Source organism: Paenibacillus sp. FSL R10-2199 (assembly GCF_038000235.1).
In the GTDB taxonomy this organism is placed as follows: Bacteria; Bacillota; Bacilli; order Paenibacillales; family Paenibacillaceae; genus Paenibacillus_AQ; species Paenibacillus_AQ phytohabitans.
The window spans coordinates 3,054,312-3,111,982 of sequence record NZ_JBBOBO010000001.1 but is presented as its reverse complement, the minus strand read 5'-3'; the positions used below and the strand labels follow the sequence as shown (position 1 = coordinate 3,111,982).

Here is a 57,671-nt window from a genome sequence, read left to right as displayed (position 1 = left end):
AGTAGAAAGATCAAGGAAATCCAGGTTCCTGGTAAAAGAGTGGAAAAAAAGCCGAACGAAAATCAGGAGTTAATTCCTGATTTTCGGCGGCTTAGTGGTAAACTTTAAGTGGTGAGTGGCAGACTTTAAACAGGCGAGATGGAGATAAATGTCGCAATTATGATCAGCCAATTCGCTCAGTGATGAACCTTTGCGGCAAGCTGGCTCGTATTCTGGTTGCCAAAGCTCGCAGCGGTGAAGCTTACGACCGATCATCTCATAATTTTATTTACTCTTCATGCTCAGACAGATCGCCAACGAGCAACCGGATTGGCCCAAGCAACCCGCTTGGCTCGAGCTGCCCCATACGCGACAAGGAATCAGGCGTCTCAAGCACAAGCGTATTGGTCACTTCAATGGCAAGCGAATTGATGCCCTCCCGTGCCAAGTCACTGATGTCGAACCGATAAGGAGCGGCAATGCGGACACCTGCGGATTCCCCATTCAGGAATACCTCAGCCGTTTCGTAAGCTTCGCCAAGATCGATCGCCACGCGATTTCCGGACGCAGATGACCAATCGAATTCAGTCTCATAGCGAATCGTCCCTGAGAAGGAAGGTAGCAACTCCTCTCGGCTTAGATCCGATAACATCTCCAATTCACGCCATGGCGTAAATTCCGGATACTGCTCGGATTTGGCCGTAGAAACCGACCATGGTCCCTCGAGGCGCGAATGTTCGCATACTGCCCTCCGCGGCTCGGTGTTAATCTTGGCTACACCATTTCCTGCGACCACGACAATGCTTTCCGTTGGGTGTAATGTTAGCCGCAGAATGGATCCGTTGCCATCCGGCACGTATTCCAATTCTTGGAGCCTATTGGCATAGGCATCATACGCTAGCACACCCTCCGATACCGGCAGACGAACCTCCGTATCGATGGCCTTGCGTGGGTGCTCGTTGAAGAACATGAAGACGTCCATATCCGAATGTCTCACATGGTAGTAACGCAAGAACGGCTCGCTTTCCCTGACCTGCACTTCGTAATAACCGGATTGATTCATCCTATCCGCGAGTTTTTTGAGAGGAATGACCTCGATCCGCTCGTTCTCGGCAAGCCTGGCTAGCTCATTCGGATGATGCCCCCCCTCGCTAGACCTTCGCGGAAGTTCATCGATGAAGAAAATGGAGAGTCCCTGCTCCGCCAGCTCATGCATGCGAACCAATACAACTGTTGGAAGTGCGTCGCTGTAGGGAACTATAAGACAATCGAAGGTCTCGCCGTGCATGCAGAGCTTGCCGTCTTGAACCGTGACGTCTTGAACGATCGTATCGCATGGCAGCACGTCGCAGTCGATCTGATTTCGAATCAATTCTTTAACGGGCTTGTGAAAATACATGTAGTCCCCAGACCATTCCGCCTCGGCATGATAGAGCACGGCTGCAGATGCAACGTGCGTTCCGCCCGACAGGAGATGGCTCAACCGATTCGTATAAGCATTCAGATATTTGTAATATCGGTATTGCGGGTTCTTGCCTCTGGCATAGAGATGCGGTGGGCAATCCCAGTCCGGATATTCTCGCGGTGAGAAGGCATGAGGAACGAAGTAGTTCACGCCGCGGACAAGCATGTGATCAGTTAGCCACTTCATTAACTTAAGACCTTCTGTCCAACCATAAGCACCGAAAACCTCGGCCATCGTACGCCCTCTCTTCTTCGGATCCAAGTGGGCTAACGACACGGCCATCTTAGCCATGCCATAGTTGAAGAACTCCGAATCGAGTTCTCCTACTATTCCTTTTGTTGGAATTTCGTCGAATCCAGGACGAAGCTGCCAGAGAACGACATCCAGTCCGGACATGTCCTGTCCGCCAAGTGCTCGAAAGAAATGTCCCGCGCCGCTGCCGAGCCGGGCGTGAACACTGTTATCTTCAAGTACATGGCCGATATACTCGCCCCCGCGCTCCCGGCACCAATTGCCGATCTGATCTGTGAAATTTTCCGCGTACAGCTTGCTCACAAGATTCATGTAACAGTAACGAGTTCGAGATCCATTCTCGCCTTCATCATGCCAGAGCAAGGGAAGCAGCCTTTTATAGTCAGAACCTAGCTCCTTCTCCATCAGGCTGTGCATCTCTATGCTCCATGGAAGCGTGGCTCCCTTCTTGCCCGTTTTAGAATTAAAGTCCCATGTATCCCTATCGCTGTAGAAGCCAGGCTCGTCCGAGAAGAAGCCGGCCAACGTTCCACCGAAATCATTACGGTAACGTGCATAGAATGCCTCATGCACGGTATCGATCAGCACGCGAACGGACTCGGCCACGAGATAATTCACATAGTCGCTTTTCTTCGGATCCCCACCATGCTCTCCCTCGATAATCGTGAAGATGCGCCAATAGCCGTCGGGCACGCTCCAGAACAATTTGCCATTCTCTACGCTAGCCGTCAGGTCGATACTCTCCTCCGTTAATCCCCCAGTTACCGGATCACGCTTGACCGCGATTACCGCAACCATACTGCCTCCCCTGCTGAACGCTTCCGGGCGATAAGGCACAGGTGATACCAAGAAAGCGGAATGCGCACGCGGACCTATGGCATCAACATGACTTTCCCATAAAAAAAGACGACGGAGTTCAGGTGGCGCATCCTTCAATCGGCCTGCCGCATGTCCGGTCGGGAAGTGGTCGTCATCCAAAATCCACACCTTCATACCACGCATCCTAGCCTCATCCATAATGACGTCTATATCCATCCACCATTTGGGTCCCAGGTAATCCGGATGCGGCCTCGCTTCCACGCAAACCGCCCGAATGCCAGACTCGTGGATGCGGGCCATTTCTTCGCGCAGCACATCATCCCCTTCCCCATGCAGCCAAAAGAATGGTAAAATATAATTTTCTTCTTTGCCTGATAGCACTTCCAAAAGTTTCGACGTCATGGATGTATTCACTCCCTAGTCCTATTAGTTACTAAATTACGTGCGGTATTCACCAACGGATTCTCTCCATTCCAGTGTGGACGGCAATCGTCATGAAGCGGTTGTGCCCCCGTCGATGACTAGCTCTGTACCCGTTACGAACGATGCTTCATCTGACGCTAGGTACAATATACCGTTTGCGATATCGTTCGCCGTACCGAAGCGCGGCAGCGGCGTCCTCTCCTCGAACTTCTTCTTCAGCTGTTCATGGAGAAGGATGCCTTCCGTCATTGGTGTAATGATCAGCAAGGGTAGACGGAATTTACCCTAATATTGTCCTTTGCATTATCTACGGCCGCCGCTCTGGAGATAGCGCGGATTCCGCCTTTGGATGCGGCATAACCGTTGAACCCTCCTCCGACGAGTCCAGCAAGGGAGGCGATGTTCACGATTGAACCGCCGCCAGCCTGCTTCATGAACGGTATGGCGTGCTTCATTCCCAAGTAGCTTCCCGTCAGATTAATATCCAGCACGCGTTTCCATTCATCCGTCGTATCCGATTTGCTGCTACTGCCTGCGCTATTCACAAGCACGTTAACCTTCCCATAGGCGTAAATTGTCTTCGACATGATGGATATCCAATCTTCCTCTACGGCAACGTTATGCGTAAATGTGATCACTTCGCCATGCGAGGCCCCGATTTCTTCGGCTGCGACGTGCAAGTTCTCCGAGTGAATGTCCGTTAATACGACTTTAGCACCTTCTCGAGCCAACAGAATTGCGCTAGCCCTTCCGATGCCGCTTCCGGCACCAGTTATGATTGCGACTTTTCCGTTCGCGCGTCCCATTCTTCTAGGACTCCTCCTTCAACCGAATCAGCAGCCGCTCAATAATCTGATCCGCTCTCTCCGCACGGTTCGGATCGAAGTAGAACATCTTTCGCATCGGCATGCCCAGTACCATTTCCGCATGATCGCCTTGAAGCGCGTTTTCGATTTGCTCCTTCATGTTCTCCTCGGACAAGATCGCGAACAAGGTTCGTTTTCCGTGAATCGATGTTACCCAGTCTTTCACAAGACTATCGCCGGTTAAAGTTATTTCCAGTTTATCCGTGGATACCACGGTTACGGCTTGTCTCAGGCAAATATCTCTCGATGATTTGCCCAGACAAACTTCGAACTTGCCCGTCTCCATCACCCATTTCTTCCGGGTTGGGTCATAGTAGGAAAAATCCCTTTTCTCCAGCCGGATACGAATAGTTGTCGTTTCGCCTGGACGCAGGTTGACTTTCTCGAAGCCTTTTAGCTCTTTCTCAGGCCTGATTAATTTGGCCTTCGCATTCATCACGTACAACTGCACGATTTCTGCGCCTTCCATTGTGCCGATATTTGTAATGTCGGCTTCAACTATCAGGCCGTCCATATCCTTTACCGTATCCCCGCTAAGACGCAGATTTGCATAGTCGAACGACGTATAAGATAATCCATGCCCGAACGGGAACAGCACCGGCATATTCTTCTTGTCATAATAGCGGTAACCAACGAAGATGCCTTCCCGGTATTCGACCTTCCCTTCTTCTCCTGGAAAATTAAGGTATGATGGATTGTCTTCCACTTGACAAGCGAACGTCTCCTGCAGTTTCCCGGCCGGATTCGCTTTCCCGAACAAGATATCGGCAATGGCAGAGCCGCTTGCCTGACCGGATAGCCAGCCTTCCAGAACTGCCTTCGCATCATCGATCCAAGACATCGATGTTGCCGATCCGTTGCTTAAAACGACAATGATTTTGTCGTTAACATTCGCAACCTCTCGCAGTAGCGTGACTTGATCGTCAGGCAAATCGATATGCGCTCTATCGTAACCTTCCGATTCCATCTTATCCGGCAGTCCGAGGAACAGCACGACAGCCTCGGAGCCCTTTGCGGCTCGAACAGCTCCTTCCAGCAGTGTCTGGCTCATAAGCTCGTCTTCCAACGAATAGCCCTGAGCATATACCACTCCAACCGTTTCTCCAGCATGAGATAAGATGTGATCGAACGGAATATCGATTTGGGTCGCGTTGACCTTCGAGCTTCCGCCCCCTTGAAAGCGGGGTTGAACCGCCATTTGCCCGATGACCGCAACGGATGACGTCCCGTTCGCGTCCAGCGGAAGCAAATTGTCCTCATTCTTTAAGAGAACGATGCTGCTTACCGCGGCTTTCTTAGCCAACAAGTGGTGTGCCTCATAATCGACTGCAGAACCGGTATCCCGCCGACCCAACGCTTGGAACAGGATACGAAGAATTCTACGTACGGCGTCGTCCAAGACTTGCTCATCGAGTTGTCCCGATTTGACCGCTTCGACGATCCTCTTATCGTTCGCTGGAGAAGGGCCCGGCATCTCCAGATCGAGTCCGGCAGAAAGAGCATTGACCCGATCGCTCGTCGCCCCCCAATCGGACAATACGATTCCTTCATAACCCCATTCGTCTTTCAAGATCTCTCGTAATAAGTAGGGATTCTCTGTCGCGAATTGACCGTTCACTTTGTTATAAGCGGCCATGATCGACCATGGCTTCGCTTCCTTGACGATCTTCTCGAATGCGGGTAAGTAGATTTCACGAAGCGCCCGCTCATCGACTTCCGCGCTGATGCTCATCCTTTCGTGTTCCTGGTTGTTGCATGCATAATGCTTCACGCTGGCTCCGACGCCTTGATTCTGGAGTCCCTTAACGTATGCGGTTCCGAGCTCCCCAGCCAAATACGGGTCCTCTGAAAAATATTCGAAGTTTCTCCCGCCAAGAGGCGAACGCTTCATGTTGACGCCTGGGCCGAGCAGGATCTGAATATCTAGCACTTTCGCTTCCTTAGCCAGCGCTTCTCCGACTTCGAACATCAACTTTCTGTCCCACGACGATGCCAATGCGGAAGCGGTCGGATAACAAGTGCTAGGTCGATTGTCTGTCACGTCATGCATCCCGAAATCGTCTTCCCTGTTCGGGTTTCTCACACCATGTGGTCCGTCGCTCACGATCATGGACGGTATGCCCAGTCCGTCGAGCGATTCCGTCTTCCATCTGTTCATGCCCGAGCATAGGGACGCCTTCTCCTCTACCGTCATTTCGGCAATTAATGCGTTCAAATCGCGGATCATGATTGCAAAGCTCCCCTCTGTGCAATGCTCCCAAGATGGTAGGCACTTGGCTTGGGTATGCGCTTCTGCGTCGACCGGTCCACTGCCACGAGCCCGAACGTCTTGGAGTAGCCGAGCTGCCATTCGAAATTGTCCAGCAGCGACCAATGCATATAACCCTTGACCGGGATCCCGTCGGACACGCAAGCATGAACGCCCTTCAAAGCTTGATCAATGAAAGCCACGCGTCTCTCGTCATTGTCTGTTCCCACGCCGTTCTCCGTAACGAATATCGGCATATCCAGATTTTTGGATACGTAACGGATAACGGACTCTAACCCTTGCGGATAATATTCGTAACCCATCTGCGTTTTCTCCGCATCCTCCGGAACCGGCAGTTGACCGTCAGGACCGTATATTTCTCTGGTATAATTTTGAAGTCCGAAGAAATCATCATCCTTCAAATAAGGCAAGAATTGTTGGAATTCCTCCTGAAGGGCATGCTCCGCATGCTCTTCGCCGCCGGAGACGCTTTGGAAATCAAAGAGCGACAGCGTAATTCCGATCAGGATTTCCGGCCGAATTTGCTTCATTGTCCGTCTTGCCTCTTCATGCGCTTGGAATATAATCTGCAACCCCCTCTCCGTTCGAGGTGCTAGAAACGGGTGGACATCTTGCGGTGATATACCGAACGCATTCCCTAAAACCATGTAATATTCTTTCATTCGGTTTGCAAAATCGATATTAATGCCGACTTGCGCGGTAGAAGATGCCGATTGGAATTGCTTTATTATTTTGGCGATGCCAATTGCGCCGTTCGCCTCATTGATTGTGCATGCGTAAGGAATCATTTCGCCCAGTTCCCTAATGACGTAACCGCAGTAACGGGCGAAGCGTTCAGGCGTCTTCTCTGATTCCCAGCCCCCTTCGCGAATGAGCCATGCCGGAGAGCTAAAGTGATGGAGCGTCACGATCGGCGTAATCCTGAATGCCTTGCAGGTTCTTAGAACATCGCGGTAATGCTCGATCGCTTCTTCGTCGAATTTGCCCTCTTCAGGCTCGATTCTTGCCCATTCGATGGAGAAGCGGTATGCATTCAGTCCGAATCCGGCCAGCATAGCGATATCTTCGCGGTACAGCCGATAATGGTCTACGGCATCCCCCGATGGCTCTTTGAACGAGGTTACCTCCAAATGTTCCATGAGCCAAAAATCGGAATTCGTATTATTGCCTTCTACCTGATGTGCGGCGGTTGATGCCCCGAACAGGAACCCGGCAGGAAATTGAAGTGTCATTTTGTACATCCCTCCATGCAGAATTAATATAGTTTTACTTCTCTGATACTACTTTAATTGTAGGGGAAGCAGAACAAGTCAACTAACGTAAAAGCGACTTTCTCAATGGCGATATCTCGACATCTTTAACGATACGTTTACTCAAAACGAAAATAAAGGCCGCTCCCACTGTTTAGAGGGAGCAGCCTTACAATCTTAGTGTTGTTCTTTCGCAGCCACCCAAGCATCCAACTGCTTTTGCTTCTCTGCGATTACTTTATCGATCCCAGCCGTTTTCAATTTATCTATGAACTCTTGCAGCTTCTTAGCAGGATCAACCGTGCCGGTCTCCAGAACCTTCCGGTATTGTTGCATGACGTTATTGATAGCCGTGATTTCGTTCTTGACCGGCTCTGTGTTGAATGCGAAGCCAAGCGCTTTCGATCTAATGGCGCTATCATTATATGCCTTAGTTAAGTTCCAAGTTTCAGGATCTTCCGACTTCATGAGGTAAGTCAGGAAAGCATTGCCCATTAACCAGGATTCGTTGCGATAGCCAACTGTAGTCGCATCGATGCCGGCCGGATAATCGATGGTCGTATCCGTTACCTTCACATAATGTTGGCCCTCGATTCCCCACATCATAAGGTTAGTGATATCTTTGTCCGTATACATGAGGTCCAAGAACATCATGGCACGTTCCGGATTATTGGAGTTTTGGCTGATCGCCCACAACCCGGCCATTACTTTCGAAGTCGTCGCATAATGATCCGGCTGCAACTCAACGAATATCAATTCTTGCCCGATCTGACGCTCTTGTGAACCCTGCATGCCCGGATGATAATTCACGAAGTAGGAAAATGAGCTGCCGGATTTCACAAGATTCGATTCCGGAACCTGAGCCGTTGCCGCGTCCTTATTCACATAGCCTGCCTTGAACCAGTCATGCAACTTATTGACCAGACTTTCGTATTCATCGGATTCGAAGTAATTCTCCACTTTCAGCCCGTTATCGAATCCAGGCAATACGCCAATATGGTTACCCAGCGAATCATACGTTAGATAAGTGGAGGTAACGCCGCCTAATCCGATTCCAAGTGCAACTATTCCAGATTCATTGTCCTTAATGGTCTTAAACACGTTGTCCAAGTCATCCAGTGTCTTAATGGAAGCCACATCGATGTTATGCTTCTCGACCAGGTCCTTCCTCATCATTATTCCGCTTTTCCCCGCATAATCGTGAATCGTAGGCACGCCATAAATCTTGCCGTCGACTTCGGCGCTCTGTAAATATTCAGCCCCAACCGCTTGCACGATTCCCGAACCGTATTTGGACAACAGGTCATCCATAGGAATGATCTGTCCGTTTGCAGCTTGAGTCGGATAGCCTGAACCGAAAGTAAACGCTAAATCCAGCTTTTCGCCGCCGGACATCATGAGATTCATTTGTTGCTGCCATGCGCCGATGCTGATGGGGAGAATTTTCACCGTCGCATTGATTTTGGCTTGCGTAATTTTGTTGATCTCGGCTTGAACTGCTTCCATGTCTTTCGGGACTGTACCGAAGATCGGCATTGCTAACGTGATTTCATACGGGTCTTTCGTGGCGTCATCCCCGCCTTCATTAGCTTGTCCGGCGTTCTCCCCATTGGAAGTCGAAGAAGAATCAGGTGCAATGTTTCCCTCACCCTTGTTGTTTGACGCACAAGCGGCAAGCATGCTGACCAACATGAATACTGCAAGCAATAAACTAGCTAATTTTACTTTCCTTCTCATGATACTTCCCCCTGATTGAGATAATGGTTTGTTGCCTCTTCATATTAGCTCCCTGCGAATATTCAGGCTAACTCGATCTCGACTTCTCTGATAGCGCTTTCTCGACATCCTATTTACCTCGATAATGATTTCTGTAGTCGTTCGGGCCCAGATCGGTATATTTCTTGAATAATTTCGAAAAATGGGAAAAACTGGAATACCCTATAGCTGTTGCAATGTCACTGATCGGGTTGTCCGTTTGGAGCAATAACTCTTTGGCAATGCGAATCCTTTTCAGGATGATATACTCGAATATGGATTGTCCCGTATGTTTTTTGAAAATTCTAGTCAGATGATCGGGATGCAGGAACACTTGTTCAGCAACCATTTCCCGTGATAGGTCTTGATCAATGTTAAGGGCAATATACTGTTTGACGGTCTGGATGAGCGTATCGGTCTCCTGAATCGTTTCCGACTGATTCATCGCCTTGCCGACGGCATGCTCGACCCAGGCCATTGTATCTGTTACGGAACGACCTGCCGTCTCCGCCATGAGCTTCGACAAGTCGTCTCCGAACAATTGGTTCGCCTGGATCCCTTTACTATTGAGATGGGAATAGAGCATCTGCATAAAGGACTGGTTAATTTGATGTAGCGCCCTGGCATCCATTCCATGGTCCCGAACGCGTTCTGCAAGATACGACTCCAATTCGTGAATAACGGCTTCCTTCTTCCCAGCTTTCAACAATGAAGACAAAACGCTAGAGTCAGGTAATGTGATCAGCCGATCCGAATGCTTGGTATCCAGGTAAGTGTGGACTTGGTTTTCGAAAGCTACGTTATTTCGGTCCTGTACCCTTAAGTCAGCCACGATTTCGGCCATCTCATGCGCTTGTACGGGCCTGCCGATATAACAAGAAAGATCGCAATAGAAATAACGATGGCAGGCATTGATATATTGCAAGCAGGCCTCTTGAAACCGATCAGGGCTCCACTCGGTCGCGGGCTCGGCCGAAACGATGACAAGAAGCATTCCCGGCTCTAGATGAAAACAAATGCCATTACCATGGCTGTTCAGAATGATCTCTTCCGCCGTGTTCTTTAAGGCGTATTCCAAAATCTTCTCATCGCTTCGCTTCAACGGTTTGTTCCATCTATGGACGCTAATTAAGATCGGAAGAAAGATCGATTCTTCCGTAAACGGGATATGGTGACGCTCGATCAATTCGCGGACCGCAGCCGGTTGGATCGTTGTCGAATGGTTAACAAGATTGAACCAGAAATGCTCGATGATCAGAGAATGATGCTTTACCCAAAATTGATGGAACTGGTGAGACTTGTTGATCTCGGTGCTGCGGTCAATCGCGCTTTGCGCTTTGCGAATCGCACCTTCCAGATCGGCGGCACGCACAGGCTTCAACAAATAATCGAGACTCCCGAGCTGCAGGGCAGCCCTTGCATATTTGAAATCGGCATGACTCGTCAGAAAGATCGTTTCCGTAATCGGATGATGCTCCCGAACCCATTCTAACAGCTCCAATCCGTTGCCTTTCGGCATTTCGATATCGCAGAGCATGATATCGATGTATTCCCGCTCAAACACCTCTTTCGCCTGCCTGATGTTGTTAGCCGTGAACAATCCCGTGATTCCTAATTTGTTCAGGTCTAGATCCGATTTGACGCCTTCAATGGCATGCGCTTCGTCGTCAACTAGAAGAATTTGATAGGTCATGTCATTTCCTCCATTCTCGGATCGGTAGGAAGAATCATATCCACTTTGGCACCGCCGGTCTCCTCGTCGTTATCGAAGTGAATGGATACAGATTCGTCATATAACAGGCATACACGGCGCTGCACATTCCATATGCCGGTATGCTCTCCCTTGTCATTTTGGATGCTCTTTCCCTCTTGTAGTTCGCTCAGCACCTGTCTGCCGAATCCGCAGCCAGTATCCTTAATGCTTATCATCATCCTCGAACCTACTTCTTTGTCGAAGAAATCGATCTGCACGGTAATGTGTAGCGGATCATCCAACGTGACGGCGTGCTTGATCGAATTCTCTACAATCGACTGGATAATGAGAGGGGGCACAGGTATATCCATCAAATATTCGGGTACAGAGATACTCCAGGTCAATTGACCCGGAAATCGCATGTTCTGGATTTTCAGATAGTTCCGGGTATGCTCTAGCTCGTCCCTGAGCTTCACGAATGAAGTCGTGCTGCGGAACAAGAACCGGAAATAATGCATCAAGGATTCGATCATCTCCAGTATCGCCCCATAGTTCTTGACCTTCGCCAGGTTGTATACAATATTCAAGGCATTAAGGAAAAAGTGGGGGTTTACTTGCTGCTGTAAGCGCTGCAACTCTTCCCGCTGTTTATTCAATTGTTCTTCGAAGACATCCACGCGTAGCTTCTGAATCTCTGTCATCATGGCATTGAACGACTGGCCCAGAATCGTAAATTCGGAAGACGTCTTGCCCATATCGACCTGAATGCTCCAATCTCCTTCGCGGACTCGCTTCATAGCAACCAGAATTCGGTTTAAAGGGACCAAGAATGACTTTCTTAATAAATAGAGGCCAAGCGGGATGAAAATCAACGCTCCGAACATGATCAGCCAGATGATCCGTTGAAGGTACGGTAGGTTGCTCAATATGTTTTGATCCGGAATTAAGGTGACCAAACTGAAATCCCCCATAGCGGAACGTCCGTCTACCACCAGGAATTTCTGATCTGTACCGGATAAATAATAACTATCCATATCCTCACGCAAATCGATCCCATTGTCGAGAATAGCGGTTGTATTTGTGATCGCTTCTCCCTGATCGTTAGCGAGCAAGATTTCCGTTTCCTTCCCCGTCTTCAGCGACTGTGGCGGTGAGACCAACTTATCCGATCGAATCCATGCACTTAGATATGCGTCCCCTGCTTGAACGATATCAATGAGATAGTTATCCTGTCCAATTTCGTAGTTCTGCCACCGTTTCGTTATTTTATCCTTTGAATACTCGCCGCTATGAATCAGTTCCGCGATAAAATCCTTCACATGTTCCATTTCTTCGAACGAAAAATCCCTATTACTGGGGACGTCCAAAAAGTCTTGCCTATCCTCCTCATATACGACGAACGCATTCAGGATTGGATACAACGCAATATCATCTTTAAGCTTGTTAAACAGATAGTACTTTTCAGCGTAATAATCTTCATCCGTCACATTCTGTCCGACAGACAACAACTCGCTGCTGAATGCGATCGTATTCATGTAAGCATCCACGGCGTTCAAAGCATCGTCAATTTGATTCATATTGTGGCTCAGCGTCTCATAGTAGGATAAGGCAACTTGTTCCCGCACGACTTGAATGGCATAGAAGTTGTTGTAGAGCAGCATGCCGACCAGCGGTAGCGTCATTATCAATACGCTAAGCGCTAACTTCATCGGCAGGGAATTGTTCGATCCCAGCCATTTCCGATTGATCATGTTAACCGGCTCCTTACATCTCAGTTTACACCATCATACAAGTAAAGAATGCCCGAACGCCATAACCAGAATGACTCCCCAGTTATGGCGTTTCGGACATTTGCCGAATGACTGATGCTAATCCTTAGTCGATAGCTTTGTACACATTGCCTTCGGTTATCCCTGTCACATTGAAGACATCTACTCTTACATAGATCGGTTGGCATTTGATTAATGCTTTAATCGTTAGCTGATTGCTGCCGAATACCATATAACTGTGAACGATCGGGCATAATCATAAATGGGGACATCCTTCAGGGGATGGAATTCCCACCGTAAGATTATCGCTTACATGGAAGCCCGACATTCATGGAGGAAAAGAGATAATATCTCCCATGAAACCTAATCATCGAGGGAACTGCGGCTTCTCGGTATGCAACCATCGTCCCCCTGGCGTTGGTTAACTGATACTTGTATGCTATATGGATTGGATTGCATACATACTTCATTTCTCCATACCTCTTTTTCGATCGATCAGCCCTTCACGGCCCCGATCATGATTCCCTTGATAAAGTACTTCTGGAAAAAAGGATACGCGATCAGGATAGGAAGGACGCCGATAACTGCAATGGCCATTTTCACCGAGTCGGACGGAAGCTGTTGCATGGCGTCTCCTGCATCGCTGCTAGTCATGCTGGTCGTGATAAACTGAATATCCTGCATAATGCGGTTCAACAGATTTTGGATACTGAAGTAATTCGGATTCGTGATATATACCATGCCGTTCTGCCAATCGTTCCAATACATGATGGATTGGAACAATCCGATCGTTGCAAGCACGGGCGTCGACAGCGGGAGAACGACGGACCATAAGGTTCGGTACTCCCCTGCACCGTCGAGTTGAGCGGCTTCGAGCAGTGCAGTCGGTATGGTGGTCTGAAAGAACGTACGCATCAACATGACGTAGAATCCGTTCATCAAGAGCCCTGGGACAATCAGCGCCCATATCGTGTTCTTTATGTCGAACAGCTGCGTATATACCAGATACGTGGGCACTAAGCCGCCGTTAAACAGCATTGTGAAGAAAACGATGAACATAATGGGATTGCGATGCGGCGTTTCGCTGCGTGCGAGCGGATAGGCAAGCAGCGCGATCATCGCAAGGCCAATGATCGTTCCGAACACCGTGATAAATACAGTCACGCCGTATGCCTGCGCGATATCCCTTCTACTGTCGTATAAATATTTGTAGGCATCGGTGCTGAATTCTTGCGGCCAGAAGGCATATCCTTTTGCGATGATGGCATCCTGATCCGTCAAGGATGCGGAGATCAGCAATACGAATGGGATGAGGCAAGCTGCGGCGAACAGGAACATCGCGATATGACTAAACCATGTTAAGCTTCTGCTTTCTGTTTTCATATAGGCATCCTCCGATTAGAATAGTGCATTGTCTTTGTTATAGCGTCGTACGATGTAATTCGCCATGATGACGAGCACGAATCCGACGATTGATTGATATACGCCGGCTGCGGTCGACATGCCGATATCGCCTGAGCCCATTAAACCTCTGAAGACGTAAGTGTCTATGGTCGCGGTCGTGTCGAACAGCGGTCCGGAGTTCATGGGAATCTGGTAGAACAGGCCGAAATCGGAATAGAAAATACGTCCCACGTTAAGCAGCGTCAGCATGATGATTACAGGGGTCATCATAGGTAATGTAATGTGCTGAATCTGCTGCCAACGGTTCGCGCCGTCAAGCCTTGCCGCCTCATAGTACTCATCGTCAATTCCGAGCAGAGCTGCGAAGAATACGATACTGGAGTATCCGACTGATTTCCAGAAATGCACCACCGTCAGAATCGCAGGCCAATACTTCGTTTCGTTGTACCATAAGATACCTTCTTCAATACCGAACCATGGCAAGACCGTTTTATTCATGAACCCCGTTTCCGGACTCAGAAGGGCATATACCAGGTAGCTGACGATAACCATCGAGATGAGATGCGGCAACGTGATGATGCTTTGGTACGCCTTCAGCAGCACCTTGTTCTTTATTTCGTTCAACAGAATCGCGGATGCCAGCGATAATACCGTTCCGAGCACAATGAACACTAGATTATATAGAATCGTATTCCGGGTAATAATGTACGCATCCGATGTTTTAAACAGATACTCGAAATTGTCTAATCCGATCCAATCGCTTTGTAGAATACCTTTGGCAAAATTCACGTCTTTAAAGGCAATGACGATGCCCATCATTGGAAGATAGTTATTGATTAACAAGTATAAAAGACCAGGAACCATCATGATGAGTAACGGGGAATACTTCCTATAATTGTTCTTTTTTCTTACTTTCGCTTTAGCCTGCGGTGCTGAATCCAACGCAACTTGTCCCATATGCTGTAACCTTCCTTCTCAGTGAATTCGTAGTCTCTGAACGGGAGACACTAATGTTCTCTTTAATCATATTGCTTTGCACGCGTGGCTACTAACTGTATGTCGACATCTTCTTTAGTGCATTGTCGACATCTTCATCCTAGTTGTTTTCCGGAAACTTAACCAAGAATCCAGCTCGAGAGAATTTCTGCTAACGAAGTATTGGATATTTGAGTTCAGTTGAGGAAACTGTCGAAGTAGAAACACGCAAAATGTTTGAAATCAACAGCTGGGCCCTCATGCATATGAGGAATACTGTTTTGTCTCCCATGAATACCAAAGCTCCGGATATATTATTATTTCTTCCATCTGGGTTTGGCTCCATTCTCTGAGGCGTTGGTTATTACAACGCATCGAAATATGCTATTGTAGGTGTATTCGAGGACCTTCCCAAGAGCTGGTGTCTGTCAACATCTATGTGACCGTGATCGAACCAAGCGGGTTCCGCGGAATTGGTCGGGCCACTCAGCAGCTAGTGCGAGGAATATCAACCTCTTGTTCTGGCTATGTAGATGGCGTAAATCTTGAAAGGAACCGGGAGATTCTAAAAAGACAGCGAAAGCGATTATTGACGTTGTAGAATCTAGCAACTCTCCACAGCGTCTATTACTTGGCTCTAAACGCATATCATATTGCCGTCTTAATATTTACAGAGTTACTAAAACAAATTGAGGATTCAAAATCAGTCTCCCTAGGAGCTGGCTTCTAAGCAGCCAAAAATGTATATTTATCCTTAATTTGGTTCCATGTGAAAAATATGAGAGTTCTAAATAAACAAAGAATCCCCCACTTGAAGTGAGGCCACTGAAAAACTAGCGTTTCTTAGAAAAAGTACAAACACACATCAAAAAGACGACGCCTATTCGGTTCCTCCGAATAAACGTCGTCATTTTCCCACCTATTTCTTCAACTTTGGTTACTCCATGAGTTTCAATATTCGTTTTAAATTGACAGTGAATATCGCCATGGCTCCCTGAATTTCCATGCCAACCAAACCCGAGGAGGACGCAACGTCGTACCCGTGTCTGTGTTTGAGTTCACTATTCTTGGCTTCAATTTTATATCGTTCTTTGGCCTTGGTCTTAAATATTTCACTTTCCTGAAACTCAGCTTACTTTACATGCACGGTGCTCTTTATGCTCACCGAGTACGTTTTGCTTTGGGCGCCTTCTTTGTAACAGCCTTCCTTCAGTGGACATCGCTTGCATTTTTCAATATCAAAATGGTAAGTGTTCGTTTGGTTTTTGCCCCGGCCTTTTTTCCCTTGCCGTGCTCTACGTATCGCTATATGCCCGGCCTTACAGACATACAGACCCGCATCTTTGTTATACTCAAACTCATCTTCCTTCTTGCGGTTCCTTGGGTAATCATTGGATTTAATTTGGTCACAAGCTCAATTTCATGTTCGGTGCTGTACCCAATGTTATCTCTTTCGGAATAGGCTGTATCTCCAATTACCGTTTCCACGCTCATGCCTGCGGCCTTGCTTTTTTCAATCAGGGTCTGTAACTCTTTCCCGTCCGACTTTTCCCCTGTCGTAATCGTCGCTGCCGTAATGATTCGTTCTTCGCTCATCGCGATATGTGTTTTATACCCGAAAAAGGAGGAGTCCGCACTTTTGTGGCCCACTTTGGCGTCGGGATCGGTAGAGGTTTGCAGATGTTCTGCGTCGTCAATAATCGTTTCTTTCAACAGGTTTAACGCCTCACTGACTTTGGGCAGTCCCGTGAACCGTTCGTCTTGCTCAATCACCGCAATGAGCTGCTGGCAATACTCCATTTCATCCTCCAGCACATTCGTAACGGGTTTCGTCGGAAAGATTCTTTTCCTGGACTCATCCAAGGCGTAAAGCGTTTTTCTTACCTTCTTCGAGCGTTCTCGCAGTACTTCTTGCGGACTCTTTTGGGTATATCGAGCTTTCGTGTGGGTCGCGTTCACAATGATGGATTTGCTGCGGATAATACCTTTTCGAATCGCAATCTCCACCGTTTTACTTATGAGTAAATCGAGCAACTTCATATCTTTCAGGCGTAACTTGCGAAATTTGCTTAGTAGGCTAGGATCAATAACCTCATCCTCTGGAGCCATATGTAGAAAAAACTTGAACGACAAATCAGTTTTGGAGCGTTCCACTAGATCGGCGTCGGACAGGTAATGTATGGATTTGAGCAGTAGATATTTAAACATTCGGACCGGGTCTACCGCAGTTCGACCATTATCTTGACAATACCTTTCGTTCAGTTCCTCATAAACAAAGCTAAAGTCCACCAAACTCGTCCATGCGTCGCAGCAAGTTATCTTTTGGAATGAGTATATTGTACAGCTCGATATATGGGCTCAAGATAAAGCTTTGCTGCTCAGGAAGCATGAAGACCACCCGCCTTTGAATGTGATCCTTTCAGTATATCGAAAAAAAGAGACACCCTTTGTGTAGAATGTCTCTTAAAGATCTTAATGGACTTTTTCAGTGGCCTCGTGTGAAGCTGGAAGCAATTTTAATTGAATAGACATCAGGCAATCAAACCCTCTCCAAATGAGATAATAAGAGTTCCATTTTAATACACACAACAATATAAAAAGTCTTTTCTCACTTATTAACCACTCTTCCATTTACATTTTCCAAATTTTTCGAAATTGAAACGTAGATAATGATATTATAATTTAGTTTGCGACGTATCCTTCTCATAATAAATAAGCTATATAGACCGCAATTAAGATCATAACCTAACAAGCAGACGATCGACGGTACCCAGCGGATGCTTATTGATTCGCTTCATAAATTGGCTCACATGAAACTTAATCTTATAGAATTTTTCAAAAAAGACATTGTTCACTACATCGGCTTTGAGCCACAGCCATAGCCCTTCAACCGGATTGAGGTTTGGGCTGTAAGGTGGTAGAAAGACCAACTCCAGACGCGGATGATCCGCCAAAAAAGGCTGTAACTCCGTAGCATGATGAATCCGGCTGTTGTCCAGAATCAAGGCGATTTCCCCACCTGGATACGCAGAGAGAAGATCCTGAAGAAATCGAATAAAGGCTGCGGTATCGGCCTTTTCTTCTTCTCGGTGATGCACCTGCCCGGTTTCATAATTAATCGCACCGAACAACTTGGCTCCTTCGTGTTTGCCGTACGTGGGCACTTTGCGTTGTCTGCCACGTGGGAACCAATTGTATTGCAGCGCTTGATAGGACCGGATCATCGATTCGTCTTCAAAAAGCAAATGATCGATTTTCTCGGCTTCAACCTGTTTCTTGAGCGCTGCAAAAGTGTGCTTTTTGAAATACGCCTGGGCATCCTCGTCAGCGTTGGCAAGCGTATACGTTGCTTTGGTAAAACTGAAGTTCATCCGTTTGAGCATCGCGCTGATACCACGCACGCTCATTGTGATGCCAAACTCTCGTTTGATCCACTCCGCCACCAGCGGGAGGGTCCAAGTATACCGAGCTTCAAAACCCACATCGGCCGGTTGTTGCTGCTCCAGCATCGCTGCTAACTGTTTTCGCTGTTCCTCCGTGAGTTTTGTCGGTTGTCCAGGGGAATGATCCATCTTCAGGCCAGGCAGACCTTGCGTTTGGTAGGCTTTCCAATAGAGGCCGATGGTTTGACGCGCGCGACTGAGCAGATCGCCGATCTCTTCAAACGTATGTCCTTCCAGACGAAGACGGACGGCCAGGTACCTTTCGTAGAGTCGTTTGTCCGAGGTTTGTTTCATCGCTGCATTCAACCGCTCGATTTCTTCGTTTCTCATGTTCATCGCCGCCTTCGGGTAAGTTATTACTATTCTTTACCCGATTTGGCGATTGGAGTGACTTTGGAAGTTTCTTAAATGCGTTCAATATAGCTGCTTATGGTCAGGAAAGCTTTGGAGACTAATAAAATATTCTTCCGTTCTGCTAAGTCAACTTTATCAAAAAATTGAAGGCTTTCGAATTGAATATAAAACAAAACAAAAATAAACAAGGGCTCCAACTCAAAAGTTGGAACCCTTAGTGTATTTAATTATAAATTAGCCTTTCTTTTTTAGGCATAATTTAACAGCAAGCCATTCCACCATCAACTGCAAGGACAGCCCCATTTATTTGCTTAGCATCATCACTACAGAGGAACAGACAAGCCTTTGCAATGTCCTCTGGTTGTCCATAACTATTCACAGGGAAGCTTGCCACAATTTTGGATAATACTTGTCCAGCTGGATGATATGCTCCCCCCGAATTCTTATGGATGTTAGTGTTGGTTCCCCCAGGATTAATGATATTGCAGCGAATGCCTTCTTTTCCATACCCGACTGCTATGCTTTTGGTCAATCCAGTGAGTCCAGCCTTTGCCGCTGTATAACTAGGACCATGGTTCCCTCTTTCGGAAGCGTAGGAGCCAATATTAACAATACTGCCCCCACCTGATTTAATCATAACAGGCACAGCTTTTCGGCAAATACGAAACGGTGCTTTCAGATCGATATCCATAACTCTGTCCCACCGTTCGTCATCCGTAGCATCTAGGGGATAGCTAAGATCATTGATGCCTGCAATATTACATACACAATCGAGTCTACCAAATTGTTGTTCGGCCTCACCAACCATTCGGTCTATATCTTCCAATTCTGTAACATCCCCAACTAGAGCAATTACATTCTCTGTGTTATCCCACTGTTTAATTGCTTCTTCGGAATAATCCACAGCCACAACCTTAGCCCCTTCTTCTACGAATAACTTAGTCGTGGCATACCCCATCCCGCTGCCGGCTCCTGTAATTAATACTACTTTTCCATTTAATTTACCCTGTACTGTTGACATCAGCTTCTCATCTCCCTGATTATTTTCGGTTTAGGCCTATACAGCATAACTTGCTAAATTAATTATCTAGCTTTACAATTACTCCATCAACCGTCAATAATCAAACATCTGTTGGAATAATGTTCAAGGAGGAAAGATGAACCGAAAAAATAATAAACGTTTTAAAGATACTGAACTATTAATTCAACAATCATTAATTGAATTACTTGAAGGCCGTGAACTCCGCCAAATTTCAGTTAAAGAACTCTGTGAAAAAGCAGGGATTAATCGCTCTACTTTCTATGCTCACTATTTAGATATTTTTGATCTTATGGAAAAAATTGATGTCAATATGAGTCAAAATCTCTTAGAGCAATTCGCAGGAATGGTGGAGCCACACAATTTCCTTTCAATTAGCAATTTAGAAGTTTTTTTTGAATTTATATATAGTAATCAAAAATTCTACCGCGATTTTGTGCACAATCAGCATACATACCCGATTCAAAAGGGGTTTGAGGCTTTGTGGCATGATGTAATGATTCCTCATTATGAATCCTTAGGAATAACCTCTGATGAAGAGATGATGTACCATTTTGTCTACTTTCAGGCAGGATTAACCACAGTCTTGAAACGCTGGCTCGATCAAGGGTGTGAGGAAAGCCCGAAGAAGCTTGCAGAGATTCTAAAACAAAATTTCCTCAAATAAGAAGCGCTGGATATCCAGCGCTTCTTATTTGAGTTATCACTATTTTTTTATAGAGCAGCGGTCCCCCCATCAATGACCAGCTCTGCTCCCGTAACAAATGAAGCCTCATCTGAAGCCAAGTATACTACTCCATTAGCAATATCTTCAGGAGTCCCAAACCGAGGTAACGGTGTATTTTGTTCAAACTGTTGCTTGATCTTGTCGTGATGAAGGATTGCCTCAGTCATAGGCGTAATGGGTACCGCTTATAACCGGAGGGAGCTGCCCGCCAGGGGAATGTACGATTAACGGAATGTTGAACATATCGGTATACCCGTATTCATGTCCGATTAATAAACTTAGCTGTTCCTTTTCTTCTATACTGAGCGTATACATCGGAACTCCCTGATGATCTCCGTAGAATACGATCAGGCTATCCTCCCAAAGCCCGCTGGACTTTAAGTCCTCTAAGAATAAGCCGATAGCATAATCCGCATAATTTTGTGCTCTGATATAGTTTCCGAGAAGCGTATCCTCATAGTTTGGGGGCAACTGTATCTTATATTTTTCCTCTGGAATATGAAAAGGATGATGAGCGCTCATAGAGATGACCATCGCATAGAATGGCTGCTCCTCAGTATCAAGCCTGGAAAGCTCTTGTGTTGTCTTGCTGAACAATACCTCGTCAGATGCTCCAAAGGCAATATGATCCTCGTCACCATAAAAAGACTGGTCGTAAAATTGCTCGAAGCCGATCGCCTTGTACAAAGCAGCTCGATTCCAGAAGTCTACACTGTTAGTATGAAAAGTTGAGGTGAAATAGCCGTTGTCCCTCAATAGGCGCGGCAGACTCGGTACCTTTTTGTTCATATATTCAGAAGAAGTGGCCGGCTTGTTCTCAGGCACATAGAAGGAAGTGTTCACAACAAACTCGGCGTCAGAGGTCGTACCTTGACCAGCGTTTGTGTAAAAGTTGTTAAAGTACGTGTTCTCCTTAACCAGTTTGTTTAGATTTGGCGTTATCTCCTGTCCATCAATGGTCAACCCGATTAGAAAATTCTGAAATGATTCCATTTGGACAACGATAAGATTGTTCCCCTTGTTCATTCCCCAATACTTCGGACTTTCCGGGATTTCTATTCCTTTCAGCTCATTCACAGCTTTCTGTGTTATTTCTTCAGAGTCAATTAACTCTTCCTTTTCAGTTGTGTCTGCAATAACCGTGTACAGCTCATAGCCGAGTATTCCCATGCTTTCAGCTTTTTTGTGCTCATTCATGCTGGCATGGTGAGGCCAGATATTAAAGGTGCAGAGTCCGAGAGAGATTACAGTCAAAGTAACAAGGATTTTACGGTTCATGCGGATTGAAGTGTTCGCCACCCACCTCTTAATGTATTTTGGACGAATGACAAGCAACAAAAAGAACACATTGTCCACAAAAGAGGATATCCCAATCCCAGGAGCATAAAGGTCATTTGAGTCAAATACATTTGGGTCGGTCACCAACTCTTGCTCTAGTCCATTTACGTGGTGAGATACTTGGCGATTGGGCCCTTTTATGAATTATATCTTTATAAATTCCCCTTCCCAAAGTGTAATCCAGTGCTAAAGATGGGTACATCTCTAGATGTCTTCTAAATCCTCTACCTTGTTAGCATATTGAATTAGAATCCTACAGTACCGTTTTTCTTCATCTACTCTATATCTGTCTTCTGTTCCAACCGTTCCATAACGCTCTATACTCGAAGAACCACAGTGTGGACAATATAAATGTTCGGCAATATCATCACGATATTTCTCTGGGCAATTAGCACTTTCCATAATATCTTCAAGAGTTGTCTCTTCACCCAAATTCACCACCATCATACGGTTGACAAGTTACACAATTTTTTAGAAGTGTTTGTAACTTTACACGATATTTTTCTGCAGTCTTATTTAGAACTGGCAAAAGATTAGAATAATCCATCCCTAATCCCCCTGGCCATATCATTACACATTCCGCACACATTCCGCCCTCTTAATCTCTTCTTTTAAGTTCAGAGGATTTAGTTAATACCAATATAATAGATTAAATTACTTGTATGAAAAAAGATAGATATCATCTACTTATTAGGAATCTCAACCCATCTTTTCAAAAGATACGATAAAGAGCGTTATCAGTCTAACCGGGCTTTATTCAACGCTCGAGCTACCCAGTATGAGTAAATCAAGAAGGAGCAATAATGGGATTGAAGTTATACTTGGGGTTACATGAAGAGCATGATTACTCGAAGCTATAGAGAACACCATAAATTGTTATGGTGAGATTCAAGCCTGTGTTCAAATGCCCGAGTTTTTTAACATAGTTACACCTTTAAAAGAGTTTCTGCAAGATTGGATGCGTCGAGATAGCTAAATGATATAAATTGTTAAAATACATGAAAACCAATACCAGGAGTGAACAAAAAAACAAGACCATAATAGTCTTGTTTAGCAGCAGTTTTTACCCTTGATGATCTTATCTAGTATATTCATACGATAGAATTTTATTCAATATTTTTATCTCTATAAATAAAACTATGATGAAAGCTTTAATGAAGTTTTAGAAACAACAAGTTAGTTGATTTCTTTGGTGAATTGTTCAAGCACTACAAAAATCACTTTCCTCTCCAATAAATTCAATAATTTCTTAATCCGCCCTAATTAGAATAGAATTTTCTTTCTTTGCCATCCACATAAGCATCAGATATAATCCGGAAACTGTCCTTCAATCTGATATCATTTGAGGAACTGCCGATCCAAACCTCGACATCACCAGCCTCGATTTTCCACTTCATGGTCTTATCTAAAAACGCGATCTGGCTAGGCTCAACTTGAAAAGTAATAGTATGCTGCTCGCCAGACTTCAATACAATACGTCTAAAGCCCGCCAGTTCCATTACGGGTCTCGTCATACTTGCAAAGCGGTCTTTTAAATATAACTGAACGATCTCAGTTCCCTTTAGTTTTCCTGTATTTTTAATATCAAAGCTTATAGTGACCGTACTATCAGGTGTAACTTCTTTATTCATGATTTGCAGGCTGGAATATTCAAAACTTGTGTAAGATAGTCCATGTCCAAAATAATATCTAGGGGTATGAGGCATATCCACATAATTGGAGAAGGCAATGCTTTCCCCTTGATGATAACTGGACCCGTTGGGATGATTGTAATATACAGGAATTTGACCGGCTACGTGGGCAACAGAAACGGGAAGTTTACCGCTTGGATTATATGCCCCAAGTAACACATCAGTAATGACCTCCGCACCTTTTTCAGCAGGATTCCAGGCTTCAATAATTGCATTTGCATAAGAGTCTGCAGCATCACTTGAAATTGGGCGCCCATTGAAATGTACCGCTACCACCAATTTTTGCAATTCGGATATTTTTAGCAAAAAGCTTTCTTGACAGAACGGTAAATTGATATCTGTGCTATCAATGCCTTCTCCCATAGATGCAATTGAACTTGTACCATGCTTTCCTCCCAGTGTAACAATGACGAGATCAGCATCTTTAGCCATTGCCAAAGCCTTCTCATGACCGGAAATATCATTCCCGGCAATCGGATAACCATAAGAATATTCAATTTCAGCTGCTGGCATGCTGTCTTTTAAATGCTCAAGCAGACTCTTGGTACCTGGCTTCTGTTGTTGCAACAATGCATCAAATGCTGGATCATTATCTACTTGAATAGGGGTACCAGGGATTGTCTCCATAGCCTGCTTCTGATCATCAGCCTTAGTTTCAAGACCTGCCATCGTAGAAATACTGGCCAATAGTCCTTCTGTCATACTGAAATGTGTGTATCCCCCAAAGAAAATTCGTGCGTTGTTTGCATGGCAGCCTATTACTGCAATTTTCTTTACATCCTTTTTAATAGGAAGTACTCCATCATTTTTCAACAGGACTAAAGACTCTCGGGCTGACTGGAGAGTAATTTGTTCATCTTTAGAATCATTAAATGCTTCATACAGTTGTTCACCTGTTAATGCAAACGGCTGCTCGAAAAGTCCCATGCGAAACTTAGCTTCCAACACCCGTTTTACAGCTCGATCCAAAAGAGTAATGTCAGCTTTTCCAGTGTTAAACCAGTCTGCCAATTCATCATTAAAACATTTAATGAAATGAAGCTCTACATCCATTCCTGCGCTTAGAGCTTGAAGCCCTGCTTCCGTGTCACTTTCATAGAGCTTTTGAACATGGTGAACATTCATAATAGCGCAGTAATCAGAGACAGCCATACCTTCAAATCCCATTTCCTCGCGCAAAAGCTTGGTCAGAATTTCTTCCGAGGCTGATATCGGCTCTCCATTAATGGAAGCATAGCAAGGCATTATTCCTTTCAGATCACCTTCAGTAATGGCTGCTTGAAAGGGTTTACCATAAACCTCCTGAAGCAGCCTAGGCGGTATATCGCAATGTGCCCCATGAATTCCACCATCCGAACCATGGAACCCAAGAAAATGTTTGGCAACTCCTTCAGATCGAAGTTTGCCGGTAGTTTCTTCCTGGATTCCTTTTAAGAAAGAAACTCCCATGGCTGAAGCCAATGTAGGATCTTCTCCATACGTTTCCCCTTGACGCCCGAATCTTGAATCTCTGGAAATATCCAGAACCGGAGCGAATACATGAGTAATCCCGACTGCCCGCTCTTGTCTGGCGACAATTCTACCGATCTCCTGTTCCAGTTGCGGATTCCATGAAGCACCACGCCCTATGCCTGAGGGAAAGCTGGTCGCACCTTGAATATAAGCCCCGCAAAGTCCTTCCATGTGAAAAATGGCAGGAATGTGATGTTTGCTCAGTGCCATCACTTTTTCTTGTACTTCCCTCTGAAGTCTCACGGCATCTTCAAGCGTTTCCAACGCTCTCATCTGAAGGCTGCTGACATGTCCGACACCATGGGCATAGTTTTTATCCAGTACATCATATTCCGAAAGTTTTTCCGGCATATAGCAGACGAGCTGCCCAAGTTTCTCATAAACATCCATTTCTTGCAGCAGAGCCTCTGCCCGGGTTTCAGGAGATAATGTGGCGTTTAAATAATCTCTCTTATTATTCATTAATACATTCTCCTTTTATTTACTATCTGCTGACTCTTTTATAGCACTCTTTCTTTTCTCAATAAACATCGCCAGCTTTATATAGAAGTCCTCTAGAATAAACCGGCTGTTTACATCGCGATAAACTCTAATAGGTCTGTTATTCCGTTCATGTACGTATCTCATATCTTGAGTAAACTCTGGAGCCGGCACCCAGTCGTAGTGATATTCGTGATCACATAATAATAGGCCAAATGCAGGTGAATCACCTAGGCACCAGCATTCACCTGTCCTTATAGTCGTGTTAAGAGCAGCCTCTGTATGTCCAAATTCAACCAGCTGTTCGAACAGGTAATTTCCAAGCTCACCATAAGGCTTGACCCGATATTCAAGCTCTGCCATTGAGACCATTACACGCTGATATACATTTTTGGGAACCTGCCAAAGAGGCACCTGGGACTTGAACACAACATTGGCCGCATGAATATCATTCCAGAGATTATATTCATCTTCCCCTGCCGGGTATGCACCTCCCCCAATCCAGATCACAGTCAGGCGGTCTGCAATGCGCGGTTCCATTAACAATGCAGAAGCCATATCTGTAAGCGGTCCTAAAAATGTAACAAACAACGGCCGTGGATCATCTGACATAGCTTCTTTGATGATGAGTTCTGCCCCGGCAGAAGGAACTGGTGTTTGTTCATCTGAAAGAGCTTGCGGAGCTCCCTTGAATACCATATCTTTACTCTCGAATTCCATAAGATCTAAAATCTTCTTAATTTCTTCATAACTGTCATCCATACTGGTGCTGGATCGCCAATTTCCAAAATGAGCAGCAATAATTCCTCTGTTATCAAACTTTGGGCTAAGAAGCGCATGAACGATTGCGTACTGGTCATCTGCTTCATTCTTTGCATCTGTGTCAGTGATGACACGAATCATTTTTTGATTCGGTACTTTAAACTTATAACTGTCATAAATCATAATATTTCTCCTTACAAGTACTCAGGGTATATGGAACATTTTAATTGTAGGCTGAACAGGCACCTCAGCAAAGGAGTGTTTCCGACATTTTTATAGGCATTTTCGGACAACATTAGCTCCTGTTTATCATGTATATCTTAAATTATTCATAGTCTTCTATTTTCCATTCATCCTTCCAATCCAGATATGCCTTATCGCCTTCAAACCGGACAGGAAGCCATACATAATTGGAAATAGAGGTGTTTATAGTTAAATCATTATGTTCGTCTTCTTCACTTTCAGGCTCGATATCATTGTCAAAAGCTGCTTTATACTGGTTTGCAATCTTGGAATAACGCTTTCCAGTGTGATAATCTTCACCGGCGATTTCCGGAAGACTTGGAATCCAACGGTCTGCTAACGCAATGTACAAATTTTTTTTAAACGGATGTTTAAATACAGATGTAATCTGTGAATTATATGATGTACGAGAAAGATCACCCGTATGCGGATCGCCCATTACTTCCCACGGGCCATGAAAAGATTTAGCATAAGCTACTTCTGAAGGGTTAGGATGATACCCGGTTGTGCCTGAGGTATATAAATAATGAAGTCCTTTTCGGTAAAAATAGGCAGGATCTTCCCGTACGTAAGGTGGTTGTACGTTCGGAAAATGCGTTGAATAGAAACCTGTTACATCCGTAAAATCAGCTGTCAGGTCGGCACAAACAAGCTCACTATGTACCCTTTCGAAATAATAGTATGCTTTACCGTCCGGAGCGATTACTAAGTCGAAATCACCAGCGCTCATATTAAGCGGACGCAGACCACTTCTTACGATAGTATAGGACCCTAAAATATGATCTGCCGTCAAAATCGTAGAGGCTTGTATTCCATCTTTTTTCATAATCTTTAGCCAGCATACGAACTTTTTTTGTTTTCTCGTTGTAGATAATGTGTGGTCTGTCCATAAATTGTTTAGGATGTAAAGGGGAGGATTCATCTTCAGTGTCAGGAAGAATAATGATTCCTTTATCCTCCCAGTTGTACAAATCTTTTGAAGCGTAACACTTAACCCCCCAATGCCAATTATCGTTCTGGCCATCAGTATTTTCTTTATTTTCTCCGTACCAATAAAATGTATCGTCCACTGTAATTATGGAACCACCATGCGCTTGAATACGTTCTCCATTTGTATCGAGCCAAATTTGTCCAGGTTTGATTGAGTTATATTTCACATCATACAGTCCTTTCATAATTATAAATATATTTTTCTAATGCCCATTCCCGGCTTAATCATAACTTGCAAATTTAGATCGATGCTATCAACAAAACGACCCGTAATTGTTCCATTTCTGATTACTTATCATTACACTGTTAGGAAAATATAATACATTAGGAGCATCCTATTATCCGCCCTACCATAATAGAATTGTATAGATCGTTTGAAGAATAAAATTTATTTATTTGTCAACGTAAAGCTATAATTTCCAGAGCCAAGCAGAAGTAACTGTTCTGAACCGGATTGCTCCACTTTGAGCAGACCAGAGGTTTGACTCAAGGATTTCTCTCCCTCCAGGATACTATCCATACTACTTGCTGGTAGTATTACTTCAGCCGATGTATTCGCAGGAATGACTACATCCAGCTTCACCGTACCGTCATCCTGTTTGTTCCAAGCCGTGCTGATCGTCCCGTATACAGAATCAAATGATGCTTCCGCCCATGAGAACTGGTCACCCATATGCGGCTGAATCCGAATTTTCTTGTATCCCGGTTCAATCAGGTCAATACCGCTAACGACGCGGTAGAACCAGTCACCAACCGCACCATAAGCATAATGGTTATAAGAGTTCATATCGTCACTCCAGAACGTACCATCCTGTTTGATTCCGTCCCAGTGTTCCCAGATCGTAGTCGCTCCTTGAATAACAGAATATAGCCAGGATGGATATTCCTTTTGCAGCACTAACTGATAAGCGAGGTCCGTATACCCGAACCGGGAAAGAACAAGACAGAGGTAAGGTGTACCCACAAAGCCGGTCGTTAAGTGTACTCCATTCTCTTCAATATGCTCGGCTAACATTTTGGCCGTGCGGAGACGATCATGCTCTTCCATTAAATCGAACATAAGAGCCAATACATATGCTGTTTGTGTCGGTGAAGCTACCCGGCCATTTGGCGTGACAAATTCCTGGCGGAAAGCATCCACGATATTTTTATGCAAGAAGGTATACTTATCAGCGTCTGCCTCTTTACCTATTACTGCCGCGGTTTTAGCCAGCAATTCGGTTGAATACGCATAAAATGCAGTAGCAATTAAGTCCTTTGGCGTAGCGCCGATGTAGCTGTTTTCTTTGGCGTCGAGACCGAGCCAGTCACCGAAGTGAAATCCTGTATTCCATAAGTATTCATTTTCACCCTGTGCCCGGATATATTCGACCCAAGCTCTCATGCTTGGATACTGCGTTTCCAGAACCCGGGTATCTGCATAACATTGATACAATGTCCAAGGACAAATAACAGCCGCATCTCCCCAAGCTGAAGATCCGTATCCTGCTACAGGAACATCTGGGATAACGTGCGGAACTCTTCCGTCTTCTTCTTGATCTGCAGCCAAATCCTTTAACCATTTCTCAAAAAAAGGAACTACGTTCATATTAAAAGCTGCTGTACGGATGAAGACTTGGGCATCTCCTGTCCAGCCTAATCTTTCATCACGCTGCGGACAGTCTGTAGGTACATCAAGGAAGTTTCCCTTCTGCCCCCATAAAATGTTGTGCTGGAGCTGATTGACCAATTCATCAGAACAACGGAAGCTCCCTGTTTTCTCCAAATCGGAATGAATAACGCAGCCTAGAAATTGCTCTAGCAATTGATCTTGTACCCCCGTCACTTTCACATACCGGAAACCCTGAAAGGAAAAGTTCGGATGAAACGTCTCCTTTCCGTTGCCTTTACAAATATACGTCACAGTCTGCTTTGCTGAACGCAAATTTCCGGTGTAGAAATTACCGTCACGGTCTAGTACCTCGGCATGCTGTAAAGTAATGGAGGTGCCTACCTCCGCACAAACAGTGAATTCCACAAAGCCGACCATATTTTGACCCATATCAAGCACGGTATCTCCGTTAGGAGTTGTAATGACAGCTACAGGCTTGAGCGTTTCAATTATTCTTGCCGGCTCGTTCTCTTGGGCAACCAATGCAGATACCGGAGCTTTAATAACCACTGCACTTTCCCAATGCTGGTCATCAAAATCAGGAGAGGACCAGCCCTCCACCTCCAGACGGGCATCATAGGTTTCCCCATGATATATTTCAGACATCAAGATTGGTCCGGAAGAAACTTTCCACCCATCATTTGAAATGAAAACTTGTTCAGAACCGTCAGCCAAAGTAACATGCATCTGGATCATTAAAGCACGGGTATTCCCGTAGTGCGAATTTTCTCCTTCCCATGCAAGGTATCCTTTATACCAGCCGTTACCTAAGATGCACCCAATCGCATTGGAGCCTGAATTCATTAAGGAGGTCACGTCATAGGTTTGGTATTGCAGCCTATTCTTATAACTTGTATAGCCAGGATTAAACAATGTATCATCTGCAGGTATTCCATTGATATATAGCCGATACATCCCTAGCGAAGTTGCATATACTTTCGCTGAGACAATATCTTGGGACAATGAAACCTCTGATCGTATATAATCACACGCTTCGTTTTCTAAATCATCATTCTGTGCCGGTGCCGTAATCCAATATGCCTGCCATTCATCAGCAAACATAAATGCTGTCTCCCAATGCCCCGGCTCACTCCACTCGGATTGGTCACCCTTAGAGTCCCAGATACGGACTCTAAAATAATATCTGGTATGAGATTTCAAAACAGGACCTGCGTATTCAATATGAACGTTTTTATCTGAATCTGTCTTTTTAGAGTCCCAGATAATTTCCGATTCAAAATCGGAACGATAAGCAACTTGAATCTGATAGGCAGATTGAACAAAACCTCTGGCTTCAGTGTTAATCTGCCAGCTAATCCGCGGCTTGGCATCATCGGTTCCGACGGGATTTTTCCGATAATTAATTCGAAGATTAGTGATCGTACAATTGGCCACATATATCACTCCTGATTCATTATAAAGTACATCTACATGTAATATTGTAAGAGGAAATAAGAGTCTGCTTATAGGTTAATATCGACTATTTTATAGGTGTCTATAGACATCCTATCATCAATTACGTAGAATGAGATCAACACTGCAGCCTCTTGGAAGGAAGGTTATTTATGAGTATCAAGCGAAGTACTTATATGATGACTGGCGAAAGTTTTTTTGAACCAGAAGTACCGATCTTTGTGAATCGTGCTTTTGAAACATTTGAGTTATCCGAACACTCTCATGAATTTATAGAGATAACTTACGTAAGTGAAGGAACAGGCGTTCATTACATAGCCAATGAGGCTGTTCCTGTTGAGCATGGAACGCTCTTCTTCATACCTGTTGGTCAAAGTCATGTATTCAGGCCTACAACACCAAAAAAAGACCGGCCGCTTATCGTCTACAATTGCTTGTTTCCATCGTCATTTTTAACAGAACTTCTGGCAGACTTTTCACCATATGCAGATATTTCCAATTCATTTACGGACAAGCACCTGTCCTGGTTCTCCATGAGGGATACCAGAGGGGAGTATCATGCTATGTTCCATGAGATGTACCGTGAATTCTCGGCTAAACCACCGGGGTATATGCTGATCCTCTCTTCACTCGTTTTGCGGATTATAACAGGCCTATACAGACATCAGTTGCAGCTCGGTATATCTGCTGGAGATAAGCCTCAATGGTTAACCGTTGATGAAGCAGTCATTTATATTAACAATTATTATGCAACCGGGCTTACGCTCGGGGAACTTGCCGCCAAAGCAAACCTCAGTGAACGGCATTTTAGCCGCTTGTTTCAGCGTCAGACTGGCATGAGTTTTAAGGAGTATGTCCAGAATGTGCGGATGGATGCCGCTTGCCGTCTGCTAACAGGAAGTCGCAATAGTGTCAGAGAAATTGCTGAAGCTGTCGGTTATCTTGATTTAAAGTTCTTCCATCGGTTGTTTAAGAAAAAGATCGGATTGCCACCCAGACAGTACCGCGCTACTGTTCATAAAAACTCCAAAGAGTAACGAACTATATGCAATCAAACAGCGGGGCCGAAGCAGCATTTGATATCTGGTAGCGACCCTCTTTAATCTGAGTATGCAATTATAAATAATAGCCATTCCTTATACTGCCTAATACAATTCCCGTCATAAAGAATCTTTGAAGGAAAGGATACACTAGAAAAATAGGTAAAACTCCTAAGAATATTTGAGCAGATTTGTAAGTGTGGTCACTAATCTTCTGCAGCCCTGCTATCGTTTCCAGACTGGCTTAGTTGAAGTTTTGCTGAATGACTACAGTCTGCAGATAACTTTACAACGGATAGTGATGTGGTGAGTTCATAAAAATCAGTCCATCAAACCAGGAATTCCAATGAAAGACCCATGAAAAAAGTGTAATTGTAGCTAAAACCGGTGCAGATAACGGAACGTATACTTTCCACAGGGTGGTTCACCGACCTGCTCCGTCGATCAAGACTGCTTCTTTCAGTTCTTTAGGCAAGCCTCTGAAAGAGTTCAACAATAAAATTATATTATTAACCGGAACGGCTGACGGCAGGATCAGTGCCCAGACGGAATCGAGGACCCATACTTTACTGTCATATACAGCGGAAAAACCCCGCCGTTAAAGATCAGTCAGGCTGGATGTCCTTCTTCTGTCTGTCAATTCGATAACCTTCTAACGATTTGACTTTAATTACATTCATTCGACAACACGTTTTTTATAAAACTCAAGTTATAAGAAAACTAATCTAAAATTATTAAGAAGAATATCTTATTTTTTTGAAGATAATGTACCTTGAATATGCATATTATTTGTGTTAGTTTGTATTGCGAAGCTGATTTTCTGAAGATGCATTTAAGTTGGTTTAGGATTACTACGGAGGAATTATACGTATTTTTTCATCGCAAATCCCTCTCTCTGTCAAAGTTGGAGAAGCCACTTATCAGCCTTAATCCAAAGTAACAGCAGCTTAGAAAACCTTGGCAAGGGAGTTGGTGAACATGCCTAAGCCACGAATCACTCCTAAACTGGGGGGCATTGATGAACTACTGAAACTTTCGGAGCATCCATCTCATAATGCAACCCCTCTTTCATCAAAGGGAAGATCCAGTTTATTCCTATAAATAAAATCAGATTTTTTTAAAAACCATCCCTTCCACTTGTATGAGGGCGAACACCTCACTGACATGGTGGACAGTATTGCAGCCAAAGGCATCTTTGTACCAGTCATTATTCGTACAATTGAAAATGAAACAGGTTACGAATACAAAATGCTGTCAGGGAATAATCGCATGAATACTGCCCATCTTGTCGAGCTTGAGCAGCTTCCTTCTATTATTAAGGAAGATTTGTCAGATGAAGAGACTTTAATCTAAACATCGACTAACGTTTAGACGACTTTATATATGCCAATATCACGACTTTTTGATATCGCTTTCATTTATGTCGTCCATAACAAAGCTTTATCTTTGAGAAAAAGTCATGCAAACATAATCTTGTATCTATAGAATCGTATACACATATATCTTTACCAGTTGGATTATCTCCTAAGACCCAACTTTCTCCATGGGCAAATGGTATTCGCATCGGAGCTTGGCCGTAAAAATCGTTGAGTTTAATCATTTGCAAAAACAAATACTCACCGAGAGCACCATAAGATTTAACTTTATCAACCAGCTCAGAAAGTGTTTTTCCATTGTGCAGTATACTGACTTTGGCACCTACCAAATCTTAACAAGAGAGTTAAATGCGATTCTCAATGTAATCAAGTCCCCTTTAATATTCATTTCATCACCACCATTTGGTGTTTTAACTGTTCAAACTTTTTTGAACCTCACTCAAAGTGTGATGCTACAATGCCTCGCACCTCCAAACACGGAGACAGTAAATGATGAACAATGGCGAACTGATCGTCAGCTTCAGCTTTAATATCGCTATGTACAATCACCCGTTTTTCGGTAGAGAGAAGTACATAACAACTTTAATTTCTCTATTCACTCGCCTATATCAAGAGAAGTATAATTATCATTCTAAATACACTCCTATTTAGAGGTATTATCCAGAGAGCTTCATTCTTTTCTCCTTAAGAATGCAGGTGGATGTCCTTCAATCTTTTTAAATACTTGAGTAAAATAATTGTAATCAGAGAAACCAACCTTTTCACTGATTTCATAAATTAAATCATTTGTATTAATTATTAACTCTTTCGCTTTAGAGATTCTTAATCTGGTCACGTATTCTTTGAAGGTAATACCTAATTCACGTTTAAATAGGTGGCTAAAGTAATTAGGTGTTTTACCTATATATTCCGAAAGCATCTCAACAGTTAGCTCGTGGGTGAAGTTTCTATGAATAAATTCTTCTGCTCGAACCATTATCGGACTGAGCTTTTTTGATAATCTCTCTTCAATATTCTCCAGTACGTTAAGTACAATATTCTCCACATCATTAAAACTTAAATATTCTGAACGTTCTTCAAGAGAAATAATTTCACCTTGGACAAAATCAAATATATCACCAGGGAGATTTGCAAGTGTAATCATAATTAACTGAAGCAGGCTTCTTGAGTAAGCAGACACACTTTTCCTGCTATATTTACTTCCTGACTTCAAGTGTTCAAATTCATTATGAACCATCAAACCTACTGCTTTAAGATCTCCCCTGGCTAGATAGGACTTAAATTCTACATTTTCCAATAATCCTGATATTGCTCCCTCTTGCAATTCCTCCATTTTACTAAAAAGATGAATAGAACCATTTCCTTTATAAAACCTTACAGCTAATGCTTGATGAGCTTGGTTAAGTAATACTACAAATTCAGAAACATTAATAGGATTACTAATTCCAGCCGAGAAAGTATTTAGCCCATTAGATTTTAATTCCCTATTCCACATTCGTAACTGATTTATTATTTCACTGATATACTGCTGGCAGTAAAGCTGAGAAATGGTTTCAGTCTTTAGCAGGAAAAAGAGTTTGTCCTCTCTTATTTTCAAACATACCCCTCGAGAGGATAGCTCACTGTTCTCAAATATATCAATCATTTTATCTGCAGTTGTTTTTATAAAGTCGCCATTACCATTACCATCAATAATTACTGAAATGCCAATGAGTGTGCCAGTTGCGTCAAAGGAAAAATATTGCTGTAACCCCTCCAAAATAATCAACCGATCAGATATTCCCCCTGATAAAAGCTCAGTGGCAAAATTATTCTTATAAGATTGAAGGTATTTATTAAATTCCTGATTTGTCATTCGTTCTCGAATTATATCCTCTTTGACCTTCTGAATTAAGGCAATTAAGCTACGTGCCTTTATAGGCTTCATTTCATAATCTACTGCGTCCAGTTGAATTGCAGCCTTAAGATATTCAAATTCATTAAATCCGCTCAGAATTATAACTCTGGTAATTGGACTTATTTGTTTTATTCTTCTTAAAAGCTCTAATCCATCCATACCAGGCATTCTGACATCTGTTATAACGATCTCCGGCAAATGCTCGTTAAATCGTTCTAATGCTTCAAGCCCATTTGCAGCTGTAATAACATTTTGAATTCCTAAAGCAGACCAATCAATACCTTCCTGCATTCCTGTTCTAATCTGCTCGTCGTCATCTACGATTAGTAATATCATCTGAACCCCTCCTTCTTTATTTAATAAGGGGAATATGCACCTCAACTTGAGTGCCAATATTATATTGGCTTGCGAACTTGAGACCAAATTCTGAACCATAACTTATTTTGATACGGTCGTCAATATTTTTTAATGCAAAAACATTTCTAGTCTCTGTAGTATCATTCATCATCCGGTTAATTCTATCTTCATCTGTGCCTTTCCCATTATCTGTTACTACAAAGAGAATTCCTTGTTCTGCTTTTATAATTTCAACTTTGATAAATCCTCCTTGGACTACTTCCTCTAACCCATGTACAATTGCATTTTCCACAAGAGGTTGCAATATTAATTTCGGAGTTTTATATTCTAAGAGTTCTTGGTCAACTTCAATTTGATATGAAATTCTTTTTCCGTATTTTCGCTTTTGAATGAGCATATAACTTTCAATAAAGCTAATTTCTTGACGAATCGTGATCAATGAATCCCCTTTATTCAATACATGTCTAAATATTTCTGCGAGAGCTTCTATTTGTTCACTTACATCATAATTTTTATGTTTTACAGCAAGCCAGTGAATTGAATCTAACGTATTATATAAAAAATGTGGATTGATTTTGGATTCTAAGGCTGAAAGTTCCGCTTCTCTTTGCTTAATCTTGGAGAGATAAACATCATCAATCATTTCCTTTAATTGGTGAGCCATTCTTACGAATCCATTGCTGATCTCGCCTATTTCATCTTGAGAATCAATCGTTAGTGTAATGTTAAAATTCCCATTCTTCAGCTTTGCCATTTCTCTTCGTAACTGCAGAAGCGGCTTTAACAAATATTTGTGTTGAATAAAGGAAAAGAGTAGTCCAAAGAAAATACACAGCATAATGACAACAAGTAAAATAAGGTAAATCGCCTGTTGCAACATCGAGAATGATTCTACAGGGATGGTTTGCATTAGAGTCCAATTTGCTTCTTCAATTGTATAAAAAAACACAATTTTTTTAACACCATCGATTTCAGCGTTAAAAAAACCCTCTTTGTTCTTCAAGATTTTCCGGACATATTCTAATTTCCCCAAGTTAGTTCCATGCATACTTCTTTCTGATGAAGATATTACGTTTCCATTAGAATCAAGGAGGGAAATTTGAGAACCCGAATAAGATCCGATATTATTATAAATACGAAAAAGATTATCCTCATTTAAATTAAATCTTACTATTCCAAGCATTCTTCCCACCTTATTAATATCCATTATACCTCGATAATACTCAATCTCTCCTCGTTCAGTGACCCAGAAACCTTTTCCTTGGAGGCTAGAAGCACGATCCAAAACATTCAAATCTATATGCGGAACTTGAATTCTTTTCTGTAGGTATACTTCTTTATCTGTATATATACTAATGGAATTATAGTTATTTTGAGATCCTATAATATCATTCAACCAATTATTTATATTCCAATAGATTTTGTCATGTTCCAATATTTTCTGGTAATCATTTCTTGCGAATTCTTGGATTTGGTCATTTGTTAATATTCGAACTGATAGATCATTAGTATCAGTTATTATAGACTGAAAATTTTGTCGAGTTTGTTTCAAGGTTTCGAGAATGGTATCATTAGTTTTTCTTTGAGCCAAATCTGCAAAATGATTATTTAAGTACAATCCCATTATGATTAATGGAAGAATAATCAACATTGTGATACACGAGTACAATTTCATCTTTAAAGAAAAATCTTTAAATTTTATAATATTAATCAGACTCCGTAATGTGAAAAGACCAAGGTATGTTTAGCTATATAAGCATAACATTCCAATTACCTTGATACCAGTTTACCTTCAATACAAAACTCCCTTTAAAAAGAATGAGTTATTGGAAAAATCATCAACAACCCATTCAGATAAAATGTACCTTTCAACTTAGTTTCAAATACTGTTGTTAACCCTCCTGCAACTTCTGTAGATAGTAAGAAACATTTCCCAGATTCAAATGGTTGTTGTTTACCGTTAGGTTCCGCATAAAAAATAAAAACGTAAGAAGGGTTAGCTTCTACACCGAGTATGATCTCCGTGCTCTCCACATTGGCTTCTAGCTCTTCCACAAGGAACCTATCCGGCGTCGAAGAGTTACCTTACGACCATCATTTACATTATAGGTCAGCGCAATCTCATAGTGAAACTGGTCATTCATATATACAGTTAAGCCGGCTTCCAGGGTATTCCTTTTGTAAAAGCAATCGGTAAGCAAGATCATTGTATCCGAACTTTGAGAGAACAAGGCAAAGATACGGAGTTCAAACAAATGAATCGAGAATGAAATCATCAATTCCTACTGGATTTTCCCGGTAATTAACTTTATGGTGTTGTTAACTGTGCATATTTTCATCCACGATGAGCATCCACGAGGAGATTTGTTCATCCACTTAGGTTTATCTTAGTTAAAGTCAAACTCCATAATGAAGCTTGAGCTTTGCAAACATATCCTCAAGTGTAAATCTCGGATCGATATAATGATACCAACGTACCATTCGTTCATTTTGATAATGCAAGAATCGCATATCATCAGTGATGCGAGGCGCCGGTTTCATTTCATAACCAAACATATGTGAATCCATAAGTACACTGACTGCTGTAGAGTCCCCCATGGACCAACTCTCTCCGTTGGTCCAATCCGTTCGTTTGTTCATCATCAAATTGAAATCAACCAGTTGTTGGTACAAATAATTCCCAATATCTCCATGTGGTTTTACTTTTACAGCCAGCTCAGAGATACTAACCCTTGGATTCACATATACATCTTGCGGAATAATCCACAATGGAATCTCTGATTCTAATACCTCATTAGCTGCATGAATATCATTTGATAGATTATATTCCATATTCCCTTCAGGCCATACTCCACAACCAACCCAAACGGCAGTTAATCTACCTGCAATTGCGGGTTCTTTTAAGTAAGCTGCAGCTAAATCCGTTATTGGGCCCAAAAAGATAACATAAAGCGGTGTTGGATCATCAGTAAGAGCTTCACGGATGATAAACTCTGAACCTTCCGACAAGACTGGGGACTTCTCGTTCGGCATGGCCTTTTCGGCCCCCTTAAAGGCACAGATCTCATTTGTTAAGTTCATCAAATCTAAAAGTCTTTTGATCTCCTCATAACTTTCTAGCATTGAATGTTTTGTTCGGTGTTCACCGAAATGAGCCCCAATTATCCCTCTAACATTAAAAAGAGGAGTTAAAAGCGCATGAACGATTGCGTATTGATCATCCGCTTCATTCTTGGTATCGGAATTAATAATTAATCGAATTTTCTTATCTTCTGGAACATTAAACGTATGTTGAAGTATCATTAAAAATTGTACCTCCTCAGGCTTTATAACTAGAACTTATTAATAATTCAAGAGAATTTGTACAGTTACAGTTATTCTTTTACCCCACCTAATGTAATCCCTTTTACAAAGTATCTTTGGAAAAAAGGGTACATGATAAGTATTGGTAAAATTCCGATCGCTGCAATAGCCATTCTTATAGTGGTCGAAGGTAATTCAGAGACTTTAGCACCTAGCGCGGATGCTTTTGAAGCATTTTGCATCAACACTTGAATATTTTCGTTTATATTATTTAGGAAAATCTGAATCGTATATAGATGATTACCTCCGCGCCCTGACAGGTAGTACATACCATTTTGCCAGTCATTCCAATAGGACAGTGCAGTCATCAAACCAATTGTAGCTACTATTGGCAAACTTAACGGTATGATTATACTTGCAAATATACGGAATTCACTTGCTCCATCAATCGTCGCTGCTTCTTTTAACGCACCAGGAATGCTAAACGATATATAATTCCTAACTAAGATAACATTAAATGCGTTCATCAATAAGCTAGGTACAATCAATGCCCAAATGGTATCCTTGATATCTAGGTATTGAACATAAGTGTAATAAGTAGAAACAAGACCACCATTAAATAACATAGTAAATATCAGCATGAAGCTTATAAATTTCATCCCTGGTACATTTTTTTGGGAGATCCCATAAGCGAATAATGTTGTTATTATTACACTTACTGTTGTTCCAATTGCTGTTACCAACAGTGTCATTAAATAAGCTTTTCCAATCGTATCCCACTGTACACCGATATATCTGTATGCTTCTAAGCTAAACTTCCCAGGAAAAAATGAGTACCCTTTCGATGTTGCCCACGCCTCATCTGTTACAGAGGAGATGATCATCAGCACAAATGGCAACAAAGCACATAAAGCTATGAGTCCGCAAAAAATGTGGGAGATTAGCTGTACTATTCTTGTTTCTTTTGATTTCATTTTTCTCCCTCCTAAAATAGAGCATTTTCGCGGTTATATTTTTTAATCAACTGGTTCGCTGCTATGATAAGAACAAACCCTACGATAGATTGATAGAAACTAGCAGCACTTGACATCCCGTAATCACTATTTTTCAGCAATGCCTGATACACGTACACATCTAAAGTTCTTGTGACCGAATAAAGTGCTCCGCTGTTTTGAGGCATCTGATAGAACAAACCGAAATCAGAACGGAAAATTTGTCCTACGCTCAGAATTAACAGGGTAATGACTGTTGGTTTTAAGAGTGGCAAGGTGATTCCTTTAATTTGCTGCCATTTGCTTGCTCCATCTATCGTTGCAGCTTCATAGTAGTCTTGGCTGATCCCTACAATACTTGCAAGGTAAATAATCATACTATAGCCGATTCCCTTCCAGGTATTCACAAGGATTAGAATTAGCGGCCAATAGGTCTTATCCATGTACCAATTTATTGAATCTTTTCCCAATGGCTTAAGTATTGAATTATTGATCAACCCCGTGTCCGATGAGAGAAAGGCATATCCCAAATAACTGACTACGACCCAACTCATCAAGAATGGTAGCAATGCTACGCTTTGATAAAACTTCGAGGCGAATTTGCTCCGAATTTCATTTATTAATATTGCTAAAGCTACAGAAAGGATAGTACCAACAATAAAAAATGCTACATTATATAGAAGAGTATTTCGAGTAATAGTCCATGCATCTCTGGTTGCAAAAAGGAATTTAAAGTTATCTAAACCATTCCAATCACTTCCCAGAATCCCTTTTGAAAAATTCAACTTTTTAAAGGCAATAATGACACCAAACATCGGAATATAATTATTGATCAGCATATACAAAAGGCCTGGTAAAACCATAATGTAGACAGGGATATATTGCTTCCAGCGCTTTTTTTTCTTTTTATCTAACTGTTTCTCTCCGGTATTCTTCATGAGAATCCCCTTCCTTAAGGGATAGGGCTACTCTTATGGAATAGCCCTGTTCCTATATCCTATATTTTAGATATTTACTACTTCTTGTTTTGGAGCCACTCATCAAATTGGGTTTGATTTTCTTTAATAATTTTATCAATTCCTGCTGCCTTCAACGCAGATAAGAATTCAGGCAATTGCTTATCAGGATCCACTAATCCGCTATTGATTGCTGGTGTATACTGGTCAATTACAGTATTTACTGCTGCCATTTCTGTTGAAACCTTATCCTGAACAAAGGTATAACCAATAGCCGGTGAATATCTTGATTCAGGAATGCTCTCATCAGCTTTTTTCACGATTTCATTTTTGTTAATTGGAACTGTACCAGTCACAGGCCATTCCAATCGATTTCCGTAAATTCCATAAGGCTGATAATATGGAAGCTTCGAAGTATCTTTATTTAAATATTCAATTCTTGTTCCTTGGTCAGTCTTTTCAACGACCTTATAACTTTTTCCTTCAATCCCGAACTGAAGCAACCAAGCCGCTTCTTTATTCTTGTATATGTAATTCAATACTTCCATTGCTTTATCAGGTTTTTTTGAGGTTTTTGTTATATTCCAGGTAATTACTTGACCACCATTGCCCCCAACGTAAGGATCGTACATTGGAATTGCAGTTATATTCACGCCATTTGAAGCGCCATATTCCTCTGCGTTTAAAACATCATTCCAATAAAACATGCCAAAATACTTTTTAGTTGCGAGTAGTGAATCAACCGATTGTTTTGTGATAGCTGCGTCAGGAGAGATATAACCTTTTTGTGCCCAATCATACATGGTTTTTGCATAATTTGCATAGGCATCGGTGGCAAATAGATTCGTAATTGTCGTGTTATCGAATCCTTTGTCAAGCATCAACACTCCAGAAGCAAGAGAGCCACCAATTTTATCGTATTCATTAAAAGAATTGTTCGCCGGGTCTTGTGTTGTATTCCACGGAATCGTAAGGTAGAACTCTTTCCCTTCTCCCGCCTTAACTGTTGCAAAAATCTTGCTCAGATCTTCGTAGGTATATTTTTTATTAGGATCAATAGTAATTCCGTATTTATTCAGAATGTCTGTTTGTGCGTAGAAACCGTAACCATGGCCATTAATAAAAGCCGGTGGAACTCCATATATTTTTGAATTATAGCTCGAACCAAGCAATGCCGCTCCTGTCTGTTCCTTAATATCGGTTCCAAATTTATCAAGAAGATCATCTAAAGGAACAATCATTCCGGTATCAACAGATGGCCCCAAACCGGTAAAAGCAGTCAACATGATGTCTAGTTGTTCTCCTACTGACACAGAAAGAGATGCTTTTTTAGAGGATTCCATCAGGCCTACAGGCTCAAATTTAACACGAGCGCCAACATCTTTTTCTAACATGGCATTGAGAGTATCTTCTACTTCTTGAAAACCGGATCCTAAATTCCCCGGTGTAGGGTACTGCCAGATAATTGTTGGAATATCTGCCGCAGTCTTAGTATCGGCGATATTATTCTTAGATGATTCGGAATTGTTAGAGCAAGCTGTTAAGGCGGACAACGCAAGTACCAATGTTAGCGTTATCAATTTTTTCATATCGCTTTCCCCTTTTCGTTTGTTTGCTAAGTAATGAGCATTTTAACTCTAAGAATAAATACCTACTTTAAAATAAAATTTGAATGCGCGCGCTTTCATTACAAATTATACAAGCGTAGAACTGCTTATGATATCTAGAAAAACTACAAAAAGTACAGTTTTTCTTCGAATACCTAATCGACTGTAATAAGATTTAACAGGAACACACTAATATAGCATGTCCCTATTATCTGTTTTCAGAGTGTTCGAATCGATCTTACATCATTTTCTTATACTCGCTGCAGACGCACTGCGATATATGACCTGCCGGGTAGCTTTATTTGAAATACCCCTTCAAAAATTCCATCTACTTCTTCAATCGTCATGTTCCAAGTATCAAGAATATCCACTTTGTAGAATGAACCCGGTTTCATAATAAAATCGTAGTAACAAGGTTGTCTGGAGCTAAAGTAATACATATAAAATTCATCATTAACACCTGCAATAAACTCAAATTCATTCATCAACGGGTCGAGGACACCAGATGGTGCTTGTTCAATAACTTCACGTAAGAACTTAATTCTCTGAGGGCTGGAACCATGTAATACTCCCCCCTTTGACCACCATAAAATATCCTTAGGATCAAAGTAAGTTTCTCCATGACCGGCATACCCTCCACGCATAGCACCTTCCCAGAATCTCCGAACCATATCCTCACCAGTGATATTGCCCCAAAAAGGACTGATGTTGCCCTCGTAAGCACACTCATCAATTACGATCGGCTTCCCCCACTGTTTTCTCCATGCTGCGGAACAATCAGTTTCCGATTTTTGAAGACTGCAATGCGTAATCCAAGGCCGAGAATAATCAAAGACGTTCACAAAATTATGAATTGAGATTAGGTGTCCGTATGGATCATTATCGGTTACAATTTGTCCGAAACGCTCCCAATCCTCGTCTGGCTTGTCCCATAGCAATTCATGTTCATTAGCTAGCGACCACCAAACATTACGGAACGCTGATAATCTTGCTGTGATATATTTCAGATAACGGGCATCAACGGAAGGATCCATTGTGGAGAAGCCCCATCGATCATAAGGATGAAACAAAATTATATCCGCTTCAATTCCTAGCCGGTCCAAATCACGGATCCGGCGTTCGAGATGTTGGAAAAATTCTGGATTGAATCGGGAAAAGTCCCAGCCCTCTTCCAAAGATCCGGCAAATGGATAACGGAGCGGTTCATTTTCATTAAAAATAAAGGATTTTGGAAATACGCACATACGTATTTTATTAAACGCGGTCTTTGCAAGTGTTGATAGTGTTTGTTCTTCCAATTCCTCGGTTTGATGAGTCCAAACATAGCAAGTAGTACCGATGGGAATATAGCGTGTACCGTCTTCATAAGCGAAATGAAAGGTATCGGCAACACGGACAGGTCCTCGATTTCCCTCTTTGGTAGGCATACATGTAAATCTTCCTGTAATGTCGCTCAACGTTCGGCTATTGCTAGTTGTTCGGTATTCCCACTCGCCCTCAACATTCGGCATGAAACGAATTCGAAAGATCCCATTTCCTTCATAGAAACCACGAACGTTTACAGTCTTGTCTGCGCATGTGAATTGAGCGCCAAGCTCCAAGTCGATGTAGGGATTTCCATGGCTCGGGCCATGAAGTTCAATCTCAAAGATATCCCACTTTTCAGTCGTTCCAGATACTTGAACACTTGCACTACCACTCGCTGTAGTCAAATCTTCGTAATCGGGAGAAGGAGCGCCCTCTGTCTTCCATTCCCTCGAAATATCCACGTTTTCTAAATCTCGTAGTATGAATGAGACCCACTCGTCGGGATTCGGATGGACCAGTTTGCTTGATGCGTATTCAGCCAAAGAACTCGCTTGGACGATTACAAAGAGAGGTTCCTTTTCAATATCTGGGGTGTGCTTTAAAATAACTGACCGTCCAATTTCACTTGACCATATGTTTCCAATTTTCGTGTCCTTAGTTACCTTCATATTTATTCACACCTGTCTGACTGACGATCTCCAATCTTAGCTGTGGTAGGAATTCGTCAGTCCCTTATGGAATTTCACTACTTCACTCGAACGTTATAAACTGTAATAGGTCATCCTTGAGGAATATATTTAAACCAATCAAAATAGGCAGGTTCGGTACAAGGTTTTCCATTTCCCGTTGCGTAGAGACCGAAGTAAACACCTGTGAACCCCCCTGCCACTTCGGTGGATAAGAATGCACATTCTCCAGAACCAAATGCTACTCGTTCCCCGTTTGATTTGACATAGTAAAAAGAATACATAGTCTCATCAGCTTCCAGTCCTAGAACGACATCTGATCCCTCCAATGCTGATTCGAGTTCAATTTTCCAAAGCGATCCAATCCTACGCCTTAGAATCACCTTGCGTCCCAGACTAGAATCGTAAGTTATTGCTATTTCATAATGGAATTTCTCGTTCATGTATACAGTCAGCCCGGCTTCTTCGTCCTCCCGAGTGGGATCAAATCTAAGTAGTGGTTTTTGTATGGTCCAATGATGGAGGTCATTCTTCTCTCTCCTCTTTCTCAAATTTTTCTTTTCAGCCGGTAGGCCCTCCACGCTTTGATGGGAAGAAGATGGTTGCTTTCAATTTCTTTGACAGTCAACGTTTCTTTCTCAATGCAATTCCATGCGTCGTAGACGGTAACCTCATATTCAGGACGACTGCCGTCATATGAGCCGAACCAGAACCCTTTACCTGGCAGATCATAACGGCAGAAGAACAAATACTCATCGATTCCCTTCTTCAAAGCAAAGTAATGATGACCGTCCGAGTTCGCCCAATCTCGCTCCATTTCTTGATAAGGGCAAGACTCCAGAATCTCCTTCATAAACTTAAGCTTTGGTGCACTTTCCCCGATCAACGTTCCACCGTAGGACCAGAATAAGTCGTAGCATTCCCATTAATCTTGAAAACCTCACCATGCGAAGCGTACCCGCCGGCCATGGCGGACAGCCAGTGGCGGAACAAGGTTGTTGCCCCATCGCTGTTTCCCCACTCGTCCTTAATATTGCCTTCATACTGATATTCGTCGTTCACGATCGGTTTTTTATATTGATTCTTCAGTTCCGCAATGAGCGTATAGGTGTCGGGATGTTGGATTGATACATGGCTCAGCCAGTCCCGGTCAGGATAAATGTATCGCATTGGTAGATTATGAACGGAAATCGGGTGCCCATGAGGATCGTTAGCCTTAATAGTGGCACCAATAAGATCCCAATCTTTCCGATCTGTTCTAGCGCAGAACATTCCTTCAGGAGTGCTCGAGATATCGAATTCATTTGCAAGTGACCACCATACGTTGCGATAAGCTGCCAGTCTGGAGATCATATAGTTGACATATAAGAGATCATCAGCCTGCTGCATAAGGGAATCGATGCCCCAATTATCGTACGGATGAAACAAGATGACATCTGCTTCAATGCCTAGCTTCATTAGATCCTTCACTCGTTCCTCATAGTTCCGGAAGTACTCGGGGATCAGAGTCTGAAAATCAAATTCGTTCGGTTGTCCGACGAATGGGAATACTGGTGGATCGTAGTCAACATTGACGTCATTCACCATCCCCCGGTAATACTTTGGAAAGACGAGCATTCTGATTTTATTGAAACCGTTTTCGGAAAACGAATCGAGAGTTTGCTTTCTAATTTCTTCAGGGCGGTAGGTCCATGCATAAGCAGTGGTTCCCATAACGAAAAATGGCGTTCCATCCGCATAGTTAAAATGTGTCCCAGCTACTCGAACGGGTCCATGGCTACCCAATGTAGGCACAGTAGAAACAAAGTCCCCTGTTAGGCCGTTGAAAGCATCCATATTAGACGTGACCTGAAAATGGTGGTCACCGATTTGTTCCGGCATGAAACGGATTCTCCATACCGATTCACCGTCATAGAAACCATAGACGCGTTTATATTCATCGCCTATTTTGAAGGTCGCTTGAACCCAAACATCTCGAAAAGGATTACCTACAATCTCCGAAGCATTCAGCTCGAGTTCAAAAATCCCCCATTGCTCTACCTTTTGTGAATATTTCATGCCCTATCCTCCTTGTAATTGTTACCGCTTCTTTGTGAACAACTCCAACTTGGCGTACATATCCTCTAGAGTATATCTAGCGTCCACATGATGATATACTCGGATCATCCGTTCCTTCTGATGATGAATGAAGTGCATGTCAGCGGTAATACGCGGTGCCGGTTTCATTTCATATCCGAATTCGTGATCATCCAGAATTAGACAAATTTCTGGCGAGTCTCCCAAGCTCCACGATTCTCCCCATGGCCACCCATCCGCATTCTCATCGTTAAACTGAATCAATTGCTCGAACAAATATTTCCCGATTTCTCCGTGTGGTTTTACCCTGCACTCCAGCTCAGCTAAGCTTACCCGCATCATGCCATACACATTTCATGGCACCTGCCAGAGGGGAATACGGGAGTTCATGACCACATTAGCCGCATGGATATCGTTCATAAGATTAAATTCTACCTCTCCGTGTGGATAGGTTCCTCCACCGATCTAAATTGCAGTCAATCGGTCCTCAATCTTCGGTTCCATAAGATATGATGCAGCCAAATCGGTTAACGGTCCTAGGAAGACGACGAATAGTCGATGCGGGTCGTCTGAAAGCGCTTCTCGGATAATAGCTTCAGCGCCTTCAGATACAACTGGTGTATTTTCGTCTGGACGACCAATACGCAATCGTTCATGCACTTCTTACCCCGATCTCTTCTCCTCCTTTTTATATATTGATACTGAATATACAAGAATCGCCCGTCGAATTGTACTTAAAAAAACTACAAATCCCTTAGTTAATCTCTGATTTTTAATCGCCTTTCCTACAATATCTGCATTTCTAAATATGGATATAAAAAGTGATTTCATTATTGTCGTGTAAATAATATCAATTGAAACAATTTCATTTCATTCCCCGATCTGCAAGATCTTTAGCAATCATCTTTTGTGTTTATCTTCCGTAAGATCAAACCAAAATATTGACAACCCTAATGAACCAAGTACCGCAGGAACAATGAATAGGATTATCTTCAATCCAAACAGGGTAGTATTACTTTGTTCAATTTCTGGAACATAACCTATTACTATCGAAGAGTAAGTAAGTTTGAATCATCTGATAATGAAAAGTGTTTGGTGCGTTCCCTAACACTAAAGCCATTTTCTCTCGCAGCTTTAATTTTGGTTCTTCAAAATCATCAGCAGTTTCAGTAATCATTTCATTTGAAGTAACCATGATCCTTCACCATCCCCTCTTATGAATGACAAGCGAATTCAGTTTTCTTCATTTCACAACTACACGGACTCGGCAGATATTTATGACTTGTGTGTATAAATCATCTTTTTTCCCCTTGCGGTTTGAAGAAACTCGAACCATTGGAAAGTAAGTGCCTGGGTTTGAGAAAGAATTAGAAATCTCAGTCGTCCAAGTCAAATCATTATCGTTTATTGGATAGAAAGTAGAGACTCTAATGGGAATGTGCCCTCTCCATAGAAATCCCATTTTGCAGACACATTTCCCCCTGTATCTTGTGGCAAATCAATAAAGGCCTCGAATAGGACAGTCTCTCCCACTTGTTGAATCCCACCACGCACATTAGCTTCGTGTGGTACAATGACGTGATTATCTACAACTTAATATTTAGTGCTGGATGGCGGAATTGTTCCTTCTTCTACCCAAAGGCTTAAATCCCGTAATTCTTGATGCAGAACACTCACGTAGCTGACATCATGAATATTATCCATTCCCTTTTTTGCATCATGATGGAGTGAGTGTTCAACATACCATAACCGAAAGCGATCATGAAGTTGATCTCCCATTGATTCATGAACCTTGTTACGATACCAATCTGCTTGCCACGAAAATGCGCTCTCATCCATTAAGGATTCAACAACGATCATTTTCCATTCAAAATTACCACTTTGAATATGATTAATAATGAGCTACTTATTCGCTTTCAGAAAACCATCAAGATTCCTCTGCAGCACTTTGAACACTCAGGATTTGTACAGCACTATGGATCCAATGTTTTTCTACCAAACCCCGCAATTCATGTCTTGCCTAACGAAAAAAAACACCCCACCGGGTGTACTTTACTATTTCACATGACTTCTTTTATTACTGACTAATTAGATTACAAGGCGTAGACGAACACCTCGTTCTCGGGCCTGCAAATTTTTTTGATTGTACTCGAAAGCAAGCACAAAACATTTTAATCGAACTGCAACAACCAGTAACTTGAACAAACGAATTTATGCGCTGGCTTAATAAATTTCTTAACTGTGACATCGGCCAGTTCTGTGACATCTTGTTTTTTCTTGATTATTCTACTAATAGCATAACAGATGTGGAAGCAATATATATTCCGTATCAAGGCAGCAGTCCTATCCAGTCAAATGAAGAATTTGAACTTACATTTATGGAGCATGTCAATAATTTATGAGAAAAAGAAATGTTATCTTATGTGGAAGACGGCATGCCTGAAATGTTGGAATCGCTTTTGGATAATATCCAAACTCGAGTACACGCTTTTCCAATAGTCACTTCGGATGCAGTCCGCTCATTTAAAAACATTTTCATTTTCTCATCAGGAGTTGTCTCCAGATTTGCTATGAAAGGAGGATTAAACTTAGCAGAACAACTTGATATGAATTGTTCTTACATCTGTAGGCATTTTAAGCAAGAGATAGGAAAGACGATTATCCAGTACGTAAATGAAGTAAAAATTCTAGAGTCCAAAAGGCTGCTTGCAACAACAAATACAGATAGTAACTCAATTAAGCTATTCCTCTCAAAATTATTTTCAAACGGTATTTAAGAAAATAACTGGAATAACACCAGGCGAGTATAGGAATCTTCAAAACTGATTTTAAAAATAGTAATTCATTTCTAAATACGCCAAAAGACGTGTCTGCTCGCCTCTCTCACTGTGAGAAAAGGAACTCAATCCACGCCTGGCCTAATTCTTCTGTACATTACAATAATTTTAAGGAACAAGGATTTCTCCTAGTTCACTCCTCTAAAGTACGGCATGATTTACGTTCTACCACTTCTGTATTGACAAGAAGCTGAACATACTGATTTTCTTGAGTATTAATTTTATTAAGTAACATGTCCAGGGCTGTTATCGCCATCAAATCTTTTTTCACATGAATGGTCGTTAACTCCGGACTGATGACCTTGGCTTCTAAAATATTATCAAACCCCATTACAGCAATCTGATTAGGAACTTTAATATCAAATTCTTGAAAAGTTTTAATAGCACTTATAGCCATATAGTCATTTTCACAAAAGATAACAGTTGGTAGTTGTTTAGTTTCTTGGATAGCATTTCTGAACCGTTCTTGCGTTACAACAGACATAGGACTCATCATAAAGATGTTTTCCGGTTCAATTTCTATATTTTTCTTTCTCAAAGCTGCTAAAAAGCCTTCCTTCCGCTTATTAAAATTAAGTATGCGAACATTAGACTCAACATACCCGATGCTTTGATACCCTAACGACAGCAGATACTCTCCAGCTTGATATCCACCAAGGTAGTTATTAATTGCTACAAAACTAGCATCAATATGTTCAAAAAAGGTATCTAAAAACACAATATTTTGGTGAACAGAAAGAATAGATTCTATATTTTGAGCAGACAAATTAGTACCGAGCATTAAAATCCCTGCGGAAGGTTGCTCATCTTCGAGTGCTAATATCCCATCTTTTATATTCTGAATAGGAATCGAAGAAATAATTAAGGTATGACCTTGCTCACTCGTGTAAGCAGTCAAATGATGGATAAGTTCATTAAAAAAAGGTAAGGAATCATAATGTTCTGTAATAATATCAACGTTTTTACAAACAACAAACCTTAAAATCGAACTATTTTTCAAGGGTATTTTATTGGTTTTACCTGTTCGCGGGGTATAACCATTCGCTCGAGAAATTTCCAGAATATGCCGGCGCGTCTTTTCACTAACTCCAGCTTTATTATTCATAGCAAGTGAAACGGCTGCTTTAGAGACTCCTGCAAGTCTGGCAATATCGTCTATTTTCATGAATATCACTCCTGATTCAAACTGTTTAAATTATAGCACTATTATAAACAAAAGTTTATTAAGTAAACTTAACTCCACATACATTTTAGAGAAAGAAAGCAAGATTTTTGTTTGCTTTCTTTGTGCGGAATACCAATGAGCAATAACATTAAATTCAATCGTTATTTTATATAAATTAACAGCTTATTATCTCACAATTTTAGTTAATTTCAACTTAAATTAAGATTGACTCTTATTTTACCTGATGATAACATGGGGTTGTGATGGAAAACCATTCTCCTCACAAAAATTTATTTTAGTTTATTTAAGTTAAGTTTATCAATGAATTTTACTTTCTAGAGGAGATGTAAAAAGTGAAGAAACTAAAGCTAGGTTATGCCCCTACTCGCCGCTTCACATTCAGCGCTGAAGACGCCTTAAAGTACAAGGTGGAAATCCGTAAGCAAATCGAAAGCTTTGGTATGGATATCGATATTGTGGATTTAGAAGGCCTCAACGAAGAGGGACTTCTATACGATGACCATATCAACGCAGATCAAATTACTAAACGATTTAAAGAAGAAGAGGTAGATGCTGTATTTTTCCCTCATTGTAATTTTGGAACAGAAGATACTGTGGCCCGTGTCGGTAAGGCCTTGGGAAAACCCGTCTTATTATGGGGTCCGCGAGATGAGGCTCCATTAGCTGACGGTATGCGTTTACGTGACACTCAATGCGGTATTTTTGCTACAGGAAAGGTATTACGCCGTTTTAATGTTCCTTTCACATATGTTACTAATAGTTGGGTAACAGATCCGGTATTTGAACGTGGTTTTACCAATTTCATTGCTGCTGCTAATGTAGTGCGTCAATTCAAAAGTCTTCGTATTCTACAAATCGGCCCTCGCCCTTCTTCATTTTGGACAATGATGTGCAATGAAGGGGAACTATTGGAACGATTCGGTATTGAGATTCATCCGATTACACTGATTGATATTCAGTTGCGCAGTAAGAAAATCGCTGCAGGTAGTAGCTCAGAGTTGCAAGAAGCCATTGATTATATTAAGGAAAAATTGGATTACAGCGAAGTAACTGAAGACGATATTCGGCGTATCGCAGCGCTGAAGGTTGCCATGAAATCGTTCGCTCGTGAAACAGGTAGCAGTGCAATTGCAATTCAATGTTGGTCCTCGTTACAAGATGCTATGGGAATCATGCCTTGTTTAGCTAATGCAATTTTAACCGACGAACAAATTCCAGTTACCTGCGAGACAGATATCCATGGTGCTATCACTTCGGTCATGGTGCAAGCAGCTTCGATGAATACAGCACCTACTTTCTTTGCTGATATTACTGTCCGACACCCAGAGAACGAAAATGGGGAACTGTTATTCCACTGCGGAAACTTCCCAGTATCACTTTCTGTGGAGAACAAACCTAAGCTTAGAAAGCACTTCTTATTTGATGACCATGCTCCAGGTACCCATGAAGGAGAAATTCGTGGTGGTGGAATGACTATTGCACGTTTTGATGGAGATCATGGTGATTACTCAATTTTCCTGGGTAAAGCCAAAGGAATTCCAGGTCCTTATACGCGCGGTTCTTATGTATGGGTAGAAGTTAATGATTGGCCTCTATGGGAAGAAAAGCTGGTCAAAGGACCTTACGTACACCATTCTGTCGGTATCCATGCAAATGTCATTCCTGCTATTTATGAAGCATGCAACTACATTCCTGGTCTCAAGGCTGATCCTGTTGATCCAACGGAACAAGAAATTCAGCGCTGGCTTCGCGGTTCAGATCTTGCTCAAAAGAAACCTGCTGGAACACTTATCTGACAAAATAGACCACGGGTATTTCTAAGGAGGAGAAAAATGGACATTCAAGAGTTGAAAATTAAAGCTGCACAAATCCGTATGGACCTTCTCACAATTATTCATCGAGCCAAAACAGGTCACACCGGAGGATCGCTTAGCAACACAGATATTTTGACTGCCTTATACTTTGAAATAATGAATCTTGATCCTACTAACCCTAGACTCGAAAATCGTGACCGTTTTATCGCCAGTAAAGGACATTCTGTAGAATCACTATGGTGTATCCTTGCTGACCGCGGCTTTTTCCCTAAGGAAGAGCTTCTTACGTACAGCCAATTTGGTACCCGGCTTATTGGTCATCCTAACAACAAAGTCCCTGGAATCGAAATGAATACCGGTGCATTAGGCCATGGCTTGCCAATCTCGGTCGGTATGGCACTTGCCGCTAAAAGAGACGGACGACCCTACCGTGTATTCTGTTTGATGGGCGATGGCGAACAGGCCGAAGGCTCGAACTGGGAAGCTGCTATGGCTGGTGCTCATTATAAACTGGATAACCTGATTGGCATCATTGACCGCAATCGTCTGCAAATCAGCGGTTCTACTGAAGAAGTCATGGGACTTGAGCCACTGGAGGAAAAGTGGAGCGCTTTTGGCTGGCATGTTGTATCCATTGATGGCAATGACATGGAGCAACTAATTCACACCTTCCGAGCGGTTCCAGAAGTAACAGGTAAACCGACTCTTATCATGGCTAACACAGTTAAAGGAAAAGGTGTTTCTTTTGCTGAGAATGTTCCAGCATGGCATCATCATGTACCAAGTGATGAGCAGCTTCAATTAGCACTATCTGAACTGCAGGCACAAATTAATGAATTACAACGGAATGGAGAGGTGCATCAATAATGAACACAATTCCGAATCGTCAAGTAATTTGTGAGACGCTCCTGGAACTAGCTAAAGAAGATCGCGATATTATGGTTCTGGCAAGTGACTCCCGTGGTTCAGCTGCTATGGGACCTTTTGCTAACACCTATCCCGAACAGTTCGTTGAAGTTGGAATTGCAGAGCAGAATATTGTTGGTATGGCAGCTGGGTTAGCCCACAGCGGCAAAAAGACTTTTGTTACTTCTCCAGCCTGCTTCTTGAGCATGCGTAGTATTGAACAGATTAAAGTGGATGTTGCTTATTCTCGTACTAACGTTAAGCTCATTGGTATTAGTGGCGGAGTTAGCTATGGGGCACTTGGCATGTCTCATCACTCTGTTCAGGATATCGCGGTTGCCCGTGCAATTCCAGGACTAGCCATTGTGCTTCCCGCTGACCGGCATGAAACCAGAAAGTTGACAGAGGCCTTAGTGAAATATGACGGTGGTGTCTATGTCCGAATCGGTCGAAACGCCGTTGAAGATGTTTATGATAGTGATAACTATCCGTTTGAAATTGGAAAAGCTGTAACAATGAAGGATGGAAAAGATATTACTATTATCGCAGCAGGTGAAACTGTTCGTATTGCCATGGATGCAGCTAATGCCTTGGCTGTAGATGGTGTTTCCTGTCGGGTCCTCAATATGCATACCATCAAGCCACTTGATGAAGAAGCAATTCTCGCAGCAGCGAAAGAAACTAAAGCAATCATTACTGTTGAAGAGCACAGTATCCATGGTGGACTTGGTGCAGCTGTAGCTGAGGTCGTGGTGCAAAATCATCCGGTACTTATGAGAGTGCTCGGTATCCCAGATGAACCAGCAATAGCCGGCAAAACGGCAGAAGTGTTCAATCACTACGGTATTACAGGAGAGAACATCAAGCAAATTGCAATGGAATTGATCCGTACGAGATAAGGTGAAGCGAATGGGAACAAAGAAAAATTATATACTAACTGTCGATCAAAGCACATCGGGTACAAAAGTTTTATTAGTCGATCATCAAGGGGCTATAATAGAGCGCTCTTCCATGGAACATAGACAGTACTATCCTCGACCTGGATGGGTAGAACATGATCCGTTAGAGATTTATGAGAATGTATTAACCTGTATAGCCAAAGTTCTGGAGCAGTCCAATGTATCTGCTGAAGATCTTGCGGCCTTGACCATTACGAATCAGCGTGAAACAGCTGTAATGTGGGACAAAAAGACCGGAAAACCAGTTTATAACGCCATTGTGTGGCAATGCCAAAGAACCGCAGAGGTGTGCCAGAACCTGAAAGATTGTGGTTTTGAGGAAAATGTACGCTCTAAGACAGGGCTGTTATTGGACCCATATTTTTCAGCTTCCAAATTCAAATGGATTATTGACCATACAGATGAAGCTCCCCGTTTGCTAAACGAGAGTAGCCTACTTGCGGGGACGATTGATAGCTGGCTGGTATGGAAACTGACTGGTGGATTAACTCATGTGTCAGATTACACAAATGCCAGCAGAACATCCCTGTTTAACATTCATTCTTTACAATGGGACGAAGAAATGGCAGATCTGTTTGGGGTTCCAACCTCAATTCTCCCTGAAGTAAAAGCTTCGGATGCAGTCGTAGGATATACAGCAGTTGATAAGCTCTTTTCGACACCCGTTCCAATTGCCGGTATCATTGGTGACTCACAAGGAGCATTGTTTGGCCATCTTTGCTTTGAACCGGGGACAGTGAAAGCCACGTATGGTACTGGCACTTCGGTGTTGATGAATGTCGGTGAAAAACCTGTTAATGGCGGACCAGGCCTAGTCACAGCAATCGCATGGGGTGCTGGTGGAAAAATAACCTATGCACTTGAGGCAGTCATTCGTTCTTCTGGTGATAGCATAAAGTGGACCAGAGACAATCTAGAGCTATTTTCTACCTTCGACGAAATGCAGGTTTTAATTGATGAGCTCCCGTCTAACGAAGGTGTATATTTGATTCCTGCATTTGTTGGCCTAGGAGTTCCCTACTGGGATCCTTCTGCTCAAGCAGCTATTACCGGTATGAATCGTGGAACTCGCAAAGCCCACATCGTACGTGCAGCCATTGAAAGCATCGCTTATCAAGTACGTGATGCAGTTGAATTTATGCAAGAACGAACAACTTTTCCTCTAAAAGAATTGCGTACTGATGGAGGAGCATCATCTAATCCTTGGTTAATGCAATTCCAAGCAGACATTCTAAACAGATCTGTAACGCGTTCCAACTGCCCTGAATTATCTGCTCTAGGATCCGTGTACCTGGGCGGATTAGCAACCGGTTTTTGGATGAAACTAGATCATATTGCGCTCAATGAAGATCTCTATGAGACCTTCCAGCCGAAAATGGCTGAAGATACTCGAGAAAGCTATTATACCGGTTGGAAAAATGCCGTTCGCACCATCATTAGTTCCTCCGCACCTGCATAATTAAATCAAAACAATTTAATGGTTAGCAAGTTAATAAAAAGCAGAGCAGTTTATGATATGATCCCCCTATAGTAGACAGATAAAAGCAAGCCGATTAATCTGTCTACTATGGAGGGGATTTTTCTATGGGAGAAATGAGAAGAACGTACGATGAGAAATTTAAGAAAAAGGCAGTGGACCCCCCTACCGCGTTTACGATGCTTAATGACGAACTAGTTCAAGCTTTTTACGAAGAGGAAGAATTCAAAACGTACCACGGCTTTCGCCTACTGGCGATGGACGACAGTGTAATGGAACTACCCAATACATCGGAAACCCGGAGTGTATATGGATTCACGACAACATACAAGATAGGGTTTCGGATCGCCAGAGCCCTTTCCTCCCACCTATACGATGTAGAGAACAAGTTGGTTGTAAGTACCTGTCTGAGCCGCTATGACGATAATGAACGCGATCTAGCGAAGCGCAATATTGAACATTTTCTACAACTGAAAACCTCATCCATTCGGAATTTGATCCTGTTTGATCGTGGCTATCCGTCTGCAGACTTTTTGTTGTACTTGCAAGAGAAGGGAATCGCTTATTTGATGCGAGCTAAAGGTTCATTCTACAAAGAGATCATGAATACCACTCAGCCGGATGAAAACGTGACGATTGAAATTACGAAATCCAGAGCCTACGAACTCAAGAGGCAAGGAACAATAATTTTGCCAGGAACAATGATTCACATTCGAGTCTTAAAAGTAGAACTTTCCACCGGCGAGACGGAAATTCTGCTGACGAATGTCAGCGCAGATGAACTGAATTACGAAGCGTGCAAACCGCTTTATTTCAAAAGATGGGGGATTGAAACACGTTTCGATGATTTGAAACAGAAGTTTGAGATTGAGAACTTTTCAGGACAAAAAACCCAACTTATTGAGCAGGACTTTTACGCTACAGTACTACTAAGTAACATGGCTTCCGTATTGGAAAATGAGGCTGAGGAACAAATGAATGTAAGCCAACGAACGAAGGAACTGAAGTACACTGAATACCGAATTAACCGAAATATCTTGGTCGGCAAACTGCGTAACCGGCTCATTGAAATGGCATTAGAAGAGGATGATGGAAAGAGGGAGTCTCTGCAGGATCACTTTCTGGAAGAGCTTCAGCGCTATATCGTTCCAGTCGTCAAAGGCCGCTCTTTCATGCGAGATAAGCAGACAAGAGCTAATAAATTCACAAAAACCAAAAGGCGGGGGCTATAAATGCTTAACCTGACAACATTGGGGTTCCCCCGCCCCCCAGAAACACCTGCACCCCCAACCCGTAACCCGGGGGTACTTCTACTCTCTTACACAAACTTCTTGACGCTACCGTAGTCTGCAAAATGACCTTGTCCCCGTCCTTCTTTTAATCGTCTTTGCTCTATTTTCCACTGTGGTTGTCCCTTTCTAATCATCCAATTTTCCATTATGAAAACAAAAGTTCAAGATCAGCAAAATCAATTTATATCGACATGTATAACGCTGAAGGTATAGTAGATGCAGTGGTTTTTACGGCTGGGCAAGCTTACTTTGGCCCCATCCAGGAGTTATCGCCTGAGAATAACGAAATTGCTATTTTAGGTAAGATGAAAGGGCAAATTAACCTGGTATTACTTGGGTTAGGCCATGTTCAGGATCGCGGGAGCTTTACACTAATAACAGGTATTTTTATGGATCACCCTATTATAGGAGGTATTTCTTTAACAATGGCTGGAGGGCAATTAAAGCGTTTGTACAGTCTGCGGCTATCGAGTTGCCTAGAGGAATCCGGATTAATAATGTTAGTCCAAATGAAGAGTCTATGGATGTTTATGGACCGTTTTGTGCCGGTTTTGAACCCATCCCCGCCAGAAGAGCTGCATTAGCATTCCGAAAAAGTGTGGAAGGAGCTCAGACCGGATAAACTTATTCTGTCTACTAAAAGGCCTCTTCATGATGGGTAGCAAGACCCGCTTCGTAGGCGATGTTACCCAACGACAGTTAATGTTAGCTTTGAATTGCAATCTTAAGTCTTAGTCCTTTTGGAATCAGTTATAACATTCAAAGGTAGTAAAAAGCATCATAACTGAATGAGTTCATCACCCATATCAGTAGTGGCGTTTTATTTAAGTCAAAATACATTCAATCTTTCTTTAATTCGATACCGTATTACTCTCTTTCTTAGCCGGTTAACTATGAAAGCATCCATTATCCCCCCGCCGATCTTATAAAATAATCCTATCCTTGGAGAGCCGTACTTTCGCTTTTGGTGCGTAACGGACACTTCAATCACCGAATAGCCACTCATTCGGGCAAGTGTGGGTAAGAATCGATGCATCCCT

45 protein-coding genes and 4 pseudogenes (2 of these 49 cut by a window edge) are annotated in these 57,671 nt (G+C 42.6%); 11 read left to right on the top strand and 38 right to left on the bottom strand.

All coding sequences use genetic code 11. From position 1 onward, the window contains the following. Positions 1-5, top strand: partial view of a hypothetical protein gene (locus NYE33_RS13540; protein WP_042139204.1) — the 3' end only. It extends 223 nt beyond the left edge of the window; 5 of the gene's 228 nt are visible here — the last part of the coding sequence; its start codon lies off the left edge, out of view; its stop codon occupies positions 3-5. A 263-nt stretch (positions 6-268) separates the two neighbouring features. Here the strand turns inward: NYE33_RS13540 and NYE33_RS13535 are convergent, their stop codons facing one another. The 12 genes and pseudogenes from NYE33_RS13535 to NYE33_RS13480 form a co-directional block, all read right to left on the bottom strand. After that, entirely contained in the window at positions 269-2,917 is a 2,649-nt protein-coding gene (locus NYE33_RS13535; RefSeq protein WP_042139205.1) for a glycosylhydrolase-like jelly roll fold domain-containing protein, read from the bottom strand. Between the two features lie 90 nt (positions 2,918-3,007). Beyond that, positions 3,008-3,744, bottom strand: a pseudogene (locus NYE33_RS13530) (SDR family NAD(P)-dependent oxidoreductase). 4 nt (positions 3,745-3,748) lie between these two features. Then, positions 3,749-6,031 (bottom strand): beta-glucosidase family protein, encoded by a 2,283-nt coding sequence (locus NYE33_RS13525; RefSeq protein ID WP_042139206.1) that lies wholly within the window; start codon positions 6,029-6,031, stop codon positions 3,749-3,751. Continuing rightward, complete coding sequence (locus tag NYE33_RS13520) at positions 6,028-7,305, bottom strand: glycoside hydrolase family 1 protein (RefSeq protein ID WP_042139207.1); 1,278 nt, start codon at positions 7,303-7,305, stop codon at positions 6,028-6,030. Before NYE33_RS13520 ends, NYE33_RS13525 begins: the two co-directional genes overlap by 4 nt. Positions 7,306-7,500: 195 nt before the next feature. Continuing rightward, entirely contained in the window at positions 7,501-9,060 is a 1,560-nt protein-coding gene (locus NYE33_RS13515) for an ABC transporter substrate-binding protein (protein WP_042139208.1), read from the bottom strand. 109 nt (positions 9,061-9,169) lie between these two features. After that, entirely contained in the window at positions 9,170-10,771 is a 1,602-nt protein-coding gene (locus NYE33_RS13510) for a response regulator (RefSeq protein WP_042139209.1), read from the bottom strand. Beyond that, positions 10,768-12,522, bottom strand: coding sequence for a sensor histidine kinase (locus NYE33_RS13505; protein WP_042139210.1), 1,755 nt, complete (start codon positions 12,520-12,522; stop codon positions 10,768-10,770). The genes NYE33_RS13510 and NYE33_RS13505 overlap by 4 nt, the downstream gene beginning before the upstream one ends. Positions 12,523-13,035: 513 nt before the next feature. Then, positions 13,036-13,923 carry a carbohydrate ABC transporter permease gene (locus tag NYE33_RS13500; RefSeq protein WP_042139211.1) on the bottom strand — a complete coding sequence of 296 codons (888 nt, stop codon included), beginning with the start codon at positions 13,921-13,923 and terminating at the stop codon, positions 13,036-13,038. A gap of 15 nt (positions 13,924-13,938) precedes the next feature. Beyond that, entirely contained in the window at positions 13,939-14,811 is an 873-nt protein-coding gene (locus tag NYE33_RS13495; protein ID WP_042141500.1) for an ABC transporter permease, read from the bottom strand. A 1,045-nt stretch (positions 14,812-15,856) separates the two neighbouring features. Next, positions 15,857-17,308 (bottom strand): annotated as a pseudogene (locus NYE33_RS13490) (IS1182 family transposase). A 349-nt stretch (positions 17,309-17,657) separates the two neighbouring features. Beyond that, complete coding sequence (locus tag NYE33_RS13485; protein ID WP_081970138.1) at positions 17,658-18,698, bottom strand: IS630 family transposase; 1,041 nt, start codon at positions 18,696-18,698, stop codon at positions 17,658-17,660. Positions 18,699-18,975: 277 nt separating this feature from the next. Continuing rightward, complete coding sequence (locus tag NYE33_RS13480; RefSeq protein ID WP_042139213.1) at positions 18,976-19,737, bottom strand: SDR family NAD(P)-dependent oxidoreductase; 762 nt, start codon at positions 19,735-19,737, stop codon at positions 18,976-18,978. Between the two features lie 136 nt (positions 19,738-19,873). On the opposite strand from NYE33_RS13480, the gene NYE33_RS13475 reads away from it, so the two are divergent. Then, the gene (locus NYE33_RS13475) at positions 19,874-20,422 is read left to right on the top strand and encodes a TetR/AcrR family transcriptional regulator (protein WP_042139214.1); all 549 of its coding nucleotides are present in this window, start codon (positions 19,874-19,876) and stop codon (positions 20,420-20,422) included. Positions 20,423-20,469: 47 nt separating this feature from the next. On the opposite strand, the gene NYE33_RS13470 is transcribed toward NYE33_RS13475, so the two are convergent. The 8 genes from NYE33_RS13470 to NYE33_RS13435 all read right to left on the bottom strand — a co-directional run bounded on the left by NYE33_RS13470 (position 20,470) and on the right by NYE33_RS13435 (position 30,544). Then, a complete protein-coding gene (locus NYE33_RS13470) occupies positions 20,470-20,649 on the bottom strand; it encodes an SDR family oxidoreductase (RefSeq protein ID WP_042139215.1) in 180 nt (59 codons plus the stop codon). Further along, positions 20,642-21,679 carry an LTA synthase family protein gene (locus tag NYE33_RS13465; RefSeq protein WP_341066078.1) on the bottom strand — a complete coding sequence of 346 codons (1,038 nt, stop codon included), beginning with the start codon at positions 21,677-21,679 and terminating at the stop codon, positions 20,642-20,644. Before NYE33_RS13465 ends, NYE33_RS13470 begins: the two co-directional genes overlap by 8 nt. A gap of 345 nt (positions 21,680-22,024) precedes the next feature. Further along, positions 22,025-22,267, bottom strand: coding sequence for a hypothetical protein (locus NYE33_RS13460; RefSeq protein WP_341066077.1), 243 nt, complete (start codon positions 22,265-22,267; stop codon positions 22,025-22,027). Between the two features lie 812 nt (positions 22,268-23,079). Continuing rightward, positions 23,080-25,485, bottom strand: coding sequence for a glycoside hydrolase family 3 N-terminal domain-containing protein (locus NYE33_RS13455; RefSeq protein WP_042139216.1), 2,406 nt, complete (start codon positions 25,483-25,485; stop codon positions 23,080-23,082). A 15-nt stretch (positions 25,486-25,500) separates the two neighbouring features. Continuing rightward, positions 25,501-26,448: a nucleoside hydrolase gene (locus NYE33_RS13450; RefSeq protein WP_042139217.1), complete on the bottom strand. Its 948-nt coding sequence runs from the start codon at positions 26,446-26,448 to the stop codon at positions 25,501-25,503. 142 nt (positions 26,449-26,590) lie between these two features. Beyond that, positions 26,591-27,334, bottom strand: coding sequence for a family 43 glycosylhydrolase (locus tag NYE33_RS13445; protein WP_231575202.1), 744 nt, complete (start codon positions 27,332-27,334; stop codon positions 26,591-26,593). Further along, entirely contained in the window at positions 27,240-27,683 is a 444-nt protein-coding gene (locus tag NYE33_RS13440; RefSeq protein ID WP_341066074.1) for a hypothetical protein, read from the bottom strand. The genes NYE33_RS13445 and NYE33_RS13440 overlap by 95 nt, the downstream gene beginning before the upstream one ends. A 203-nt stretch (positions 27,684-27,886) precedes the next feature. After that, entirely contained in the window at positions 27,887-30,544 is a 2,658-nt protein-coding gene (locus NYE33_RS13435) for a glycoside hydrolase family 78 protein (protein WP_042139218.1), read from the bottom strand. Between the two features lie 170 nt (positions 30,545-30,714). Between NYE33_RS13435 and NYE33_RS13430 the strand changes: the two genes are divergently transcribed. Beyond that, positions 30,715-31,599 (top strand): AraC family transcriptional regulator, encoded by an 885-nt coding sequence (locus NYE33_RS13430; protein WP_341066072.1) that lies wholly within the window; start codon positions 30,715-30,717, stop codon positions 31,597-31,599. 79 nt (positions 31,600-31,678) lie between these two features. Here the strand turns inward: NYE33_RS13430 and NYE33_RS36490 are convergent. Continuing rightward, positions 31,679-32,211 (bottom strand): annotated as a pseudogene (locus tag NYE33_RS36490) (carbohydrate ABC transporter permease); the annotation flags it as partial. Between the two features lie 492 nt (positions 32,212-32,703). Between NYE33_RS36490 and NYE33_RS13425 the strand changes: the two are divergent. After that, positions 32,704-32,955 (top strand): ParB N-terminal domain-containing protein, encoded by a 252-nt coding sequence (locus NYE33_RS13425; RefSeq protein WP_442950235.1) that lies wholly within the window; start codon positions 32,704-32,706, stop codon positions 32,953-32,955. Positions 32,956-33,016: 61 nt separating this feature from the next. Here the strand turns inward: NYE33_RS13425 and NYE33_RS13420 are convergent, their stop codons facing one another. The 15 genes from NYE33_RS13420 to NYE33_RS13355 all read right to left on the bottom strand — a co-directional run bounded on the left by NYE33_RS13420 (position 33,017) and on the right by NYE33_RS13355 (position 48,020). After that, positions 33,017-33,307, bottom strand: coding sequence for a hypothetical protein (locus NYE33_RS13420; protein ID WP_341066070.1), 291 nt, complete (start codon positions 33,305-33,307; stop codon positions 33,017-33,019). 341 nt (positions 33,308-33,648) lie between these two features. Beyond that, positions 33,649-35,211 (bottom strand): response regulator transcription factor, encoded by a 1,563-nt coding sequence (locus tag NYE33_RS13415; protein ID WP_042139220.1) that lies wholly within the window; start codon positions 35,209-35,211, stop codon positions 33,649-33,651. A 16-nt stretch (positions 35,212-35,227) separates the two neighbouring features. Continuing rightward, positions 35,228-36,856 carry a sensor histidine kinase gene (locus NYE33_RS13410; RefSeq protein ID WP_341066068.1) on the bottom strand — a complete coding sequence of 543 codons (1,629 nt, stop codon included), beginning with the start codon at positions 36,854-36,856 and terminating at the stop codon, positions 35,228-35,230. A gap of 185 nt (positions 36,857-37,041) precedes the next feature. Next, positions 37,042-37,287 (bottom strand): hypothetical protein, encoded by a 246-nt coding sequence (locus tag NYE33_RS13405; RefSeq protein ID WP_156118701.1) that lies wholly within the window; start codon positions 37,285-37,287, stop codon positions 37,042-37,044. Beyond that, positions 37,275-37,376, bottom strand: coding sequence for a hypothetical protein (locus tag NYE33_RS36485; RefSeq protein ID WP_445669810.1), 102 nt, complete (start codon positions 37,374-37,376; stop codon positions 37,275-37,277). The genes NYE33_RS13405 and NYE33_RS36485 overlap by 13 nt, the downstream gene beginning before the upstream one ends. A gap of 253 nt (positions 37,377-37,629) precedes the next feature. Further along, a complete protein-coding gene (locus NYE33_RS13400; protein WP_042139222.1) occupies positions 37,630-38,535 on the bottom strand; it encodes a nucleoside hydrolase in 906 nt (301 codons plus the stop codon). A gap of 71 nt (positions 38,536-38,606) precedes the next feature. Next, positions 38,607-39,509, bottom strand: coding sequence for a carbohydrate ABC transporter permease (locus NYE33_RS13395; protein WP_042139223.1), 903 nt, complete (start codon positions 39,507-39,509; stop codon positions 38,607-38,609). Positions 39,510-39,520: 11 nt separating this feature from the next. Further along, on the bottom strand, positions 39,521-40,465 hold the full coding sequence (locus tag NYE33_RS13390) for an ABC transporter permease (RefSeq protein ID WP_042139224.1): 945 nt from the start codon (positions 40,463-40,465) through the stop codon (positions 39,521-39,523). Between the two features lie 77 nt (positions 40,466-40,542). Then, entirely contained in the window at positions 40,543-42,072 is a 1,530-nt protein-coding gene (locus NYE33_RS13385; RefSeq protein ID WP_042139226.1) for an ABC transporter substrate-binding protein, read from the bottom strand. A 269-nt stretch (positions 42,073-42,341) separates the two neighbouring features. Further along, a complete protein-coding gene (locus NYE33_RS13380; protein WP_042139227.1) occupies positions 42,342-44,066 on the bottom strand; it encodes a DUF5605 domain-containing protein in 1,725 nt (574 codons plus the stop codon). A gap of 110 nt (positions 44,067-44,176) precedes the next feature. Then, positions 44,177-44,635: a beta-xylosidase family glycoside hydrolase gene (locus tag NYE33_RS13375; RefSeq protein ID WP_042139228.1), complete on the bottom strand. Its 459-nt coding sequence runs from the start codon at positions 44,633-44,635 to the stop codon at positions 44,177-44,179. Then, positions 44,632-44,937, bottom strand: coding sequence for a hypothetical protein (locus NYE33_RS13370; RefSeq protein WP_341066062.1), 306 nt, complete (start codon positions 44,935-44,937; stop codon positions 44,632-44,634). Before NYE33_RS13370 ends, NYE33_RS13375 begins: the two co-directional genes overlap by 4 nt. A 29-nt stretch (positions 44,938-44,966) precedes the next feature. Next, positions 44,967-46,142, bottom strand: coding sequence for a DUF5060 domain-containing protein (locus NYE33_RS13365; protein WP_052422029.1), 1,176 nt, complete (start codon positions 46,140-46,142; stop codon positions 44,967-44,969). Positions 46,143-46,163: 21 nt separating this feature from the next. Continuing rightward, on the bottom strand, positions 46,164-46,511 hold the full coding sequence (locus NYE33_RS13360; RefSeq protein ID WP_231575204.1) for a hypothetical protein: 348 nt from the start codon (positions 46,509-46,511) through the stop codon (positions 46,164-46,166). Between the two features lie 1,242 nt (positions 46,512-47,753). After that, positions 47,754-48,020, bottom strand: a complete 267-nt coding sequence (locus NYE33_RS13355; RefSeq protein WP_197074286.1) for a hypothetical protein — start codon at positions 48,018-48,020, stop codon at positions 47,754-47,756. Positions 48,021-48,866: 846 nt separating this feature from the next. Between NYE33_RS13355 and NYE33_RS36480 the strand changes: the two genes are divergently transcribed. Beyond that, positions 48,867-48,986, top strand: coding sequence for an AraC family transcriptional regulator (locus NYE33_RS36480; protein ID WP_081970143.1), 120 nt, complete (start codon positions 48,867-48,869; stop codon positions 48,984-48,986). Positions 48,987-49,130: 144 nt separating this feature from the next. On the opposite strand, the gene NYE33_RS13345 is transcribed toward NYE33_RS36480, so the two are convergent. Then, positions 49,131-50,162: a LacI family DNA-binding transcriptional regulator gene (locus NYE33_RS13345; protein ID WP_042139230.1), complete on the bottom strand. Its 1,032-nt coding sequence runs from the start codon at positions 50,160-50,162 to the stop codon at positions 49,131-49,133. A gap of 353 nt (positions 50,163-50,515) precedes the next feature. On the opposite strand from NYE33_RS13345, the gene NYE33_RS13340 reads away from it, so the two are divergent. From NYE33_RS13340 to NYE33_RS36475, 6 genes and pseudogenes are all read left to right on the top strand, one after another. Further along, positions 50,516-51,979 carry an L-fucose/L-arabinose isomerase family protein gene (locus tag NYE33_RS13340; protein WP_042139231.1) on the top strand — a complete coding sequence of 488 codons (1,464 nt, stop codon included), beginning with the start codon at positions 50,516-50,518 and terminating at the stop codon, positions 51,977-51,979. Positions 51,980-52,015: 36 nt separating this feature from the next. Further along, positions 52,016-52,864, top strand: coding sequence for a transketolase (locus NYE33_RS13335; protein ID WP_042139232.1), 849 nt, complete (start codon positions 52,016-52,018; stop codon positions 52,862-52,864). Beyond that, complete coding sequence (locus tag NYE33_RS13330) at positions 52,864-53,802, top strand: transketolase family protein (RefSeq protein ID WP_042139233.1); 939 nt, start codon at positions 52,864-52,866, stop codon at positions 53,800-53,802. The genes NYE33_RS13335 and NYE33_RS13330 overlap by 1 nt, the downstream gene beginning before the upstream one ends. Positions 53,803-53,812: 10 nt before the next feature. Further along, the gene (glpK, locus tag NYE33_RS13325) at positions 53,813-55,321 is read left to right on the top strand and encodes a glycerol kinase GlpK (protein WP_042139234.1); all 1,509 of its coding nucleotides are present in this window, start codon (positions 53,813-53,815) and stop codon (positions 55,319-55,321) included. Between the two features lie 125 nt (positions 55,322-55,446). Further along, entirely contained in the window at positions 55,447-56,571 is a 1,125-nt protein-coding gene (locus NYE33_RS13320; protein ID WP_052422030.1) for an IS4 family transposase, read from the top strand. Positions 56,572-57,124: 553 nt separating this feature from the next. Then, a pseudogene (locus NYE33_RS36475) lies at positions 57,125-57,253 on the top strand (short chain dehydrogenase); the annotation flags it as partial. Positions 57,254-57,460: 207 nt separating this feature from the next. Here the strand turns inward: NYE33_RS36475 and NYE33_RS13310 are convergent. Next, on the bottom strand, positions 57,461-57,671 hold the 3' end of the coding sequence (locus tag NYE33_RS13310; protein ID WP_042139236.1) for a glycosyltransferase family 2 protein. The gene runs 509 nt beyond the window's last position; only the last 211 of its 720 coding nucleotides appear in the window; its start codon lies beyond the right edge, outside the window — the gene reads right to left on this strand; it ends in the stop codon at positions 57,461-57,463.

Excerpts from the sequence above, each read along its gene's own strand:
- NYE33_RS13535 (WP_042139205.1), bottom strand. The coding sequence starts at position 2,917 with ATGACGTCGAAACTTTTGGAAGTGCTATCAGGCAAAGAAGAAAATTAT.
- NYE33_RS13525 (WP_042139206.1), bottom strand. The coding sequence starts at position 6,031 with ATGATCCGCGATTTGAACGCATTAATTGCCGAAATGACGGTAGAGGAG.
- NYE33_RS13520 (WP_042139207.1), bottom strand. The coding sequence starts at position 7,305 with ATGACACTTCAATTTCCTGCCGGGTTCCTGTTCGGGGCATCAACCGCC.
- NYE33_RS13515 (WP_042139208.1), bottom strand. The coding sequence starts at position 9,060 with ATGAGAAGGAAAGTAAAATTAGCTAGTTTATTGCTTGCAGTATTCATG.
- NYE33_RS13510 (WP_042139209.1), bottom strand. The coding sequence starts at position 10,771 with ATGACCTATCAAATTCTTCTAGTTGACGACGAAGCGCATGCCATTGAA.
- NYE33_RS13505 (WP_042139210.1), bottom strand. The coding sequence starts at position 12,522 with ATGATCAATCGGAAATGGCTGGGATCGAACAATTCCCTGCCGATGAAG.
- NYE33_RS13500 (WP_042139211.1), bottom strand. The coding sequence starts at position 13,923 with ATGAAAACAGAAAGCAGAAGCTTAACATGGTTTAGTCATATCGCGATG.
- NYE33_RS13495 (WP_042141500.1), bottom strand. The coding sequence starts at position 14,811 with ATGATGGTTCCTGGTCTTTTATACTTGTTAATCAATAACTATCTTCCA.
- NYE33_RS13485 (WP_081970138.1), bottom strand. The coding sequence starts at position 18,698 with ATGAACATGAGAAACGAAGAAATCGAGCGGTTGAATGCAGCGATGAAA.
- NYE33_RS13480 (WP_042139213.1), bottom strand. The coding sequence starts at position 19,737 with ATGTCAACAGTACAGGGTAAATTAAATGGAAAAGTAGTATTAATTACA.
- NYE33_RS13475 (WP_042139214.1), top strand. The coding sequence starts at position 19,874 with ATGAACCGAAAAAATAATAAACGTTTTAAAGATACTGAACTATTAATT.
- NYE33_RS13470 (WP_042139215.1), bottom strand. The coding sequence starts at position 20,649 with ATGACTGAGGCAATCCTTCATCACGACAAGATCAAGCAACAGTTTGAA.
- NYE33_RS13465 (WP_341066078.1), bottom strand. The coding sequence starts at position 21,679 with ATGAATGAGCACAAAAAAGCTGAAAGCATGGGAATACTCGGCTATGAG.
- NYE33_RS13460 (WP_341066077.1), bottom strand. The coding sequence starts at position 22,267 with ATGATGGTGGTGAATTTGGGTGAAGAGACAACTCTTGAAGATATTATG.
- NYE33_RS13455 (WP_042139216.1), bottom strand. The coding sequence starts at position 25,485 with ATGAATAATAAGAGAGATTATTTAAACGCCACATTATCTCCTGAAACC.
- NYE33_RS13450 (WP_042139217.1), bottom strand. The coding sequence starts at position 26,448 with ATGATTTATGACAGTTATAAGTTTAAAGTACCGAATCAAAAAATGATT.
- NYE33_RS13445 (WP_231575202.1), bottom strand. The coding sequence starts at position 27,334 with ATGAAAAAAGATGGAATACAAGCCTCTACGATTTTGACGGCAGATCAT.
- NYE33_RS13440 (WP_341066074.1), bottom strand. The coding sequence starts at position 27,683 with ATGAAAGGACTGTATGATGTGAAATATAACTCAATCAAACCTGGACAA.
- NYE33_RS13430 (WP_341066072.1), top strand. The coding sequence starts at position 30,715 with ATGAGTATCAAGCGAAGTACTTATATGATGACTGGCGAAAGTTTTTTT.
- NYE33_RS13415 (WP_042139220.1), bottom strand. The coding sequence starts at position 35,211 with ATGATATTACTAATCGTAGATGACGACGAGCAGATTAGAACAGGAATG.
- NYE33_RS13410 (WP_341066068.1), bottom strand. The coding sequence starts at position 36,856 with ATGGGATTGTACTTAAATAATCATTTTGCAGATTTGGCTCAAAGAAAA.
- NYE33_RS36485 (WP_445669810.1), bottom strand. The coding sequence starts at position 37,376 with ATGAATGACCAGTTTCACTATGAGATTGCGCTGACCTATAATGTAAAT.
- NYE33_RS13400 (WP_042139222.1), bottom strand. The coding sequence starts at position 38,535 with ATGATACTTCAACATACGTTTAATGTTCCAGAAGATAAGAAAATTCGA.
- NYE33_RS13395 (WP_042139223.1), bottom strand. The coding sequence starts at position 39,509 with ATGAAATCAAAAGAAACAAGAATAGTACAGCTAATCTCCCACATTTTT.
- NYE33_RS13390 (WP_042139224.1), bottom strand. The coding sequence starts at position 40,465 with ATGAAGAATACCGGAGAGAAACAGTTAGATAAAAAGAAAAAAAAGCGC.
- NYE33_RS13385 (WP_042139226.1), bottom strand. The coding sequence starts at position 42,072 with ATGAAAAAATTGATAACGCTAACATTGGTACTTGCGTTGTCCGCCTTA.
- NYE33_RS13380 (WP_042139227.1), bottom strand. The coding sequence starts at position 44,066 with ATGAAGGTAACTAAGGACACGAAAATTGGAAACATATGGTCAAGTGAA.
- NYE33_RS13370 (WP_341066062.1), bottom strand. The coding sequence starts at position 44,937 with ATGAAGGAGATTCTGGAGTCTTGCCCTTATCAAGAAATGGAGCGAGAT.
- NYE33_RS13365 (WP_052422029.1), bottom strand. The coding sequence starts at position 46,142 with ATGAAATATTCACAAAAGGTAGAGCAATGGGGGATTTTTGAACTCGAG.
- NYE33_RS13355 (WP_197074286.1), bottom strand. The coding sequence starts at position 48,020 with ATGATCGTTGTTGAATCCTTAATGGATGAGAGCGCATTTTCGTGGCAA.
- NYE33_RS13345 (WP_042139230.1), bottom strand. The coding sequence starts at position 50,162 with ATGAAAATAGACGATATTGCCAGACTTGCAGGAGTCTCTAAAGCAGCC.
- NYE33_RS13335 (WP_042139232.1), top strand. The coding sequence starts at position 52,016 with ATGGACATTCAAGAGTTGAAAATTAAAGCTGCACAAATCCGTATGGAC.
- NYE33_RS13330 (WP_042139233.1), top strand. The coding sequence starts at position 52,864 with ATGAACACAATTCCGAATCGTCAAGTAATTTGTGAGACGCTCCTGGAA.
- glpK (WP_042139234.1), top strand. The coding sequence starts at position 53,813 with ATGGGAACAAAGAAAAATTATATACTAACTGTCGATCAAAGCACATCG.
- NYE33_RS13320 (WP_052422030.1), top strand. The coding sequence starts at position 55,447 with ATGGGAGAAATGAGAAGAACGTACGATGAGAAATTTAAGAAAAAGGCA.